The 53,140-nt window shown below is 66.8% G+C and carries 64 protein-coding genes and 1 other RNA gene (2 of these 65 cut by a window edge); 31 read left to right on the forward strand and 34 right to left on the reverse strand.

The window, feature by feature from the left end; translation table 11 throughout:
* A protein-coding gene (locus tag CJZ82_RS01395; protein ID WP_369820003.1) for a hypothetical protein crosses the window boundary here: on the forward strand, positions 1-108 show its 3' end. It extends 129 nt beyond the left edge of the window; the window shows 108 of its 237 coding nt (coding positions 130-237); the start codon falls outside the window, past its left edge; it ends in the stop codon at positions 106-108.
* 176 nt (positions 109-284) lie between these two features.
* Here CJZ82_RS01395 and clpP read toward each other — a convergent pair whose 3' ends face one another.
* A complete protein-coding gene (gene clpP, locus CJZ82_RS01400; protein WP_094553983.1) occupies positions 285-875 on the reverse strand; it encodes an ATP-dependent Clp endopeptidase proteolytic subunit ClpP in 591 nt (196 codons plus the stop codon).
* A 101-nt stretch (positions 876-976) separates the two neighbouring features.
* On the opposite strand from clpP, the gene psb29 reads away from it, so the two are divergent.
* A complete protein-coding gene (gene psb29 / locus CJZ82_RS01405; protein ID WP_094553984.1) occupies positions 977-1,753 on the forward strand; it encodes a photosystem II biogenesis protein Psp29 in 777 nt (258 codons plus the stop codon).
* Between the two features lie 53 nt (positions 1,754-1,806).
* Here psb29 and CJZ82_RS01410 read toward each other — a convergent pair whose 3' ends face one another.
* The 3 genes from CJZ82_RS01410 to petN form a co-directional block, all read right to left on the reverse strand.
* Positions 1,807-3,333 (reverse strand): hypothetical protein, encoded by a 1,527-nt coding sequence (locus CJZ82_RS01410; RefSeq protein WP_094553985.1) that lies wholly within the window; start codon positions 3,331-3,333, stop codon positions 1,807-1,809.
* 315 nt (positions 3,334-3,648) lie between these two features.
* Positions 3,649-3,822, reverse strand: coding sequence for a hypothetical protein (locus tag CJZ82_RS18575; protein ID WP_198949601.1), 174 nt, complete (start codon positions 3,820-3,822; stop codon positions 3,649-3,651).
* A gap of 27 nt (positions 3,823-3,849) precedes the next feature.
* Positions 3,850-3,951, reverse strand: a complete 102-nt coding sequence (gene petN / locus CJZ82_RS01415) for a cytochrome b6-f complex subunit PetN (protein WP_094553986.1) — start codon at positions 3,949-3,951, stop codon at positions 3,850-3,852.
* A 67-nt stretch (positions 3,952-4,018) separates the two neighbouring features.
* Here petN and clpS point away from each other — a divergent pair, with 67 nt between their 5' ends.
* Both clpS and CJZ82_RS01425 read left to right on the forward strand, forming a co-directional pair.
* On the forward strand, positions 4,019-4,309 hold the full coding sequence (clpS, locus tag CJZ82_RS01420; protein WP_094553987.1) for an ATP-dependent Clp protease adapter ClpS: 291 nt from the start codon (positions 4,019-4,021) through the stop codon (positions 4,307-4,309).
* 121 nt (positions 4,310-4,430) lie between these two features.
* Positions 4,431-4,712 carry a DUF2103 domain-containing protein gene (locus CJZ82_RS01425; RefSeq protein ID WP_094553988.1) on the forward strand — a complete coding sequence of 94 codons (282 nt, stop codon included), beginning with the start codon at positions 4,431-4,433 and terminating at the stop codon, positions 4,710-4,712.
* Positions 4,713-4,715: 3 nt separating this feature from the next.
* Here CJZ82_RS01425 and ssrS read toward each other — a convergent pair.
* The 3 genes from ssrS to CJZ82_RS01440 all read right to left on the reverse strand — a co-directional run bounded on the left by ssrS (position 4,716) and on the right by CJZ82_RS01440 (position 7,174).
* Positions 4,716-4,898: non-coding RNA, 6S RNA (ssrS, locus tag CJZ82_RS01430), on the reverse strand.
* A gap of 6 nt (positions 4,899-4,904) precedes the next feature.
* Positions 4,905-6,167 (reverse strand): 5-(carboxyamino)imidazole ribonucleotide synthase, encoded by a 1,263-nt coding sequence (locus CJZ82_RS01435; RefSeq protein WP_094553989.1) that lies wholly within the window; start codon positions 6,165-6,167, stop codon positions 4,905-4,907.
* An 83-nt stretch (positions 6,168-6,250) separates the two neighbouring features.
* On the reverse strand, positions 6,251-7,174 hold the full coding sequence (locus tag CJZ82_RS01440) for a carbohydrate ABC transporter permease (protein ID WP_094553990.1): 924 nt from the start codon (positions 7,172-7,174) through the stop codon (positions 6,251-6,253).
* A 21-nt stretch (positions 7,175-7,195) separates the two neighbouring features.
* Here CJZ82_RS01440 and recQ point away from each other — a divergent pair, with 21 nt between their 5' ends.
* The 3 genes from recQ to CJZ82_RS01455 all read left to right on the forward strand — a co-directional run bounded on the left by recQ (position 7,196) and on the right by CJZ82_RS01455 (position 10,559).
* A complete protein-coding gene (gene recQ / locus CJZ82_RS01445; protein WP_094553991.1) occupies positions 7,196-9,049 on the forward strand; it encodes a DNA helicase RecQ in 1,854 nt (617 codons plus the stop codon).
* A 34-nt stretch (positions 9,050-9,083) separates the two neighbouring features.
* Entirely contained in the window at positions 9,084-10,274 is a 1,191-nt protein-coding gene (aroB, locus tag CJZ82_RS01450; protein ID WP_094553992.1) for a 3-dehydroquinate synthase, read from the forward strand.
* 69 nt (positions 10,275-10,343) lie between these two features.
* Complete coding sequence (locus CJZ82_RS01455; protein WP_094553993.1) at positions 10,344-10,559, forward strand: Nif11-like leader peptide family natural product precursor; 216 nt, start codon at positions 10,344-10,346, stop codon at positions 10,557-10,559.
* Positions 10,560-10,749: 190 nt separating this feature from the next.
* Here the strand turns inward: CJZ82_RS01455 and CJZ82_RS01460 are convergent, their stop codons facing one another.
* The 11 genes from CJZ82_RS01460 to CJZ82_RS01510 form a co-directional block, all read right to left on the reverse strand.
* Complete coding sequence (locus CJZ82_RS01460) at positions 10,750-11,367, reverse strand: DOMON-like domain-containing protein (RefSeq protein WP_094553994.1); 618 nt, start codon at positions 11,365-11,367, stop codon at positions 10,750-10,752.
* Positions 11,364-12,497 (reverse strand): phosphotransferase enzyme family protein, encoded by a 1,134-nt coding sequence (locus CJZ82_RS01465; protein ID WP_094553995.1) that lies wholly within the window; start codon positions 12,495-12,497, stop codon positions 11,364-11,366. The genes CJZ82_RS01460 and CJZ82_RS01465 overlap by 4 nt, the downstream gene beginning before the upstream one ends.
* On the reverse strand, positions 12,490-12,771 hold the full coding sequence (locus tag CJZ82_RS01470) for a hypothetical protein (protein ID WP_094553996.1): 282 nt from the start codon (positions 12,769-12,771) through the stop codon (positions 12,490-12,492). The genes CJZ82_RS01465 and CJZ82_RS01470 overlap by 8 nt, the downstream gene beginning before the upstream one ends.
* A 46-nt stretch (positions 12,772-12,817) precedes the next feature.
* Entirely contained in the window at positions 12,818-13,069 is a 252-nt protein-coding gene (locus CJZ82_RS01475; protein WP_094553997.1) for a hypothetical protein, read from the reverse strand.
* Positions 13,070-13,119: 50 nt separating this feature from the next.
* Entirely contained in the window at positions 13,120-14,151 is a 1,032-nt protein-coding gene (locus CJZ82_RS01480; protein ID WP_094553998.1) for a lytic transglycosylase domain-containing protein, read from the reverse strand.
* A 62-nt stretch (positions 14,152-14,213) separates the two neighbouring features.
* Positions 14,214-14,942: a VIT family protein gene (locus CJZ82_RS01485; protein ID WP_233129956.1), complete on the reverse strand. Its 729-nt coding sequence runs from the start codon at positions 14,940-14,942 to the stop codon at positions 14,214-14,216.
* 79 nt (positions 14,943-15,021) lie between these two features.
* The gene (locus CJZ82_RS01490) at positions 15,022-15,810 is read right to left on the reverse strand and encodes an ABC transporter permease (protein WP_094554000.1); all 789 of its coding nucleotides are present in this window, start codon (positions 15,808-15,810) and stop codon (positions 15,022-15,024) included.
* Positions 15,810-16,598 carry an ABC-2 family transporter protein gene (locus CJZ82_RS01495; RefSeq protein ID WP_094554001.1) on the reverse strand — a complete coding sequence of 263 codons (789 nt, stop codon included), beginning with the start codon at positions 16,596-16,598 and terminating at the stop codon, positions 15,810-15,812. The genes CJZ82_RS01490 and CJZ82_RS01495 overlap by 1 nt, the downstream gene beginning before the upstream one ends.
* The gene (locus CJZ82_RS01500; RefSeq protein WP_094554137.1) at positions 16,595-17,572 is read right to left on the reverse strand and encodes an ATP-binding cassette domain-containing protein; all 978 of its coding nucleotides are present in this window, start codon (positions 17,570-17,572) and stop codon (positions 16,595-16,597) included. The genes CJZ82_RS01495 and CJZ82_RS01500 overlap by 4 nt, the downstream gene beginning before the upstream one ends.
* A 51-nt stretch (positions 17,573-17,623) precedes the next feature.
* Positions 17,624-18,049, reverse strand: a complete 426-nt coding sequence (locus tag CJZ82_RS01505; protein ID WP_094554002.1) for a hypothetical protein — start codon at positions 18,047-18,049, stop codon at positions 17,624-17,626.
* A 19-nt stretch (positions 18,050-18,068) separates the two neighbouring features.
* Positions 18,069-18,575 (reverse strand): pentapeptide repeat-containing protein, encoded by a 507-nt coding sequence (locus CJZ82_RS01510; protein WP_094554003.1) that lies wholly within the window; start codon positions 18,573-18,575, stop codon positions 18,069-18,071.
* A gap of 51 nt (positions 18,576-18,626) precedes the next feature.
* Here CJZ82_RS01510 and CJZ82_RS01515 point away from each other — a divergent pair, with 51 nt between their 5' ends.
* Positions 18,627-19,037, forward strand: coding sequence for a YraN family protein (locus CJZ82_RS01515; RefSeq protein WP_094554004.1), 411 nt, complete (start codon positions 18,627-18,629; stop codon positions 19,035-19,037).
* A 38-nt stretch (positions 19,038-19,075) separates the two neighbouring features.
* Here the strand turns inward: CJZ82_RS01515 and CJZ82_RS01520 are convergent, their stop codons facing one another.
* Positions 19,076-19,426: a hypothetical protein gene (locus tag CJZ82_RS01520; RefSeq protein ID WP_233129957.1), complete on the reverse strand. Its 351-nt coding sequence runs from the start codon at positions 19,424-19,426 to the stop codon at positions 19,076-19,078.
* Positions 19,427-19,510: 84 nt separating this feature from the next.
* Here CJZ82_RS01520 and rsmA point away from each other — a divergent pair, with 84 nt between their 5' ends.
* From rsmA to CJZ82_RS01555, 7 genes are all read left to right on the forward strand, one after another.
* The gene (gene rsmA / locus CJZ82_RS01525) at positions 19,511-20,371 is read left to right on the forward strand and encodes a 16S rRNA (adenine(1518)-N(6)/adenine(1519)-N(6))-dimethyltransferase RsmA (RefSeq protein WP_094554005.1); all 861 of its coding nucleotides are present in this window, start codon (positions 19,511-19,513) and stop codon (positions 20,369-20,371) included.
* Positions 20,364-21,374, forward strand: a complete 1,011-nt coding sequence (ispE, locus tag CJZ82_RS01530) for a 4-(cytidine 5'-diphospho)-2-C-methyl-D-erythritol kinase (RefSeq protein WP_094554006.1) — start codon at positions 20,364-20,366, stop codon at positions 21,372-21,374. The genes rsmA and ispE overlap by 8 nt, the downstream gene beginning before the upstream one ends.
* Positions 21,371-21,685 carry a DUF3082 domain-containing protein gene (locus CJZ82_RS01535; protein WP_094554007.1) on the forward strand — a complete coding sequence of 105 codons (315 nt, stop codon included), beginning with the start codon at positions 21,371-21,373 and terminating at the stop codon, positions 21,683-21,685. The genes ispE and CJZ82_RS01535 overlap by 4 nt, the downstream gene beginning before the upstream one ends.
* Before the next feature lie 201 nt (positions 21,686-21,886).
* The gene (locus tag CJZ82_RS01540) at positions 21,887-22,870 is read left to right on the forward strand and encodes a pyruvate dehydrogenase complex E1 component subunit beta (protein ID WP_094554008.1); all 984 of its coding nucleotides are present in this window, start codon (positions 21,887-21,889) and stop codon (positions 22,868-22,870) included.
* 1 nt (position 22,871) lies between these two features.
* Positions 22,872-24,386, forward strand: a complete 1,515-nt coding sequence (gene secD, locus CJZ82_RS01545; protein ID WP_094554009.1) for a protein translocase subunit SecD — start codon at positions 22,872-22,874, stop codon at positions 24,384-24,386.
* 6 nt (positions 24,387-24,392) lie between these two features.
* Positions 24,393-25,424, forward strand: coding sequence for a protein translocase subunit SecF (gene secF, locus CJZ82_RS01550; RefSeq protein WP_233129958.1), 1,032 nt, complete (start codon positions 24,393-24,395; stop codon positions 25,422-25,424).
* On the forward strand, positions 25,424-25,609 hold the full coding sequence (locus CJZ82_RS01555; protein ID WP_094554010.1) for a hypothetical protein: 186 nt from the start codon (positions 25,424-25,426) through the stop codon (positions 25,607-25,609). Before secF ends, CJZ82_RS01555 begins: the two co-directional genes overlap by 1 nt.
* On the opposite strand, the gene CJZ82_RS01560 is transcribed toward CJZ82_RS01555, so the two are convergent.
* From CJZ82_RS01560 to mnmH, 4 genes are read right to left on the reverse strand one after another with little or no spacing between them, the layout of a single operon-like run.
* Complete coding sequence (locus CJZ82_RS01560; protein ID WP_094554011.1) at positions 25,610-26,611, reverse strand: AI-2E family transporter; 1,002 nt, start codon at positions 26,609-26,611, stop codon at positions 25,610-25,612.
* On the reverse strand, positions 26,608-27,681 hold the full coding sequence (locus tag CJZ82_RS01565; protein WP_094554012.1) for an AI-2E family transporter: 1,074 nt from the start codon (positions 27,679-27,681) through the stop codon (positions 26,608-26,610). Before CJZ82_RS01565 ends, CJZ82_RS01560 begins: the two co-directional genes overlap by 4 nt.
* Entirely contained in the window at positions 27,678-28,079 is a 402-nt protein-coding gene (gene psb28, locus CJZ82_RS01570) for a photosystem II reaction center protein Psb28 (protein WP_094554013.1), read from the reverse strand. The genes CJZ82_RS01565 and psb28 overlap by 4 nt, the downstream gene beginning before the upstream one ends.
* A 22-nt stretch (positions 28,080-28,101) precedes the next feature.
* The gene (gene mnmH / locus CJZ82_RS01575; protein WP_094554014.1) at positions 28,102-29,172 is read right to left on the reverse strand and encodes a tRNA 2-selenouridine(34) synthase MnmH; all 1,071 of its coding nucleotides are present in this window, start codon (positions 29,170-29,172) and stop codon (positions 28,102-28,104) included.
* A 77-nt stretch (positions 29,173-29,249) separates the two neighbouring features.
* Between mnmH and CJZ82_RS01580 the strand changes: the two genes are divergently transcribed.
* Together CJZ82_RS01580 and CJZ82_RS01585 are read left to right on the forward strand one after the other, a co-directional pair.
* Entirely contained in the window at positions 29,250-29,975 is a 726-nt protein-coding gene (locus CJZ82_RS01580; RefSeq protein ID WP_094554015.1) for a GUN4 domain-containing protein, read from the forward strand.
* 51 nt (positions 29,976-30,026) lie between these two features.
* Complete coding sequence (locus CJZ82_RS01585) at positions 30,027-30,440, forward strand: ATP-binding protein (RefSeq protein WP_198949615.1); 414 nt, start codon at positions 30,027-30,029, stop codon at positions 30,438-30,440.
* A 13-nt stretch (positions 30,441-30,453) separates the two neighbouring features.
* Here CJZ82_RS01585 and CJZ82_RS01590 read toward each other — a convergent pair whose 3' ends face one another.
* The gene (locus CJZ82_RS01590; protein WP_233129959.1) at positions 30,454-30,744 is read right to left on the reverse strand and encodes a DUF6439 family protein; all 291 of its coding nucleotides are present in this window, start codon (positions 30,742-30,744) and stop codon (positions 30,454-30,456) included.
* Positions 30,745-30,810: 66 nt separating this feature from the next.
* Between CJZ82_RS01590 and CJZ82_RS01595 the strand changes: the two genes are divergently transcribed.
* The gene (locus CJZ82_RS01595; RefSeq protein ID WP_233129960.1) at positions 30,811-31,140 is read left to right on the forward strand and encodes a hypothetical protein; all 330 of its coding nucleotides are present in this window, start codon (positions 30,811-30,813) and stop codon (positions 31,138-31,140) included.
* On the opposite strand, the gene CJZ82_RS01600 is transcribed toward CJZ82_RS01595, so the two are convergent.
* From CJZ82_RS01600 to glnA, 3 genes are all read right to left on the reverse strand, one after another.
* Positions 31,137-31,418 (reverse strand): hypothetical protein, encoded by a 282-nt coding sequence (locus tag CJZ82_RS01600; RefSeq protein WP_094554140.1) that lies wholly within the window; start codon positions 31,416-31,418, stop codon positions 31,137-31,139. The genes CJZ82_RS01595 and CJZ82_RS01600 overlap by 4 nt on opposite strands.
* Before the next feature lie 150 nt (positions 31,419-31,568).
* Complete coding sequence (locus CJZ82_RS01605; protein ID WP_094554019.1) at positions 31,569-32,630, reverse strand: class I SAM-dependent methyltransferase; 1,062 nt, start codon at positions 32,628-32,630, stop codon at positions 31,569-31,571.
* A gap of 112 nt (positions 32,631-32,742) precedes the next feature.
* Positions 32,743-34,164, reverse strand: a complete 1,422-nt coding sequence (glnA, locus tag CJZ82_RS01610) for a type I glutamate--ammonia ligase (protein ID WP_094554020.1) — start codon at positions 34,162-34,164, stop codon at positions 32,743-32,745.
* Between the two features lie 249 nt (positions 34,165-34,413).
* On the opposite strand from glnA, the gene CJZ82_RS01615 reads away from it, so the two are divergent.
* A complete protein-coding gene (locus CJZ82_RS01615) occupies positions 34,414-34,932 on the forward strand; it encodes an allophycocyanin subunit beta (protein ID WP_094554021.1) in 519 nt (172 codons plus the stop codon).
* Positions 34,933-35,035: 103 nt separating this feature from the next.
* On the forward strand, positions 35,036-36,199 hold the full coding sequence (locus CJZ82_RS01620; RefSeq protein WP_198949616.1) for an alanine--glyoxylate aminotransferase family protein: 1,164 nt from the start codon (positions 35,036-35,038) through the stop codon (positions 36,197-36,199).
* On the opposite strand, the gene CJZ82_RS01625 is transcribed toward CJZ82_RS01620, so the two are convergent.
* A complete protein-coding gene (locus tag CJZ82_RS01625) occupies positions 36,169-36,678 on the reverse strand; it encodes a nucleoside deaminase (protein WP_094554022.1) in 510 nt (169 codons plus the stop codon). The two genes, CJZ82_RS01620 and CJZ82_RS01625, sit on opposite strands and share 31 nt — an antisense overlap.
* A gap of 117 nt (positions 36,679-36,795) precedes the next feature.
* On the opposite strand from CJZ82_RS01625, the gene CJZ82_RS01630 reads away from it, so the two are divergent.
* Positions 36,796-38,250: a pyridoxal-dependent decarboxylase gene (locus tag CJZ82_RS01630; protein ID WP_094554023.1), complete on the forward strand. Its 1,455-nt coding sequence runs from the start codon at positions 36,796-36,798 to the stop codon at positions 38,248-38,250.
* Between the two features lie 201 nt (positions 38,251-38,451).
* Here CJZ82_RS01630 and CJZ82_RS01635 read toward each other — a convergent pair whose 3' ends face one another.
* From CJZ82_RS01635 to CJZ82_RS01650, 4 genes are read right to left on the reverse strand one after another with little or no spacing between them, the layout of a single operon-like run.
* On the reverse strand, positions 38,452-40,044 hold the full coding sequence (locus tag CJZ82_RS01635) for a YcjF family protein (protein WP_198949603.1): 1,593 nt from the start codon (positions 40,042-40,044) through the stop codon (positions 38,452-38,454).
* Complete coding sequence (locus tag CJZ82_RS01640) at positions 40,044-42,242, reverse strand: transglycosylase domain-containing protein (protein WP_094554025.1); 2,199 nt, start codon at positions 42,240-42,242, stop codon at positions 40,044-40,046. Before CJZ82_RS01640 ends, CJZ82_RS01635 begins: the two co-directional genes overlap by 1 nt.
* Entirely contained in the window at positions 42,229-42,708 is a 480-nt protein-coding gene (lspA, locus tag CJZ82_RS01645; protein WP_094554026.1) for a signal peptidase II, read from the reverse strand. The genes CJZ82_RS01640 and lspA overlap by 14 nt, the downstream gene beginning before the upstream one ends.
* Complete coding sequence (locus CJZ82_RS01650) at positions 42,705-43,280, reverse strand: biotin transporter BioY (protein ID WP_094554027.1); 576 nt, start codon at positions 43,278-43,280, stop codon at positions 42,705-42,707. The genes lspA and CJZ82_RS01650 overlap by 4 nt, the downstream gene beginning before the upstream one ends.
* A 61-nt stretch (positions 43,281-43,341) precedes the next feature.
* On the opposite strand from CJZ82_RS01650, the gene CJZ82_RS19510 reads away from it, so the two are divergent.
* Positions 43,342-43,695 carry an NAD(P)H dehydrogenase assembly family protein gene (locus tag CJZ82_RS19510; RefSeq protein WP_094554028.1) on the forward strand — a complete coding sequence of 118 codons (354 nt, stop codon included), beginning with the start codon at positions 43,342-43,344 and terminating at the stop codon, positions 43,693-43,695.
* Here CJZ82_RS19510 and CJZ82_RS01660 read toward each other — a convergent pair.
* Positions 43,653-44,975: a pitrilysin family protein gene (locus tag CJZ82_RS01660; protein WP_094554029.1), complete on the reverse strand. Its 1,323-nt coding sequence runs from the start codon at positions 44,973-44,975 to the stop codon at positions 43,653-43,655. The genes CJZ82_RS19510 and CJZ82_RS01660 overlap by 43 nt on opposite strands.
* The gene (locus CJZ82_RS01665) at positions 44,972-46,249 is read right to left on the reverse strand and encodes a pitrilysin family protein (protein ID WP_094554030.1); all 1,278 of its coding nucleotides are present in this window, start codon (positions 46,247-46,249) and stop codon (positions 44,972-44,974) included. Before CJZ82_RS01665 ends, CJZ82_RS01660 begins: the two co-directional genes overlap by 4 nt.
* 26 nt (positions 46,250-46,275) lie before the next feature.
* Between CJZ82_RS01665 and CJZ82_RS01670 the strand changes: the two genes are divergently transcribed.
* From CJZ82_RS01670 to CJZ82_RS18200, 9 genes are all read left to right on the forward strand, one after another.
* Positions 46,276-47,046 (forward strand): phycocyanobilin:ferredoxin oxidoreductase, encoded by a 771-nt coding sequence (locus CJZ82_RS01670; RefSeq protein ID WP_369820007.1) that lies wholly within the window; start codon positions 46,276-46,278, stop codon positions 47,044-47,046.
* On the forward strand, positions 47,043-47,957 hold the full coding sequence (locus CJZ82_RS01675; protein ID WP_094554032.1) for an HlyD family efflux transporter periplasmic adaptor subunit: 915 nt from the start codon (positions 47,043-47,045) through the stop codon (positions 47,955-47,957). Before CJZ82_RS01670 ends, CJZ82_RS01675 begins: the two co-directional genes overlap by 4 nt.
* Positions 47,954-49,141 (forward strand): ABC transporter permease DevC, encoded by a 1,188-nt coding sequence (gene devC / locus CJZ82_RS01680; protein WP_233129961.1) that lies wholly within the window; start codon positions 47,954-47,956, stop codon positions 49,139-49,141. The genes CJZ82_RS01675 and devC overlap by 4 nt, the downstream gene beginning before the upstream one ends.
* An 82-nt stretch (positions 49,142-49,223) precedes the next feature.
* The gene (locus CJZ82_RS01685; RefSeq protein ID WP_094554034.1) at positions 49,224-49,919 is read left to right on the forward strand and encodes a DevA family ABC transporter ATP-binding protein; all 696 of its coding nucleotides are present in this window, start codon (positions 49,224-49,226) and stop codon (positions 49,917-49,919) included.
* Positions 49,920-49,978: 59 nt separating this feature from the next.
* Positions 49,979-50,134, forward strand: a complete 156-nt coding sequence (locus CJZ82_RS01690) for a hypothetical protein (protein WP_011129965.1) — start codon at positions 49,979-49,981, stop codon at positions 50,132-50,134.
* A 40-nt stretch (positions 50,135-50,174) separates the two neighbouring features.
* Complete coding sequence (locus CJZ82_RS01695) at positions 50,175-51,107, forward strand: glycosyltransferase family 2 protein (protein ID WP_094554035.1); 933 nt, start codon at positions 50,175-50,177, stop codon at positions 51,105-51,107.
* A gap of 140 nt (positions 51,108-51,247) precedes the next feature.
* Positions 51,248-51,964, forward strand: coding sequence for a 30S ribosomal protein S2 (gene rpsB / locus CJZ82_RS01700; RefSeq protein WP_094554142.1), 717 nt, complete (start codon positions 51,248-51,250; stop codon positions 51,962-51,964).
* A gap of 111 nt (positions 51,965-52,075) precedes the next feature.
* Positions 52,076-52,738 (forward strand): translation elongation factor Ts, encoded by a 663-nt coding sequence (tsf, locus tag CJZ82_RS01705; protein ID WP_094554036.1) that lies wholly within the window; start codon positions 52,076-52,078, stop codon positions 52,736-52,738.
* A 69-nt stretch (positions 52,739-52,807) separates the two neighbouring features.
* A protein-coding gene (locus tag CJZ82_RS18200; RefSeq protein WP_158218465.1) for a hypothetical protein crosses the window boundary here: on the forward strand, positions 52,808-53,140 show its start. 1,011 nt of this gene lie beyond the right edge of the window; 333 of the gene's 1,344 nt are visible here — the first part of the coding sequence; it begins with the start codon at positions 52,808-52,810; its stop codon lies off the right edge, out of view.

Below are 53,140 nucleotides of genomic sequence, written 5' to 3' on the forward strand. Positions count from 1 at the left end.
CAGAGTAACGGAAAGCTTAATCAGGATCAAGCGTATGATGAAATCCGCTCGCTCTGGAAGGAGCTTAAGGGCAGCAAGAATGGTCTCAAGATTTCAGACAAAGACTGAGTCTTGACTTGCTGCTTTTCGCGCAGATATAGTTTTCCGAGAAACGCGCAGCGCTATTTCTGAATAATGAATATTAAAATGGCCCTCAACTTAGTTGGCTGAGGGCCATTTTGCTGGAGCGAGCGGGCTCAAGTATAAACTCAGGCGAATAAATCTAATCGCCCTGCTGGACTAACTCAAACTGGACGGACAGAGCGCTTGTCAATCACTTTATCAATCAACCCATAACTCACTGCCTCCGCGGGAGACATGAAGAAGTCACGATCAGTATCGAGCTGGATGCGATCCAGAGGTTGACCTGTTCGGTCAGCAAGTTCCCTGTTCAGCTTGTCCTTGAGGAAGAGAATTTCATCAGCCTGAATGCGTATGTCGCTGGCTTGGCCGCGAGCACCGCCCAGGGGCTGGTGAATCATGATCCGGGAATGGTGCAGGCTGCTGCGCTTACCCTTTGCTCCAGCTGTGAGCAAAAAAGCGCCCATGCTGGCGGCCAACCCCACACAGACGGTCTGAACGTCAGGCTTGATGTGCTGCATCGTATCGAAGATGCCAAGGCCGTCGTAAACGGATCCACCAGGGGAATTGATGTAGAGGAAGATATCTTTCTCCGGATCCTCAGATTCCAGGAAAAGCAACTGGGCGACGACCCGATTGGCCGATTCTGACGTGACCGGCTCGCCCAGAAAGATGATCCGCTCGCGCAGGAGCCTTGAGTAGATATCAAAGGCGCGCTCACCCCGGCCCGAATCCTCAATCACGATCGGGATCATCGGCAATGGCAGAGCAACTTGCCCGATCCTACCGAGGACGGTGCACCACCCGCCCGATCGGTTCGGGGGGGTGCAGCGCTAAGGTCCAGGCATTCGAGCGGATGAGTGTGAGCGCCTGCCTCACCGTTGCTGACAGCAAGCGTGCCTTCCACGCAGCCTTCCCCCATGTGATCGGTCCTCTGTACCGGCGCATGGTCGATGAGCTGCTCGTTGAGTTGCATCTGCTCAGCCGGCAGAGTGGATTCCGCAGCGACGGCCTGTTCGCGGTGGGGCTTACCCAGGTCTTTGATGGCTTCTCCAAGGGCTACCGCCCCGAGGGGCAGAGTGAACCTCTGTTTGCCGCCCTCTGCGCCTCATCGGGCTTCGATGCGCAGCAGATTCGCGCCCAACACGCCGCTGCCGTGGCGGCAGTGGGAGAGCACAGCCTGGATGAGGTGAAGCATTGGCTGGCCCAGCGGGGCAAGGGCGCTCCTGAGCCGATTGCTGGGGTGCTGGCCGGAATCGACAGGACTGATTTCCACTACTCGCGCCTGTTCGCCGTTGGACTGCTCAGCCTGCTGCAGCGAGCCCGTGGTGCCGAATCCATGGAGCCCCAGGCCCTCAGGGAAGCCGCCCATGAGATCGGCGAATCCATGGGCCTGATGAAGGAGAGGGTCGACAAGGACCTGACCCTCTACGCCAGCAACCTCCAGAAGATGGCCCAGGCCGTCGAGCTGATGGAGGAGACCCTGGCCGCCGAACGGCGCAGAAGGGAACGTCAGGCCCAGGGGAGCCAGGTCACCCCTGCCGCCAGCGACTCTGGCGAAGCCGAAACCAAAACCGAAACAGCCAACGTGGTGCCCGAATCAAACCCTCCCGCCTCGCCCCAGGGGAGCTGAGGCCGGAGCGATTGGCCCCTGGCCGATTCAACTCACAGGTTCAGCTCGCCGGTTCATCGGTCACTGGTCTTTTCAGAGCCTGACTGTCCCACTGCTGCCGAAGATGGGGCCTGAGTCGGCTGGGTAGTTGCCGCCGCTGGCACTTTTGGAGCCGCCAGCCTGAGGGACCCCCACAACCACGACAACCCCGCATCGCCTCCAGGGGAAGCTCCCGGCTTGGGTGCTGCCGCCGGAGCCGACAGGATCTCCAGTTGGGTGGCGCGCCGGGCCACCGCCGGCAGATCCGGGGGCAGCAAGCCAAGGGCAGCGAGGGCGTCTGGCCTGGCCCTCAGGCTGAGCCCACCGCCTGCCGGTGGCCTGGCCGCCGCAAAACGTTCAGCACCGGGCAGACCTGCGCCGAGCACGAACAGCAACTCCGGGGCGCCACCGCTGGTCGGCACCACCCAGCGCCAGCCCCCCAGGGGGGTACCGTCATCGCGCAACCAGAGACTGCTGGCCAACTTGGCCCTGCCAGCGCTGGCCGTTGCGGAATTCCCTGCTGAACTCGGTACCGCATTCCCTGGGGTGGAAGGAGATTTCTGGTCGCTCAGGCCCTGCCGCTTGAGAGCCTGGCCCAGGGCCGACAGCCAGCGGGTCCAGCCGGAGCGCTCCTGACCGACCGCCAGCTGCAACTCCAGCGACGCCTGAAAGGGGCCCTTGGGCTGGGGTCTGAGCCGGAGCAGGAACGGAGTCTTCTGGAGACGCTCCAGGGAAGCCTGGTCGAGTCCGTAACGGTCCATCAGCGGTTGCCGGATCACGGCATTGCTGAGCAGGGCGTCGAGCAGCAGGTCAAGCCGGGCCCCTGCCACCTCCAGCAACAGATCGGGCGGGAGGGGCTCGCTGCTTGCGCTCGGCGCTGGTGGCAGCGATGGGGCTGGAGCCACCGAATCGGGCTTGGCGCTGGCCTCCCCCTGCCAGCTGAGGCCATCGGCTTCGGCGCTGACCGTGAGGCAGCCCTGCTGGAAACGCTGCAACAGCGGGGCTAGATCACCGGAGATCTGAGCCAGGGCGAGCTTGGTCCAGGCCACAGCCTGGCGGCTGCGCAGCAGGTTGACGCAACGTTGCTCCAGTCCACGGGGCGTCCGGGCGGTACGGCGCAGTTGCTGCTGGAGCGTCTGGAAGGAGAGGGGGTCGGGAGCAATCACGACCAGATCGTCCACCCGCACGGCACGGCCAGGCAGTGGAGCGCTGGCCTGGGGGCCGAACAACCGGGCCGGCACCACCAGATGGGCCGAGCCTTCCCGTCCCCAGAACTGCCACCAGGTCCCCCGCTGGCGTGTCCACAGCCGGGTGGCCGACTCGACGCCCAGGCGTTCCTGCCACAGCAGGGGGACCGGCCTGGCGTCACCCGACTGAAAACTCTGAACAAGAGTGGCCATCCCCACCACCCGCTCCAGCCCCTCGGCGTTGGAGCGGGGAAACCGGTGCAGCTGGCTGGCCGGAGCCAGCACCAGCATGGCGATCAGCGCCGAGGTGATCGGCAAGGGCCCCAGACGGGGAGCAGGCGGCAGACCCTTCCAGCGCGGCAGGGTGAGCGTCATGGTGGGGGAGAGGTCATGGCAAAAAGCGTGGTGCGTCGGCGAACCGGACGGTCCAGGCGGCCACCGGCTGCCTCCAGCAGCCCGGTGTGAGCGGCGTACACCAGCCTTTGGCGGCGATCAGCTTGGTCGCACCCGACCCTGCGGAAGCCACAAACATTTGAGTGCCCGGGGCCGTGCAGAGTCACATTGAAGTTGGTCGCGGATCACTTCGACGGCAGCCAGGCGCACCTGCTCCTGAGTGCTTGCCCACACTCTGGTTCGGACTTTGAAGCTGCTTGGGTCTGTTGAGAGGAGGGATCCGTAGCCAATCTGTAGTCAGCGTCGCCCAGAGGACAGACGACCTGAGGACGGTCGTGGTGACTGCTTGGCCCGGCGACGGTCGCGCCATTCAACGACGGAGAGGTAGACCACCCCGCCCGTCACGAAAACCAGCAAAATTGTGGCGGTCAACGCCAGGACATTGGTGCTGGAGAGGGGAAAGTCAGGCATCCGGGTGAGGAGTTGGCCCTGGGTCGATCAGAAATTGATCGTGCCGTCGCCATTGCGGCCCCAGACCACCATGGCGATCGAGAAGCTGAACAGTGCTGCCAGGGAAGCCCAGGCGAAGGAGATGAGCATGGGGTCGCCCAAGCAACGGTTGAACAGAGTTTACCTAGTGTGGGGACGACTCAGATCCAGTTCAACGATGGCAGCCTCGGGAGTTCAGACGATCCCGGCCGGTATCCGGCAACGCCAGCGCTATCCCCATCTTCGGGTCGTTGTTCTCGACGACGACGTCAACACTTTTCAGCACGTGGTGAACTGCCTCGTGCGCTACCTGCCTGGTATGGGACCAGACCGGGCCTGGGAACTGGCTCATCAAATCGACTCCGAGGGTTCGGCCGTCGTCTGGAGCGGACCCCAGGAGCAGGCTGAGCTCTACCACCAGCAGCTCAGCCAGGAGGGCCTGACGATGGCGCCTCTGGAGCGGGACTGACCATGCCCTGGAACTGACCGATCCTCGCGTCTCGCGTCTCGCGTCAGGCCAGCGAGGATCAGCTGGGACCTTCGCCGGCTTAACGGGCCTGCCTAGGGTTGATTCCCGGAGAGAAAGACCCATGGGCCGGGTGGTGATCACCCACAGCACCTACGTGGAGGGGCTGATCCCGGTGCTGAAAGTTCTGGCTCAGGACGAGGGCATCGATACGATCACTCCGGCCGTGATCAGCCGGGTCAAGGGACACAGTCCTCGCCTGCGACTGCGGGTATCAGTTCCGATCAACGGTGGGTACAAGCTGCTGGCCCGCCGCGGCAGCACCGCCCAGGAAGTGTTCGTGCTCACCAACTGGTCAAAGGAAAAGCTCCAGGAACGTCTGGAGCTTCTCTGCCTCAAGGGCTGAATGGGGTGAACCGCTGTGCCGTCTTGCCCCAGTGTTCGACCTGGTAGTACCAGAGGGGTGGTCAAAGTGGGGCTTCGTTTCCGGCAACGAGGCCGGTATACGTCACCGTCACGACAGACCACCCACGTCGAAGAGGGAGTCAGATCAGAAAACTGTGAAAGGCAGTCACCAACACAGCAGTCCGCAGAAACTCTAAGGGGTACGGGCCGTTGGGAGTGGCCAGATCGCCCGTACCTCAGCCAAGCGCAGGGTCGCCTCCTTGACACGCTCGGGGGCACCTGAAGCCTTGAGCTCCACGGTGAGGTGACCCAGCTTGCGCCCGGGCCGGGCCAGACGTTTGCCGTACCAGTGCAAATGGACATCGGCAAGCGCCTCCAGGGCCTGGCGTTGGCCGGCGTAGGCCGCGGTGGAGGTTTCGAAACCCAGCAGGTTCACCATCAACGCGCCGCTCAGGGTCATGGTGGTGTCCCCCAGGGGCTCTCCCGAGACAATGCGCACCTGCTGGGCGAACTGGCTGGTGCGACACGCTTCGATGGTGTAGTGGCCGGAGTTGTGGGTCCTCGGCGCCAGCTCATTGATCAGCAGCCCCGAGGGTCCGTAGAAGAATTCGATCGAGAGCACTCCCACGTAATCGAGGGCGGCCAGCAGTGAGGCCGCCACGTTGCGGGCACGCGCCTCCACCGCCTGGCTGGCGGCAGCGGGGGCGAGCACCCAATCGCAGACCTGATCGTGCTGGTGCGTCTCCACCAGGGGGTAGCACTGAACCGCGCCTAGATGATCGCGGCAGGCCACCAGCGCCAACTCCTGCTCGAAAGCCACGAACTCCTCCAGCAACCACAGGCTGGGATCCACCGCCTCGATCAGGGCTTCCAGCTCCGCCTGAGTGCGGATCACCCGGGTACCGCGCCCGTCGTAACCACCCCGCACCGCCTTGGCCATCAAGGGGAAATCGAACCCGACCGGGATGCGCGGCGGCAGGGGCAAAGCCGGCGCCGGCGCTTCTCCGGCGCTATCGCGGGCCCCGGCGCCGGCCAGCGCAGGATCCAGCTGCTTGGTTGGGGCCGGGGCCGGGGGAGTGAGAATCTGCTCCAGCGGGAACCAGCGCGGCGAGGGCAGGCGCAACCGCTCCAGCAGCTGGCGCTGCCGGCGCTTGCAGACCAGATCCGCCAGGGAATCGAGCCGGGGAATGAACACCACGCCCTCCTGCTCGAGCGGGGCGAGGGAGTCGAGATCGAGCCATTCGTTTTCGAAGCTGATCGCCGATGTCCTCTGGGCCAGGCTGCGGGTGGCCGCCAGATCGCTCAGCGGTGCCCGCACCACACTGGTGGCCAGCCGTGCGGCCGGATCGGAGAGTTCCGGGGTCTGCACATGGAGCTCAATGCCCTGCTCCCGTGCCGCAGCCGCCAGCATCCAGGCCAGTTGGCCGCCCCCCACCACGCCGATACTGCCGCCCATCGCTGACCTCACTGACCACACGGCACCGGGCCGCGCGCCAATTCAGCAGCTTGCCACTCCCCTGACCATCAGCCTGGGCTCCCTCAGCTGAAGCCTTTCTCGCCCACGACCAGGAAGCGCAGCAGGCTGAAGATCATCACGATCAGAAACAGGGCCAGACCCACCGTGCAGGCATAGCTGATGTCCAGCTCAGAGAAGGCCTGGTCGTAGACGTAGTAGACGATGGTGCGGGTGGAATCGGCTGGCCCCCCCTGGGTCATCAGATACACCTCCTCGAACACCTTGGTGGCGGCGATGGCTGAGATCACCCCGACCAAAGTGAGGTAGGGCCTCAGCAGCGGCAGGGTGATGTCGAGATGACGCCGCCAGCCCTCGCTGCCATCAAGGGCGGCGGCTTCATAGAGCTCCGGGGAAATGCCCTGCAGGCCCGAGAGAAAGATCACCATGTAATACCCCAGGCCCTTCCAGAGGGTCACCAGCATCACGGCAGGCAGCGCCAGCCAGGGGGTGGTGAGAAAGCCGATCGGAGTAAAGGCGTCCCCCAGCCAGGCGGCCAGCCAACCGTTGACCAGGCCGTTCTCGGCATAGAGCCAGCGGAAGGCGATGGCCGCCACCACGATCGACACCAGCACCGGCGTGTAGAAGGCGGCTCGGAAGAGATGGATGCCGGGCAGCTGGCGGTTCACCATCACGGCCAGGGTGAGGGAGCCCAGCACGATCGGTGGCACCACCCCAACCAGATAGAGGAAGGTGGTACCCAGCACCTGCAGGAACACCGGGTCGGCCAGCAGCCGCCGGATGTTGGCCAGACCGACGAAGCGCAGCGGTTCGCTCACATCCAGGCCAGTGGCGGTGAAACTGATCACCAGGGCCATCGCGGCCGGGATCAGCACAGAAACACTGAGCAGCAGCAGCGCCGGGGCCAGAAAGCCCCAGGCCGTGGCGCTGCGCCCCAACCTGGCGCCCTGGCGCTGGGACGAAGGCGAGGCAGCGGGGGAACCATCCATGGGGCCATTGTGGGACGCACCATGACGAGTTTCACGGCCGTGCAGAGCCACTTCGGCGGCAGCGACCCGCTGCGGGTACTGCGAGAGGTGTTCGGCTACGACCACTTCCGTGGTCCCCAGGAGGCGATCGTGCAGCACGTGATCGCCGGCGGCTCCGGTCTGGTGCTGATGCCCACCGGTGGCGGCAAATCGCTCTGCTACCAGGTGCCGGCCCTCTGCCGCGAAGGGCTGGCGGTGGTGGTCTCGCCCCTGATCGCTCTGATGGACGACCAGGTGCAGTCCCTGCGCCAGGCCGGGGTGCGGGCGGCGGCCCTGCACTCCGGCCTGGCGGCTGAAGCGTCCAGCGCCCTCTGGCGCAACCTTCTGCGGGACGAGCTGGATCTGCTCTACGTCTCACCGGAGCGGCTGCTGAACGGAGGTCTGCTGGAGCGGCTGCAGGAGAGGCCCCTGGCCCTGTTCGCCATCGATGAGGCCCACTGCGTCTCCCAGTGGGGCCACGACTTCCGCCCCGAGTATCTGCAGCTGGAGACGCTGGCCCTGTGTTTCCCGCAGGTTCCCCGGCTGGCCCTCACCGCCACCGCAGACCCCCGTACCCGCAGCGAGATCATCGAGCGCCTGGCCCTGCAGCAAGGACGGGTGTTCCTGGCCAGCTTCGATCGGCCCAATATCCGCTACCTGCTTCGGCCAAAGCAGGAGGCCAAGGAGCAGCTGCTGGCCTTCCTGGAGGAGTTCCGGGGCGAAGCAGGCATTGTCTACGCCCGCTCCCGCAGTCGCGTCGACCGCTTCGCTGCCCTGCTTCAGGCCTCCGGCCACGATGCGGTGGCGTACCACGCCGGAATGGACGCCGGCCAGCGCTCCAGAGCCCTCAGCCGTTTCCGCAACGACAGTGGCGTGGTGGTGGTAGCCACGATCGCCTTCGGCATGGGCATCGACAAACCCGATGTGCGCTTCGTCGCCCATCTGGATCTGCCCAAGAGCCTGGAGGCCTACTACCAGGAAACCGGCCGGGGAGGGCGCGACGGCCTGCCGGCCACGGCCTGGATGGTGCACGGGCCAGGGGATGTGCCCCAGCTGCGGCGCTTCATCGAGGACTCCGACGCCGAGGCCGCCCAGAAGCGGATCGAGCACGGCAAGCTCGATGCCCTGCTGGGCTTCACTGAAGCGCCGGGCTGCCGCCGCCAGGTGCTGCTGGCCCATCTGGGCGAAACGCTGGCCGAGCCCTGCGGCAACTGCGACCGCTGCCTCGAGCCCCAGGTGCTGGAGGACCGGACCGTGGCCGCCCAGAAGGCGCTCTCGGCGGTGTTCCGCACCGGCCAGCGCTTCGGGGCCGCGCATCTCACCGACGTTCTGCTGGGCGCCGACACCGCCCGGGTGCGCTCCCTTGGCCACCAGGATCTGAGTGTGTACGGCATCGGCAAGGAGCTGGACCGTGAGCAGTGGCGCACCCTGATGCGGCAGCTCACCAGCCAGGGATGGCTGGAGCCGGTGCCCGATGGCCGCGGCGGGCTGCGCTGGGGGGAGGAGACCCGAGTGCGGTCGCTGCTGCGGGGCGAGCTCACCCTGGCGCTGCCTGCCACGCCGGCGCGCCAGGAGCGCCAGGTGCGCAAGCCGGCCATTGCGGCGGCTGCCTGCGGTGAAGCGGAGGCCGAACCGGAGCTGGTGGCGGCCCTCAAGTCGTGGCGGCGGGAGCAGGCCCGGGAACAGGGGGTGCCCCCCTATGTGGTGTTCCACGACCGCACCCTGGTGGAGCTGGCAGCGCGGCGTCCGGCCCAGCTGAACGACCTGGCACAGGTGAGCGGCATCGGCGCGGCCAAGCTGGAGCGCTACGGCGAGGCGGTGCTGGCGGTGATCCAGGGCTGGGGAGCCCAGACCTAGCCTGGCGAGTGAGTCTTTCGCGCCGGCCCCGGTGATGATCCCCGCGCTTTCGATTGAGTCCACCGGAGCCGCCGGCCCAACGGCAACCGCCGGTGCAGCCGGTGCTGCAAAGCCCATCAAGACGATCGAGGTGGCCCTCAGCAGCCAGCCCTACCCCGTGTTCATCGGTGAGGGCAGCCTCGATCAGCTCGGCTCCCAGATCCGCTCGAGGGGAATGGCGGCGGCCACCAAGGTGCTGGTGGTGACCAACCCGGTGGTGGAGGGCTTCTACGGCCGCAGGACGCTCGAGAGCCTGCGCCAGGCCCAGCTGGATCCCAGCCTGCTGGTGCTGGATGCGGGGGAAGATCAGAAAACACCCGCCAGTGTGGCTCTGATTCATGACGCGGCCCAGGCCCGGCGGCTGGAGCGGAGCTCCCTGATCGTGGCTCTCGGCGGCGGGGTGATCGGCGACATGGCGGGATTTGCCGCCGCCACCTGGCTGCGCGGCATCGCGGTGGTGCAGGTCCCCACCACCCTGCTGGCGATGGTGGATGCCTCGATCGGCGGCAAGACCGGGGTGAACCACCCCGGCGGCAAGAACCTGATCGGAGCCTTCCACCAGCCCCTGCTGGTGCTGATCGATCCGAGCACCCTGGCCACGCTGCCGGAGCGGGAATTCCGCGCGGGCATGGCCGAGGTGATCAAGTACGGCGTGATCGGTGATCCCCAGCTGTTCAGCGAGCTCGAAGCCGCCGAAGACCTCTCCAGCCTCAAGGCGGTGGGCGACACCCTGCTGCCCTGGCTGCTGGAGCGATCCGCCGCAGCCAAGGCTCGCGTGGTGGCCGCCGATGAGCGCGAAGGTGGCCTGCGCGCCATCCTCAACTACGGCCACACCCTTGGCCACGTGGTGGAGACCCTCTGTGGCTACGGCACCTACCTCCATGGCGAAGCAGTGGCGCTGGGGATGGTGGCAGCCGGCGAGCTTGCGGTGGCCATGGGCCTCTGGAGCCCAGCCGATCAGCAGCGGCAGTGTGCCCTGATCGCCAAGGCCGGCCTCCCCTTGCAGCTGCCACCCCTTGAACCAGAAGCCGTGCTGAGCACCCTGTTAAGCGACAAGAAAGTGAAAAGCGGCCAGGTGCGCTTCGTGCTGCCCAGCGAGATCGGCCAGGTGCGGATCCACAACGACGTGGGGGCTGATCTGATCCGTGAGGTGCTGCTTAGCGCAGGCAGCCCCAAGCCAGGCTGAACAGGCGACTTCGTCATCGCTCCCCTGGGGGAGCGATGCTGGGAGGCCATCGCGCTCGGCCCGCCCGCCATGTCCCAGGAGCAACTCAGGGCCTTCCTCGCCAGGGTTCAGGACGATGGCGAACTCAGGAGCCAGGTGCTGGGTGCCTCCACGGCCGATGACGTGGCCAGGATCGCCGCCTCCCTTGGCTTTGATGTTTCAGGAGACGAACTGCTGCGGGCTTCCGGCAAGCGCATCGGCAGGGTGACGATCACCAAGCAGGACATGCCCGGCGAGTACAACTGACAGCTGTCCTGTTGTTGGAATCCGGATAAATAATCGGATCGGGATTTGATGATGAATCCAGATGCAAAGATGGTTCCGGATCGGCATGTCACGATGACGATGCCTTCGGGCAGGGGCCTGGGGTGGTGGTTCACTCTGGGCCCTTCCACCCACCTGCCGGTCCGGCGCCGACCCAGGCCAGGGACGCCGATCAGAGGCGCAGCACCACACCATCGCGCCTGTGGAAGTCGGCTTCATCGCCGGGATGGGTCACGGCCCAGTAGCTCAGCTGCCCATGGCGTTGCTCGATCACCGCACAGACTCCGACCTCAAGGCGTGCATTTGTGGCGCGAAGGTCGTCTGGCAGCGGCCAGGCCAGGGCGAGCTCGATCGACCCGGGCAATGACTTGAAATCGAAGGGCAACGCCTGCAGGGAGGGCTCGTTCTCCATCCCCTCGCGGTAGCCGCCGAAGCGGTACACGTTCCAGTCGCCACTGGGTGAAAGGTTCACTTCCCGGTACGCCGGCTCACCGGCCACCGCGATGAACAGCTCGAAACAGGTGCTGCGCCAGAGATCATCCCGGCGCTCGGGCCGTGATGAGGGCGCAGCCAGCACAATCGACGCGAGATCACCGACCAGGCGCAGGCCAAGCTCAAGGGTCCCTGCCTGCCGCCGGATCTGCCCCGTCAGCTCAAGGCCAGCGCCAGGACCGGCTGTGCCGGCAGGGCCGGAGGCAATCGGACCTGCTGGTGAAGCTTCAGCCTGGAAGGGATGCAGGACAAACGCCTGCCAGGCCACCTCAGGCTGCTCAGGGCAGTCTGCCTTCATCGGATCGCCGCCACGACGGTCTCGATCGCGGCCTCCTGCTGCTCGATGCTCTCGGTGAGCTGGAACTGAACCCGTGCCCGCAGCAGGTTGTGACCTCTGTAGCGGGTCTTGAAGTAGACATCCCCGGCAAGATGATCCGTGAGAAAGCGCAAGCCCAGCTCAAAACTGATCAATCGAATCGCCACAACGATGTGGTCATAGTCAGCGGGAGTGAGAAAGGAGCTGGCCACGCTGCCATAGCCCCCAAGCAGTGCCTCGCAGAGGCTCACATCGAAGTGGACCGCCCTCCAGTCAGCGGTTTCCTCTCCCAGAGGATTGCAGGCTGAGCGCAGGCAGTCGCCGATGTCGTAGTGCACCAGCCCGGGTTTGACGGTGTCGAGATCGACGAGAGCAACAGCCTGGTCGCCCTCCAGATCGAGCATGACGTTGTTGATCTTCGGATCGCCGTGGATCGGGCGCTGGCGCAGGATTCCAGCGGCTTTGGCCTGCTCAAGCACGGGCACCAGGGAGCGGCGCTGCTCAACGAAGGCCAGGCAGTCGCTGATCTCAGGATCACGGGAGGGTTCCTGCTGGCCGCACACCTGATCAAACTGGTTGAGGTAGGTGGGGGTGATGTGGAACCCCTCCAGGGTGTCGGCCAGGCTCTCAACGGGCAGATCACTGATCAACCGGTGAAACATGCCCAGGCCGAATCCAATTTCACGGGCATGGCCGCTGTGGCCGATCCGCTCCAGCGATTGGGCCCGCTCCACGTAGCCCAGGGCCCGCCAGAAGCTGGGGCCTTCCCACACCCAGGGACGGCCGTCAGCGCGGGCCTGGAACACCCGAGGCACCTCCCAGCGTCGGCCAGCCAGCTCGCTGGGGGCCTCACGCAGCCGTCTGGCCACATGATCGCTGAAGGTCACCAGGTTGGCCATCACCAGCTCGGGACTGGCGAAGACCTGGGTGTTCACCCGTTGCAGCACAGCGGCGGGCCGGGGCGGGTCACCCAGCCGCACCAGATAGGTGTCATTGACGTTGCCGTGCCCCAGGGGTTCGATCCCGCTGATCGGGCCGCCCAGATCGAAGCGCTCCGCAACCGCCTGGAGTGCCCTGGCGTGCTCGTCGCTGGGAAGCGTCGAATCACTCATCGGCGGGGATGAGCACGGTGGTCTGCAGGCTGTCGGTGCCGAGATGGTCGGTGATCACCCAGATGCACAGCCCCTGCCCCAGGTTGTAGACACTGCGCAGCTGGCCGCATTGGTGGTAGGCCGCCAGCGTGTTGGCCCTGGCATCACGGGCATCCACCTCGCCCCAGTCGCCGCGGCGATGGCGGGCCACCAGGCGCTGCAGTGTTTCCAGATCCAGCCATTCCCGCACCTGCGGGCAGACGTGCACGGGACCGAGGACCAGACGTGCGCTCATCTGCTCAGTCCACCACAGCACCAACGGCTACGGCTCCAGCAGATCGTCAGGGGCGGCCGGAGTCGGCGGCGGATGCCCCCGCCAGATTCGGCATCACCGCGCTGATCTGCCCCACCCCGAGGGCCAGCACCAGAAAGCACACCACCAGTGCGGTGAGGCTGCTCAACGACACCGCCAGGGACTCGGCCTCGCCCGGCGCCGAGGGCTTCACCACCACTGCCATTGGCATGCCTGCGATCCCGAGGCCCACTCTGTTCCCGAAATCGCGGCCGAGGATCAAACCGACAAGCTCCTTCATCCCATCGTGTTATAGGCGGCTCAGCCGTCGCCAACTCAACAACAGCCGCTTCAGCCACCACGGTTGGCCGCAGGCGGAGCGCTGGACGGGAAGCGCTGGAGATAAAGGGCCACCGGAATCGGTCTGGTCTGGGCATAGCCCACGGGCAGCCAGAGATCACCGGCGTTGGAGGCGAAGTGGATTTCCCAGTGGTAGAGACCGGTGTAAGCAGCGGGATCCTCGCGCAGCAGGGCGGCGTAATGGAGAACGGCCTTGCCGTAGTAGTCGCTGTTGTTATACCCCCAGAGCCCCTTGCGAATGTCCTTGAGTCCACCTCGGCGCACCAGGTAACGAGCGGCGGCATGGATGGCGTCATGGGGGTCGCGGATGTTCCCCTTGCCGACGCCGGGCTGCGCCCAGGTTGTGGGCAGAAACTGCATCGGCCCGCGGGCGTCAGCCACCGACACCCCATCGATGCGGCCCATACCCGTTTCCACCAGATTGACCGCTGCCAGCACTTCCCAGTCGATGCCGGTGGCCGCGGCCGCGCTGCGGTAGTAGCGGAGCAGATTCTCCGCCGGCTCCGGCGCCACGATCCGCCAGGCCGGCAGGGTGGCACTACCCGGACCGCGACGGCGCATGGAGAGGAAGGCCCGGCGGGCCCCCAGGTGATGGTCGAGCACGGCTTGCCAGCGGGGGGGAAGGCGCCGCCGCACGTCCTGTGCCTGGCCCTCTCGCACCGCCAGCACCCGCAGAATCACCTGGTGCTGGTGGCCCAGGGCAGGCAACGATTCAGACGGGGTATCAGGCGAGCGAAGGGCTTCTTCGAGCGACACCAGCAGCTCTGCCACGACCTGGGGATCGCTGGGTACGAGCGGATAGTGGCGACCATCGGCCGCCAGGGGCAGGTTCGGCTCCGAGGGCAGCAGCACCATGACTGGAGCCGCGGGCGGCTCTGGGGCTGAAGCGGGCGGAGCCGGCGCCTCGACGGCCGCCAGGACGGGGCCCGGCAATCGCGGTGCGAACACCGCGGCGGCGCCGATCACCAGCAACGGCAGACCCGCCAGAGCGAGCAGAGACCAACGACGTTGGGAAGCTGTCATGGCGGTAAGCGGTGGCTGGTCGCAGGCAGGACGTTATCGGTGTAAGCATTGATCTGGCTCACTCAGGGGGAAACCCCCAGCAGCGTGCCGATCAGGGCTGTGGCCGCCATCGCCAGAGCCCCCCAGACGGTGACTCGCAGGATGGCGGTGCGCAGCTTTGCGCCACCAGCCTGGGCGGAGACCCCACCCAGGACGCCCAGGAACAGCAGAGAAGTGAGTGAGACCCCCACCACGATCCGATTGGCGGGAAGCACGGAAGCCGTGACCAAGGGCAGCCCCGCGCCGATCGAAAACATTGCCGCCGAGGCGAGGGCCGCCTGCACCGGCCGGGCCGCCAGAGCTTCGGTGATGCCGAGCTCATCGCGGGCATGGGCGCCGAGGGCATCGTGGCTGGTGAGCTGCAGCGCCACCTCATGGGCCAGCTTTGGATCCAGGCCCCGATGCACGTAGATGCCGGTGAGCTCAGCCAGCTCCGCCGCCGCGTCGTCAGCGAGTTCCTGGCGCTCCCGTGCCAAGTCGGCCCGCTCGGTGTCGGCCTGGGAACTGACGGAAACGTATTCGCCGGCCGCCATCGACATGGCTCCGGCCACCAGTCCCGCTGCTCCGGAGAGCATGATCGCGCCGTGGTCGGCCTCAGCCGCCGCCACTCCCACCAGCAGGCTGGCGGTGGAGACGATGCCGTCATTGGCCCCGAGCACGGCAGCGCGCAGCCAGCCCACCCGGGACGTGCGGTGCTGCTCCTGATGGCGCGCCCCATGGCCATGGAGCCTGCCTTCTCGTTGAACTACCACGGGTTTCGCCGCTGGAGCCAGGGGGAGGCCGCACCGCGGCCAAGGCCTCATTGTGATCCTCCCGGCGTCGCCATCTCCGTCAACTGGATGCCGAGGTGTAGTAGCGCAGGGCGTGGCGCCACAAGCCACGGCTGAGACCCAGGGACGCCATCGCCATCCCCAGGCTCGCCAGCACCCAGGGAATGGTGGCGCGACCCAGGATCGCTTCCGCCGGAACAGTGGTGAGGAAGGCCACCGGCAACACCAGGGTGAACAGAGTGCGCAGGGCAGGGGGATAGGCGCTGACAGGAAAGCGGCCGGCCACCAACGTGCTGCGCAGCACCTCGGTGGCATTCCAGACCTTCACGAACCAGATGCTGGTGGCCGCCAGCACGAACCAGAGGCTGTAGAGGATCAGGGCGCTGCAGAGCAACAGCAGGATGGTGCCCAGCAGGGTGAGAAGCGATGGGGTGGCCCCCGCTCGTCCCGCCGCCAGCACGATCAGCGCCAGTCCCGCCAGCACTCCTGGCAGGCCCCAGGGGGAGAAACACCGGGCCGAGAGCCAGACCTGACTGTCGATCGGCTTGAGCAACACGAAATCGAGGCTGCCGGTGCGCACATGGTTCACGATCGCCCCCAGGTTGGGCTGGAGCAGGGTGCTGGTGAAGCCGTCGAGCAGGGTGTAGATCCCCAGCACCACCAGGGCCTCGTCCCAGCTCCAGCCACCGAGGCCATGGCCCCGGCAATAGAACAAGGCCAGCACCACCACGCTGCCAGCCAGGTTGCCCAGCACCGAGAGCAGCTCGATCAGCGCATTGGCCGGATACTCCAGCTCGATCGCCAGCGACGACGACCAGAACTCCCGCAGGGTGCGCAGATAACGGCCCATCAGGCCCCCATCGCCGCGTAACGCCGCAGTCCGGCGCGCCAGAGCAGCAGGTAAAGAGGCAGGAGCAGGGCTATCCAGGCGGCCATCGTCGCCAGCCCCCCCAGCAGATCCACCTCGCCGCCTGAGAGCAGCCGGGCAGGAAAGTCGACCATCGAAGGAAACGGAGTGGCCGCAGCCAGGCGGCGCAATCCGGGGGGAAACGCCTCCAGCGGCGCCACCAGCCCGGAGAGGAACAGGTATGGAATCAGCAGCAGACGATCCAGGGCCGCCGCTCGCTCGCTCCAGAAGCAGGCCATGGTGATCACCGACTGCAACAGGAAGCGCAGCAGAAAGGCCAGGTGGGTCACCAGCAAGCCCAGCAACCAGGTGGAGGGCGGCGGCCAGCCGCTTGCCCCCGCCCCAAGCAGCCAGACCGCCAGCACGATCGCCAGCACGAAGGGCACCCGGGTGGCCTGCTCGGCGATGTGGGAGGCCAGATAGCGCCAGAAGGGGTGCAGCGGTTGCAGCAGATAGGGGGAGAGGCGCCCCTGCAGGGCGTCTTCCTCGAAGATATGGATCACCCACACCACCGTGAACTGACGCACAACGAAGGCCGCCAGGAAATAGCGGGTCAGCTCCGCCGGGCTGAGGCTGAGATCAGCGGCCGCAGCGGCACCGCTCCACAGGGCCAGCATGATCAGGGGCAGGAGGCCGGAGAGGGCCCAGAGCGCGATCTCAGCTCGGTACTCGAGCATGTAGGCGTACTGGACAGAGAGCAGCACCCTCGCCAGCCGCAGCGTGCGGCTCATGCCACCGCCGCCTCACGGAACAGGCGGCCGATGATCTCCTCCACCGGCGGATCACTGACCTCCAGATCGAGCACGGGAAAGGTCGAGAGCAACCGAGAGATGGTTCCCGTGAGCTGATCCCTCGACACCAGCAGCCGCACCCGATGGCCCGCCAGAGATTCGAGCTCGCCGAAACCACGGAAGGCCTCCGGCGGGTAGACCGCCCCCAGATCGCAGCAGACTTCCCGGTAGGGAGCGAGCTGCTGGGTCAGCTCCTGCAGGCTGCCGTCGTAGAAGAGCTGGCCCTGATGAATCAGCAGCACTCGCTGGCAGAGGGCAGTGATATCGCCCATGTAGTGGCTGGTGAGCAGCACCGTGGCGCCGGTGCGACGGTTGTAGTCGGCGAGGAACTCACGCACCCGCACCTGGGCGTTCACATCCAGCCCGAGGGTGGGTTCATCAAGAAAAAGCACGGAGGGGCGATGCAGCAGCGATGCCAGCAACTCGGCCTTCATGCGCTGGCCGAGAGAGAGCTTGCGCACCGGCCGGCGCAGCTCCTCCCCGAGCTCCAGCATCTCGGCCAGTTCGTCGATGCGGCGGCGCGCTTCGGGCTCGCTGATGCCGTACACCGCCGCGTTGACCCGCAGGGAATCGAGCGGAGGCAGATCCCAGATCAGCTGCTGCTTCTGCCCCATCACCAGGGTGATCGTGCGCAGAAAAGCCGCCTGACGGCGAAAGGGCCTGAAGCCGGCCACCTCCACCTCCCCGGCACTGGGCTCGATCAGGCCGGTGAGCATTTTTAGGGTGGTGGTCTTGCCAGCACCATTGGCCCCCAGAAAACCCACCACCTCGCCGGACTCGATCGTGAAGCTGACGTCCCGTACGGCCGGGATGTCCTTCAGCCGGCGGGCAAAGAAATGGCGCAGAGTTCCTCCCAGACCCGGCATCTTGTCGGCCACCCGGAAGCTTTTGCCAAGCCCGCGGGCATGGATGATCGCCATTTCAGAGCGGCCTTCGGTGCCGGGTGATTGCCATATCGCCGACGCTCAATCCTCTCCCTCGTCTTCGAGCAGCAGGGAATGAAAGGCGGTGTAGAGATCGGCGTGCTCCGCCGCCAGGCTGGGCTCAGCTCTGGGGGGAGTGCTGCGGCCAGGGCCTGATCGCCGGCTGGGCTGGCTGGCTGGGACGGCGGCCTGGCCGCCCTGAACGCGTCGCTCACTTGCCTGCTGGGCCAAGCGGCTCGCCTCAAGACCGCGCAAGCGCTCCATCAGGTGGGGCGGAACGTTGCCGTCTGGGCTCACCTGCATCAGCTCACGGAAGAGCTGCTCAGGGTCACGCTCAAGCTCCACCTGATGGCGTTGCTCACTGGCCCTGGGCCTGGCAGTGGCAGGCGGCACCGGTGCAGGCAGGGGCTGGGGCAGCTGCCGGCCGAGCTGGCGGAGGCGCTCGAGGCTGTGGGCGTCGAAGCTCATGGCAGCAGGGGCTTGGGTGTCAGGAACAGCCGAGGGTGTCGCGGGTGGCACGGCCCGTGACGGGGTTGGTGCCGCTGGCGATGGCGCACAGGGAGGTGAGCACATCGGCGCGCAGGGGCACGTTGGTGAAATCAGCGCCCTCGATCGCCACGTTCACAAACTTGGTGTTGAACGCAAAGGCATCCTCCAGCACTGCATCGCGCAGGTCGGTGCCTTCCAGCACGGCCGAATCCAGGGTGGCCTCGCGCAGGTCGACGCCGTGCAGGTCGGCGTCCTGGAGCTTGGCGCCGAAAAGGCTGGCATTGCGCAGGTCGGAACCGGAGAGATCGGCGTCGCGCAGGTTGGTGAGATTGAAGGTGACGCCCCGCAGATCGGCGTCGTGGAAATCAGCGCCGATCAGCACCTGTTTGGCGTAGTCCATGGCGGCAGTGGCCGGAGCAGCCTGCAGCAACAACAGCAGTGCCAGCAGGCCGCAGCCCATCCAGGCCACCAGGCCCGAGACCAGGGAACGCAGCAGGGCAGCCATGGCATGGACGAGACAGCCAGGGAACCCTAGGAAAAGCCGGCGACCAGACCCTTGCTCCAGAGCAGAACGCAACGCGCCCGAAGCAGCAGCGCCCTGCCAGGGGTCTGGGCTGAGCAGCGCGCCTGGCGACTGCTGCGCGACCGGGGCTGGCAGCTCCTCGCCAGCCGCTGGCGTTGCCGCTGGGGGGAGCTGGACCTGGTGGTGACCAAACCTGGCCGACTGCTGGTGGTGGAAGTGAAAGGCCGCCACCGCTGCGGCGCCGATGGCTGGGGGGTGGCCGCCCTTGGAGCGATCAAACGCCGGCGTCTGGCCAGGGCCCTGAGCTGCTGGCTGGCCGAACACCCAGAGCAGGCCCAGCTGCCTCTGGAAGTGGTCTGCGCCCTGGTGCCCCTGCCGCCGGCGCACGGTGCGGTGCGCTGGCTGCGCCTCGAATCCCTCGCAGCAGCTCAAGGGGACGGCTGAGAACTCGCTGGCCAAAGCAGCGGAAGAGTGAGCTCCTGTCAGAGACCTGGCGGCTGATCTGCTGGAGGATCAGAGCGCTGCTCGGTTGGCGGCTGGCTGAACTCCACGGTGCAGCGGTAGCGGAAGTTGCCAGTGCCCACCGACATCTCCTGACAGCGGTGCCGGCCCGGTATGGCCCCCCGCGGCACCAGTTGCCGGGCCCGCTGAAGCGCATTGCCCCTGTCCCAGACCGAGTCGGCGCTGACGCTGCCGGAGTGGGCCGGCGCCAGCCCAACCAGATTGGGCAGAACGGCGGCCAAACAACCCAGCCACCACGGCACCCGCCGAACCAGGCCAAACCTGGGGAAGCGGACGGAGTGGATCAAAGGACTGATGAGGACGGTGGCCATCGCAGCCGGGCAGGTCTGTAAGCCAGAGATAGCCAGAGATCAGCCGCTCGGCCGGGCAATCTGGAAGGATCGCCAGTGATGCCCATGTCCTTCGGGGGCCACCACACCCGCAAGCGCTTCGGTCAGCACTGGCTCACCGACGGCAGCGTGCTGGAGCGGATCGTGGCGGCGGCGGAGCTGCAGCCGGGGGAGCGGGTGCTGGAGGTGGGCCCGGGCCGCGGAGCCCTCACGGAACGGCTCCTGGCCACATCGCTGGCGGAGCTCCATGCGATCGAACTCGACCGTGACCTCGTGGCCGGCCTGCGCCACCAGTTCGCTGGCGACGAACGCTTCCAACTGCTGGAGGGCGACGTGTTGCGCCTGGATCTACCAGCGACGGACAAGGTGGTGGCCAACATCCCTTACAACATCACAGGTCCCCTGCTGGAGCGGCTGGTCGGCCGGCTTGACCGCCCCCTGGCCAGTCCCTATCGGCGTCTGGTGCTGCTCGTGCAGCAGGAAGTGGGCGAGCGCATCCGGGCGGTGGCCGGCAGCAGCGCCTTCAGCGCCCTGAGCGTGCGCCTCCAACTGCTGGCCCGCTGCAGCTCGGTCTGCGCCGTACCACCCCGCTGCTTCCAGCCGCCACCGCGGGTGATGTCGGAGGTGATCGTGCTCGATCCACTGCCGCCATCCGAGCGGCTGGATCCGGAGCAGGCCGGGCGGCTCGAGGGGCTGCTCAAGCGCTGCTTCTCTGCCCGTCGCAAGATGCTGAGGAACAGTCTGGCCGGGCTCTGGCCCGAAGAAGAGCTGAGCGAGCGGGCCCAGCGGGCGGGGGTCTCCCTCCAGCAGCGGCCCCAGGAGCTCTCCCCCCAGCGCTGGGTGGAGCTGACCCGCCAGCTGTACCTCTCGCCACAGAGCCCACGTGAGTGCCACGCACCCATCCCAGATCCAACCGCCCATGGTTGACCCTCTCTCAGCTGAAACCCGCTCGGCCCCCGTGCTGGTGGAGGCCCCGGCCAAGATCAACCTGCATCTGGAAGTGCTCGGGCTGCGCAGCGATGGCTTCCACGAGCTGGCGATGGTGATGCAGAGCCTCGATCTGGCCGATCGCCTGGCCATCGAGCCGCGAGGCGATGGGGCGATCGTGCTGCGCTGCCACGACAGCACCCTTCCCACCGACGGGAGCAACCTTGTGGTGCGGGCCGCCGAGCTGCTCAGGCAGCACGCCGGCCGGCCGGAGCTTGGGGCCACGATCGAGCTCGAGAAGCGCATTCCGATCGGCGCCGGCCTGGCCGGCGGCTCCAGCGACGGAGCCGCTGCCCTGCTGGGCCTGAACCGGCTCTGGGGGCTCCAGCTCGGCGACAGCACCCTGCAGCAGCTGGCGGCGGAGCTCGGTTCGGATGTGCCCTTCACACTCTCCGGCGGCACCCAGCTGTGCTTCGGCCGAGGTGAAATCCTCGAGCCGGTGCCCCTGCCTGAAGCAGGTCCGCGCGCCCTGGGACCCCAGGGGCCCGAAGAGCTGGGGGTGCTGCTGATCAAAGACCCGGCCGCCAGTGTCTCCACTCCCTGGGCCTATGGCCGTTGCCGTGAGCTGCGGGGAGATTTCTATCTCGAATACGAGAGCGACTTCGAACAACGGCGGCAGAACCTGCGCGATGGAGCGCTGCTGGCCGCTCTGCATGGGGAGAGAGCCCTGCCGCCCCTGCGCAACGACCTGCAGGCGGTGGTGGAGTCGGAGCAGCAGAGCGTGCGAACGGGGCTGGCCCTGCTGCGTCAGGCGATCGATCCCCTGGCGGTGGCGATGAGCGGGTCAGGGCCCAGCCTGTTCGCCCTCTTCCCTGGACTGGAGCGGGCCGAGGCAGCCCGTGACCAGCTCAGGGATCGCCTCGCCGATGGAGGATTCGAGGTCTGGTGCTGCCGCTGCCGCAGCATGGGGGTGAGGATCGTGCAACCAGACCAGGCCCCATGAGCACTCCGGAGCCAACCGAGTCCAAGCCAAGCGCCCCTCGCAAGGGACCGCTCAGTTTCCTCTCCGGCGCCCTCACCAGTGGGCTGCTGGCCTGGGTCAGCCTGGGCCTGAGCGTGCGGGTGGTGGGTTGGTACAGCCTGCATCCGCCGCACTACAGCAAGGCCTTTGCCCAGAGCATCGGCACGGCCATGAAGACGCTGGTGGTGGGCATGAGCTTTCTGGCCACCTTCACCTTTGCCTTCGTCGCCCTGGGGCTGAGCCTTGTCTTCATTCGCAGCTTGCTGCCGGTTGAAAAGGGCGAGGCTTCCTAAGCTTCCAGCGAGCCTGACAACGCCATGACTCCCCACGACCTCGGCCTGCTGGCCCTGTTGCTCTCCCCTGGCATGCTGCTCTCGGTGCTGTTGCTGGCCACCTTCGCCGCCGGGGGCTGAGCCCGACCAGCAACCGCCGGGAGCCGAAGCCTGAGATAAGTTGGCCGCTCCACCGGCAATCGCCGGGCTCGCAGACCGTCCGTGGCCGAGACCCTTCTCTTCAACGCCCTGCGCGATGCCATCGACGAGGAGATGGCCCGCGATCCCTACGTTTGCGTGTTCGGGGAGGACGTCGGCCAATACGGCGGGTCCTACAAAGTCACCAAGGATCTCTACGAGAAGTACGGCGAACTGCGGGTGCTCGACACTCCGATTGCCGAGAACAGTTTCACGGGCATGGCCGTCGGTGCCGCGATGACCGGCCTGCGACCGATCGTGGAGGGCATGAACATGGGTTTCCTGCTGCTGGCCTTCAACCAGATCTCCAACAACATGGGAATGCTGCGCTATACCAGCGGCGGCAACTACACCATTCCCACGGTGGTGCGCGGTCCCGGGGGTGTGGGGCGCCAGCTGGGAGCTGAGCACAGCCAGCGCCTCGAGGCTTATTTCCACGCCGTGCCCGGCATCAAGATCGTGGCGGTGAGCACCCCGACGAACGCCAAGGGGCTGATGAAGGCTGCTATCCGCGACAACAACCCAGTGCTCTTTTTCGAGCACGTGCTCCTCTACAACCTCAGCGAGGAGATTCCAGAGGGGGATTACATCTGCTCTCTCGACCAGGCGGAGGTGGTGCAGGAAGGCACGGACGTCACGATCCTAACCTATTCACGGATGCGCTACCACTGCCTGAAGGCGGTGGAGCAGCTTGAGGCTGATGGTGTGAGTGTGGAACTGATCGATCTGGTCAGCCTTAAACCCTTCGACATGAAGACCATTACCCGCTCGATCCGCAAGACCCACAAGGTGCTGGTGGTGGAGGAGTGCATGAAAACCGGTGGCATCGGCGCCGAATTGCTGGCCCTGATCACCGAGCACTGCTTCGATGATCTCGACGCCCGGCCCGTACGCCTTTCCAGCCAGGACATTCCCACCCCCTACAACGGCGCGCTCGAGAATCTGACGATCATCCAGCCCCACCAGATCGTCGCGGCGGCACGCCAGCTCAAGGCAGGCACGATCTGAGATGGCACGCCAGCAGGGGTTGTTTGCCCTGATCCTTGCCCTGGCGATCGCCGCCGGGGCCGTTCTGTTCAGCTTCCCCCTACAGCTCGGTCTGGATCTGCGAGGCGGCAGCCAGCTCACCCTGCAGGTGCTGCCTGCCGGCGCCATCAAAACGGTGAAGCGAGAGCAGCTGGAGGCCGTCAAGGAGGTGCTCGACCGCCGTGTCAACGGCCTGGGCGTGGCCGAATCCACCCTCCAGACCATCGGTGAAGACCAGCTGGTGCTGCAGCTTCCGGGCGAGCAGGACCCCACCCGGGCCGCCAAGGTGTTCGGCACCACCGCTCTGCTCGAATTCCGCTCCCAGAAGCCCGGCACCGAGAAGGAGATGCAGGGTCTGCTGCGGCTCAAACGCCAGGCCCAGGCCGTGCTCGACCTCAGCCGGCGGCGCACCCTGGAGGATCAGGCCCAACCCGCGGCACCAGGCAAGCCACCAGCCCCGGCCCCCAGCTTCCCCGCCGAGGATCTGGCCAAGGCCCTGCGGGAACTCGGGGTGGAGGTGCCGGCAGGGGCCGGCGAAACCGAGCAGATCGAAGCCCTGCTCGATGAAGTCAACAAACGGGTGGTGGCCCTCTACGAGCCAGCCCTGCTCACCGGCAAGGACCTGGTCAGCGCCGGCCGGCAGCAGCAGCAGACCGGCACCGGCTGGGACGTGACCCTGAGCTTCAACCGCGAGGGCGGCGAGGCCTTCGCCAAACTCACCCAGTCGATCGCCGGCAGCAATCGCCTGCTCGGCATCGTGCTCGATGGCCGCTCGATCAGCGAAGCTTCGGTGAGCAAGGAGTTCGCCGTAGCCGGCATCACCGGCGGCTCCGCCAGCATCACCGGCAATTTCACGCCCGAAGAAGCACGGGATCTGGAAGTTCAGCTCCGGGGCGGCTCCCTGCCCCTGCCGGTGAAGATCGTCGAGGTGCGCACGGTCGGCCCCATGCTCGGCGCCGAGAACATCCGCACCAGCCTGGTGGCCGCCCTGTCGGGGCTGGTCCTGGTGGCGATGTTCATGGTGGTGGTCTATCGGCTTCCCGGAGCGGTCGCAGTGGCGGCCCTCAGCCTGTATGCCCTGTTCAACCTGGCCATCTACGCCCTGATCCCGGTCACACTGACCCTCCCTGGGATCGCCGGTTTCATCCTCTCAATCGGCATGGCGGTCGACGCCAACGTGCTGATCTTCGAGCGAGTCAAGGAGGAGCTGCGCGCCGGAACCACCCTGATCCGCTCGATGGACTCCGGCTTCTCCCTGGCCTTCTCCTCGATTCTCGATGGCCACGTCACCGGACTGATCAGCTGTGTGTCCCTCTTCGCCCTGGGAACCGGCCTGGTCAAGGGCTTTGCCGTGACCCTCGGCATCGGGCTGCTGCTCAGCCTCTTCACTGCTCTTTCCTGCACCCGTGTGTTGTTGCGCCTGATGATGAGTTACCCCGCGCTTCGTCGAGCCAGCTACTTCCTGCCCAGCCGTGAACTGCCCTCGTCAGCCGCCTGAGCACCCATGACACCTTCTCCGTCCGGAACGGCAATGATGCCGCCGATCCAGTATTTCCGAATCACGCGCTTCAGGCGCATCGCCTGGTGGGGTTCTGCTCTGGCCTGCCTGATCAGCCTGATCGGCATCGGCCTCTCCTGGCTCAACCCCGCCATCGGCGCCCCGCTCAAGCCTGGCCTTGATTTTACCGGTGGCACCCGCATCCAGATAGAGAGGGCCTGTGAGCCCAACTGTTCGGCGGTCACGGTTCTCCATGTGTCAGAGCGACTCGACAGCCTGAAGCTTCCAGCCGAGGGTGATGTGGCAGCACCAGGCCTCAGGGGGGCCCCCGTACAGGTGTTGGACCAGGGGCGGTCGATCGAGCTGCGCCTTCCCAGCCTCAGTGTTGCCCAGGGGACCGCTTTGATCGACCAGCTTGCCACCAGCCTGGGGCCCTTCGAAGATGGAGGTTCGTCGGTTGACACGATCGGACCCACCCTCGGGGACCAATTGCTGCGCAGCAGTCTCCTCTCCCTGCTGGTGAGCTTCGCCGCCATCGCCATCTACATCACCCTCCGCTACGACCGGATCTTCGCTTTTCTGGCCATTTTCTGCCTGGCCCACGATGTTTTGATCACTACCGGAGTGTTCGCCTGGCTCGGGTTGTTGAGGGGGATTGAAGTGGATTCCCTCTTTGCGGTGGCGCTGATCACCGTGGCCGGCTACTCCGTGACTGACACGGTGGTGGTGTTCGACCGGATCCGGGAGCAGAAAGCAAGCCTGGGGAGTCTGCCCTTCAGTGATCAGGTGGATGTGGCCGTCGATGCCACCTTGACCCGCTCCCTTTACACTTCGCTCACCACCTTGCTGCCCCTGCTGGGGATCCTGTTCTTCGGGGGCAGCAGTCTGTTCTGGTTTTCCGTGGCGCTCACCGTCGGCATCAGTGTCGGCAGCTGGTCGAGCATTGGTGTGGCCCCCACCCTGCTGCCCCTGTTCAGCGGCAAGGGCTTCGTGGGCTCAGCTCCATCGGATGGGGCGGCCCCTGCCGGCGCAGCTTGATGCGGCGCCTCCCGCCGCTCATCCCCGTGCTGCTGGCTCTGTTAGCCCTGGGCGATCTCAGGTCGGAACTGCGGCTGCTGGCCGACCACTTCACCTGGTCGTCCATGCTCACGGCGATTCAGCAGCACCCCCTGGCCGTATCGGTCCTTCTGCTCACCCCCAGCCTGATCAGGCACTACCGCTGATCAGGTCCAGCGGTCCATCACCTGCTCCACCAGAACCCGCTGGAAGATCACCTGCAGCACCACCACCAGTGGCAAGGCCAACAGCACGCCTGGCAGCCCCAGCAGGGCACCAAGGCTCAGCTGAGCCATCAGGGCCACCGTGGGCAGGAGGTTGACCGTGCGGCTGAGCAGCAGCGGGGTGAGCACGAAGGCTTCGATGTTCTGCAGCAGCAGGCGCAAGATCAGCACCTGCGCCACCTTGGCTGGAGAGATCAGCAGGGCCACCGCCAGGGGCAGGGCCGTTGCCACCGTCGGGCCAATCGTCGGTACGAAGGTGAGCAGCCCGCAGACCAGTCCACTCAGCAGGGCGAGGGGCACCCGCAGCAGCGCCAGTCCCGCCCAGGTGAGCAGGAACACCGCCACCGCCGAGATGGTCATCCCCGCCAGCCAGCCGCCGAGAGCCTCGCGCGACTCCCCCAACAGCGAGCGCATCTGCTCTCGCCAGAACTGGGGAGTGGCAGCCAGCACCAGCCGCTGATGGTGCCTTGGATCCAGGGCCAACAGGATGGCCAGCAGCACCATCAGCAGGATCTGGATCGTGGAATTCGCAGCGCCCCCCGCCACTCCCAGCAGCTGGGTGCCCAGGGGCTGCAGCTTGTCCCAGGTGGCCAGCTGAAGCAACCGCTCCTCGAAGCTGCGAAAAGCCATGGAGCCGCCGGCCAGATCGCCGAGTCGCTCCAGCAACACCGGCAGCAGCTGGGTGAACTGATTGGCCTGCTGCAGCAGCTCGGGCAGCAACAGCTCCGAGACCTTCCAGCCCACCACCACCAGGGTCACGATCACCAGGGCCACGGCGCTGGGGCGGTTCAAGGGCAGACGGCGGCGCAGCAGGCTCACCGGCACATCCAGCGCCACCGCCAGCACCACGGCCCCGAAGAGCACAAGCAGCACCCAGCGCAGTTCCCACACCAGCAGGGCCAGCAGCACAAGGGCGAGGGTCCCCAGCAGGGCACGGCCGTTCACGGGGACAATCGCTGGCGTTTCCAGGGATCCAGGATGTCGTGGATGACCACCTCCCGCAAGATCACCTGCACGCACACCGCCATCGGCAAGGCCAGCAGCAGGCCCAGTGGTCCGAAGATCACGGTGAACAGGAACTGGGCGGTGAGGGTGAGGCCGGGCAGCAGCCGAAGCTTGGCGTGCATCACCGACGGGGTGATCACGTAGCTCTCCAGGTGCTGCACCACCACGTAGAGACCCAGAACGGCAAGGGCCTTCCAGGGGGCGTCGAGCAGGGCCACCGACATCGGGAAGATCGTGCTCAGGGTGGGCCCCACATTGGGGATCACATTGAGCAGACCAGCCAGCAGGGCATTAGCCACCACCAGCTTCACCCCAAGCAACGACAGACCGATGCCCGCCAGCAGAGCCACGCAGACCGAGCTGATCGCCACCCCCACCATCCAGTCGCTCAGGGCCGCTCCGCAGAGGTCGAGCACCTGGCGCAGTCGCCGGCGATAGAAGGAGGGGGCCAGCAGCACCGCCACATCGCGATAGCCGGTGGGCTGGACCGCCAGCATCAGGGTCACCGCCAGCACGAACACAAGTTGCAGGGTGCCGGTGCCCAGGTTGCTCGCCAGGCCAAGCAGCCTCAGGGCACCGCCGCCAAGACCACCGGCCACCACATCGGGGCTCGGCCCCCTTGCGGGCCAGAGCTGCTGAAGCCACTCCAGCGAGCCATCATGGCGACCCCAGAGGATCCGGCTGACGTTGGCCAGCATCCGGCGGGCCAGGCCGATCAACACATCCGCCGCATCGGGCAGCTTGGCCAGCAGCTCGGCGAACTGCTCCACGAAAGGAGGGATCAGCACCGCACCGCCCACCACCACGACCAGGGCCACGGTCCCCAGGCTGATGGTGAGGGCAAGGGGCCTGGAGCAGCCCAGCCGCGCACGCACCGCCCCAACCAGGGTGCAGATCGCCAGGGCCAGCACCACCGCGGCAAAGAGCTGAAGCAGTAGCCCCCGCAGGCTCCATAGCAATGCGACGGCAGCGACAATCGCCGCCAGGCCCAGCCACTGCCCGAATTTCAAGCTTCTGCGGGCCCGCCCTCAGCGGCCGGATCGGGGCTGGCCGGATCGGCCTCTGAATCGCCATCTTTATCGGCAAAACCAAGGCCATGGCCTTCGGCGTAGCGCTCGGCGAAGCGCATGAACCGATCGAAGTCCAGCTCCGTCTTCCAGGTGTAAGTGGCCTCAAGGGCGCTGGGTTTGCCGTTCACGAACCGGGCCTTCACCTCCCGGGTCACCAGCTCGCCCTCCTCGTCGAGCAGGAACATCCCAGTGATGTCGCCCATGGTTTCAGGAGCCAGCGCCTGGGGTTGCTCGAACACGAAGAGGGCCTGGCCGGTTCGCCCATCACGGGAGCGGGTGAGCCGGATATCGGGAACCACGGGTTCGTCCACCCCGCGAAAGAACTGAATAGCCGTCATCGGGGTGGGGCAAAGCCTGATCCTAAGCAGACCCTCCGATCTCGCCTTCACCCTTCACAAGGTCTTGATTCAGAAGCCAGGTGGCGGAGCGCTCCTCGTCCCAGTCATGGAGATCGAGCGAGTGATGGATAGCGCCGGGCTCAGGTCGTTGGCGCTGACGCTCGAGCTCATGGTCGTAGCAGCGGTCGTAATAGTCGAGCATCCAACGGCAGGCCTCGCTCCAGTCGCTTCGCTCAATCGCCGCCAGGGCCGCCTGGGTGCGCTCCGGTCCCAGCCGCCGGGCGATTCTGCGGGTGGCCTCCGCCAACGCCTCGGGCTCCTGAACCCCGTAGACCGCCACCAGTCGGCGCAGCCGCTCGCCCAGGGGCCGGCGGATCTCCAGAACCGCAGCGCTCTGCATCTGCCGCCAGAGACTCGCCGGGATGCGGCAGCGCCCCACCTGGGCACTTTCCGCCTCCAGCCAGATCGCACCGGCACCCGCGCAGCTGACAAGGGCCGCCGCCAGACGGTTTTCATAGTGCTCGTTGCTGGGCTGGGGCGGCAGCCCGAGCCCGCCGAAGCTGCTGCCGCGGTGGTGGGCCAGTCCCTCGAGGTCGACCACCGCCACCCCGCGGCGGGCCAGCTCCAGCAGCAGGTCGGTCTTGCCGGTACCCGTGCGCCCGCCCAGCAGCATCAGCGGCCAGGGGTGCTCGAACCTGGCCAGAACCCAACGGCGGTAGGCCTTGTACCCCCCCTCAAGGAGCTGCACCGACAATCCCAGGGTCTCGGCCAGCCAGCCGACGCTGGCGGATCGCATGCCACCACGCCAGCAATGGATACGCAGGGGCCCACCAGGGGCCGACTGATGGTGAGCGAGCAGCCCCTCGCCCAGGGCCGCCAGCTTCGGACCCACCAGCGCCAGTCCCGCCTGAACCGCCTGCTGGGAGCCCCGCTGCTTGTAGGTCAATCCGACCTCGGCCCGCTCGAGGTCGCTGAAAAGGGGCAGATTGCGGGCTCCGGGAATATGGCCCTGGGCAAACTCCGCCGGACTGCGCACATCCAGCACCGCTCCTTCACCCGCCAGGAAGGGGTCGATCGCCATCCACGACGCCATGGCGCCCCACCCCCCCCCCTTGGACCTTGCCTGACATAGTGGGCCCACGCCGGCCCGGCTCAGGCCCGCCGAACTTCATGCTTTCCGGTCCACCCGCTTCCGCCACGGCCAGCGCCGAACAGCTGCTGGAGCGTTTCAGCTCCAGCTCCCCACGCCAGCGGCGGAGCCTGCTCCCCCAGATCGAGGCCCGATCCCAGGAGTTGCGCCCTTTGCTTCTGCAGGCCCTCCGCGGCCACGATCCCGACGGAGACGACTGGATCGCCGGCCTTTGGGTTCAGATGCTGCTGGCCGAAGACGACAACCACAGTCAGGCCCTGCTTGAGGAATATCCGGGCGGTTGGCTGAACCTTGCCAGTGGTGATGGCATCGCCTATGCCCCCCTGCAGGAGGCCCTGGCCCAGCGCTCCTTCGAGCTGGCTGATCGCATCACCAGCGAGGTGCTGCGGCAACTGGCCGGCTCCGAAGCGGTCCGCCGCGGCTACGTCTTTTACAGCGAGGTGGCCCCCATGCCCAGCCTTGATCTGACCAGCCTCGATCGGCTCTGGGTCTGCTACTCAAGGGGCCGCTTCGGTTTTTCGGTCCAGGGGAGACTGCTGAGGGCCTGCAACGGTCGCTGGGACCAGCTCTGGCCCAGGCTGGGCTGGAAGAGTGAAGGCACCTGGACCCGTTATCCCAGTGGCTTCCAGTGGAACCTGGAGGCGCCGGAAGGACACATGCCATTGATCAACCAGTTGCGCGGGGTGCGCCTGATGGATGCCCTGCTCAATCATCCAGCTTTGCAACACCGAATCGTCACCGGCTGAGCCTGGGGCGCCCTTGAGCGTTAGGGTCAATTTCAGCCATGGTTGGTGTGGATGCTTCGGCGCCTGATCAGTCCGCTGAAGTGGACCGACTTCATCACTCCCTCCACCCTTCAGTTAGCCCCCCTGCTGGAACTGCTGCTGGAGCCGATGGCCACGGCTTCCAACCTGGCGGAGCTGCAACTTGGCCTGCAGGAGGCTCTGGTCAACGCGGTGAAGCACGGAAACGGGTGTGACCCGCGCAAATGCCTGCGGATCCGGCGCATCCTCTCGCCCAACTGGGTGATCTGGCAGATCCAGGATGAGGGCTGCGGAGTCCCGGCCTGCTCACGCTCCGGCGTGCTGCCCGAGCGCAGCGATGCCTGCTGCGGCCGGGGCTTCTTTCTGATTCACCACTGCTTCGATGATGTGCGCTGGAGCGAGCGCGGTAACCGACTGCAACTGGCGGCCCAGCGGCACCGGACCTGACTTTCAGGCTGCTTCAGTGGCCGTGGCTGGGGCAGCCGGGATCACGCAGATCACCCTTCAACCAGGCCAGACCGTGCTCAAGCAGTTCGATCGCCCGCTTCTGGGCGTCGCCCTCGAGGCGGTGGGGCGGGCTGTCCTCGGCGAGCAGGTGCACTAGGGCCGCCGCTAGCTGCTCAGCCGCCCGTCTGGGCTTGTGACCCTTGTGGGCATGCCAGTCGCGGCCATCGATGGCCAGAAGCCGCTGCAGCTCCTCAGCCAGCTCACGGCTGGTGGGCGGCCAGGCCTGGGGGGATCCGCTCCGCATGGCGGCAGCAGGCGCTGAAGAAAGCGGCACTGGACGAAAGACATCGTTGAGAGCCATCCTGACTCCATGGCACCTCCTTCGCGGCGTCAACCGCGGCGCCGATCCTCCCGATTGATCAACCGCCCATCCAGCCGCCGCTCCGGCTGGCTGCATGGGCTCTCCACCCTGCTGGCCGTGGCAGGTCAGGGGGAGCGGCTGGCAGCCCAGGAGCGCTCCAGTCCGGTGGATCTCTCCAGCTCCGAAAGGAGACTGAGCCAGCGGCTTGAGCTGGGTCAACGCCTGCTTGATCCCCTTCCGGCCCCCCTGCGGAGCGGCCGCTGGCAGGACCAGGTGCTCTGGCGGGCCCTGCGCTGGGGTGGAGGCGGATTGATCCTGGCCTGGTGGCTGCTGCGCTAGGCGGCCAGCAACAGCCCGGGGGCCTCCCCGATCACCTCCACGAGGTAGGGACTGCCCTCGGCGAAAAGACCACCGCTGGCGAAAAGGACATCCTTGGTGGGAGTCGGCAGCGGGGGCTGAAGCTGGGCGCGTCGCCAGGCGTGATACATCGAGCGGCGGTGGCGGTCTTCCTGGAGTACGAGCCTGTCAGCACCCAGGCTCGGACTCTCGCCCGCCAGCAGTGGGGTGCGCAAGCGAACCCCGTAGCCATGGGCTTCGATCTGAACAAGCCCCTCCATCAGAACCGTCTGAAAGGACCAGCCCTGCAACCAGCGCAGATGAAATGGATTGGAGTTCAAAGCAAGGCACCCGGGTGCAGCGAAAATCTATTCACGTTCCTCTGGAGTTGCAGCAATCGGGCGACCGCTGTGCTGCAGCGCTGACGCCGCTCAGACCAGAGGCTTGGTGGCGGACCAGACCCTGGTCATGAAATGGGACTGGGCACTGATCCCACCGAAGCCGGCCTGAGCCAGGCGCGCCTGGATGTCGTCGGAGATGTAATCGCGGTAGTAGGGCTCATGGAAGGCCCGACGGAAATTCTCGAGCACGGCTGAGAACTCGGGGGAATCAGCCAGCTGGATCGAGTCGGCCAGCACCAGCACACCGCCTGGCTCCATCACCCGGAAACACTCCCGCAGGACGTTCTGGCGGGCTTCGGCGGGAAGCTCATGGAAGAGGAACACACAACTCACCGCCTGGAAGGTGCCGTCGGCGAAGGGCAGGGCCTCGGCATTGCCCTGCACCAGCTGGGGCAGCTCCCCCGGCAACTGGCTGAGGCAGCGGTTGGCTTCGCGCAGGTAGGACGCCGAGAGGTCGAGGCCCACCAGCTGGATCTCCCCGAGACCACCGCGAAGCTGGCGCAGGGTGCGGCCGGTGCCGGTTGCCACATCCAGCAGACGCAGCTGGCCGGGTGAGCGCTGGGCGAAGGCCCGCAGCCCACGCTTGAGCGGAGCGATCAGGCGGCGGCGCATGGCATCGGCGCTGCCGTTGAACAGGATTTCGACCTGGAGGTCGTAAAGCGCAGCGGAATGGTCGCTCAGGTAGCCATCGGTCTGATGGTGGAAGTTCTGCAGGTAATAGGAGGGGTAGTCCTCGGGGCGTACATCCCTTGGCAGATCCCGCACCTTGCGCTGGGTGCGGCGGTTCCACTGACGGGGGGTGTCCAGCCAGACCAGGGGGTAACGGGCCGCCCAGTCGAGCCAGGGGGCATCGAAGAGGAGGGAGGGGGGATAGAGGCCACTCTCAGCCTCCTGCCAGTCGGTCTCCAGCAGCCGGTCCATGGAGGTCTTGAGTGCCAGGGTCATCTGGGCAGGCACCGGCACCGTCTGGGGGGCGCCCTGGGGATCGACCAGACGCATCAGCCGGCCACCAAGCTCCTTGTGGGCCAGGCCCATGATCGTCTTGCCCTGCTGCAGGGCCTGGTAAGCGAACTTGCTGACGGTGTCGGGCATGGGGTGCCGGTGAGAAAGCGGCAATCGAAGGACTCCATTTCAGCCGATCCACCCGGCAGCTGCGAGGGACCACTGGGGAATCCGCCAGCTCCACGCCGCGCGCCAGCTCGGTTCAGCCGTCGTAGTAGAGCGCGAACTCGTGGGGATGGGGTCGCTGCCGCAGCTGCTGCACCTCATCTGTCTTGAGGGCGATCCAGGTGCGGATGAAGTCCTCGCTGAACACGTTCCCGGCCAGCAGATACTCGTGGTCGGCCCCTAGAGCCGCCAGTACCCCGTCGAGGGAACCGGGCAGCGTGGCGATCGGCTCCACATCTTCCGGGGGCAACGCGAACAGGTCGAGATCCATCCCGTCGCCCGGGTCGATCTGCTGACGGATGCCGTCCAGACCCGCCATCAGCATGGCGGAGAAAGCCAGGTAGGGATTGGCCATGGCGTCGCCGCTGCGGAACTCGAGTCGCTTGGCACGGGGGTTATCACCGCTGAGAGGAATGCGCACAGCCGCGGAGCGGTTGCCCTGGGAATAGACCAGATTCACCGGCGCCTCGAAGCCCGGCACCAGGCGCTTGTAGCTGTTGGTGGTGGGGTTGGTGAAGGCCAGGAAGCTGGGGGCATGGCGAAGCAGTCCTCCGATGTACCAGCGGGCTGTCTGGGACAGATCCGCATAGGTGCCCAGCCCGAAGAACAACGGTTGACCGTCCCTCCAGAGGCTCTGGTGAACGTGCATGCCGCTGCCGTTGTCAACGAACACCGGTTTGGGCATGAAGGTGGCGGTGCGCCCGTATTTGCGGGCCACGTTGCGCACCACATACTTGTAGATCATCACGTTGTCGGCCGCGCTGATCAACTCAGCGAACCTGATGCCCAGCTCCTGCTGGCCAGCGGCCCCCACCTCGTGGTGATGCTTCTCGATCGGCACCCCCAGCTGAGCCATGGTCAGCAGCATCTCGCTGCGGATGTCCTGAAAGGTGTCGCTGGGGGGAACGGGGAAATAACCCTGCTTCGCCTTCATCTTGTAAGCAAGATTGCCGCCCTCCTCCAGCCGGCCGCTGTTACAGGGGGCTTCGATCGAATCGACGCTGTAGAAGCAGCCCCCCTCGCTGGAGCCGTAGCGCACGTCCTCGAACAGGAAGAACTCCGGTTCAGGACCGAAGTAGGCCGTGTCGGCCAGGCCTGAGCCGGCCAGGTGCGCCTGGGCCCGCTGGGCCAGCGACCGGGGGCAACGCCCATAGGCCTCGCCGCTGCGGGGCTCCTGAATCGAGCAGATCAGGCTGAGGGTTTTATGGCGAAGGAAGGGATCAATCCAGGCCGTGGCCGGATCGGGAACCATCGCCATGTCCGATTCATGGATCGCTTTCCAGCCCCGGATCGAGGAGCCATCGAAGGGCAGGCCCGTCTGAAACGACTGCTCATTGAGCAGGTCGGCGCAGATGGTGAGGTGCTGCCACCTGCCATGGAGATCGGCAAACTTGAGATCGATCAGCTCAAGGTCCTCGTCCTTGATCCGGCGAAGCACGTCCTGGGCTGAGTTGGCCATGGGGGCAGGGAAGGACTGAGGGGAGGAAGGCTGGCGGCAGCCAGAGCGGGCAACCGGAATCGATGCTTAGGCCGCTCCACCCTGGCTTTCGTCTCCGTTGTAACCCTCGACCCGGTCCGTGCCGTGGCGTGAGCTGGCAAGCCAAGCTGCGTAACCGTTTCTGTCAGATTGGCCAGATCCCATGGCTGGACAGGGATCTGGCCAGACCCAGATGCTAGTTTCCGATCCAGGTGAGACGATCTCGACGTCATGCGCGATGCCATCACCGGTCTGATCGGCCGGTATGACCAGCTGGGGCGCTATCTCGATCGCGATGCGATCGACAGCATCGCCACCTACCACTCCCAGGCTGAAGTCAGGCTGGCAGCGGTGGAACTGATCAATCGGGAAGCGACTGAGATCGTCCGGGATGCCAGTCGGCGTCTCTTCGAGCAGGACCCGGAACTGCTGCTCCCGGGCGGCAACGCTTACACAACCCGCCGGCTGTCTGCCTGCCTGCGGGATATGGACTATTTCCTGCGCTACGCCAGTTACGCGCTCGTGGCAGGCGACCCCACCATCCTCAACGAGCGGGTCCTCAATGGCCTCGACGACACCTACAAGAGCCTTGGGGTCCCAACCGGTCCCACGGTGCGAAGCATCGTTCTGTTGGGCGAAGTGCTGGCGGAGCGGCTGGCGGAAGCGGGTCTTGAGCCAGGGAATCTGATCAGCGCTCCGTTCGAGCACATGGCCCGTGGTCTGGCTGACACCAATCTCAGGGCCAGCTGAGGGCCGTTGGCTCAGTGCTTAGGCTGACGTTCATCGATCCTTAGTTTCGCCGCAGGTCTTGGTCACCCTGACTTCCTCCCCATCCATCTCCCCGGCGGCCGCCGTGAGTGATCGCCATCGCCTGAATCTGGGGCCGATCGCCACTCCCGACCGGCTACTGCTCGGTCCAGGACCGTCCAACGCCCACCCCACGGTGCTGCAGGCCCTCGCCCGCACCCCGATCGGTCACCTGGATCCCCTCTACATCGAACTGATGGGTGAGGTGCAGGATCTGCTGCGCTACGCCTGGCAGACAGAGAACCGCCTCACCATTCCGATGAGCGGCACGGGCAGCGCCGCCATGGAGGCCACCCTGGCCAACACGGTGGAGCCAGGCGACAAGGTGCTGGTGGCCGTGAAGGGCTACTTCGGCCTGCGCCTCGTCGACATGGCCGGACGCTACCGGGCCGAGGTGGCCACGATCGAGCGGCCCTGGGGCGAAGCCTTCACGCTCGAGGAGATCGAGCAGGCTCTGGCCAGCCACCGCCCGGCGATCCTGGCGATGGTTCATGCCGAAACCTCCACAGGCGTCTGCCAGCCAATGGAGGGGATCGGCGAGCTCTGCCGCCGCTACGACTGCCTGCTGCTGCTCGACACGGTCACCTCTCTCGGTGCTGTGCCAGTACACCTTGACGCCTGGGGTGTGGACCTGGCCTACAGCTGCAGCCAGAAAGGTCTGAGCTGCCCTCCAGGCCTCGGCCCCTTCACCATGGGGGAGCGGGCTGAAGCCAAGCTGGCGGCCCGCACAGGCCAAGTGCCCAACTGGTATCTGGATGTCTCCCTGCTCAACCAGTACTGGGGCAGCAACCGGGTGTACCACCACACCGCCCCGGTGAACATGAACTTCGGCATGCGCGAAGCTCTGCGGCTGCTCGCAGAAGAGGGCCTGGAGCAGGCCTGGAGCCGACACCGCAGCAACGCGGAGCGCCTCTGGGAAGGCCTCGAACGCCTTGGCCTCGAGCTGCATGTGCCCAAACACCTGCGCCTGCCCACCCTCACCACGGTGCGCATTCCCGAGGGTATCGATGGCAAGGCCTTCTCCCTTCACCTGCTCAACACCCACGGCATCGAGGTGGGCGGTGGCCTGGGCGCCTTGGCTGGCAAGGTCTGGCGTATCGGCCTGATGGGCTTCAACAGCCAGCCGGAGAACGTCGATCTGCTGCTCAACCTGCTCGAAACGGAACTTCCCGCCTTCCGTCAGTCCGCGCCTGTCGCCTCAATCGCCTGAGCTCGCCTCCGACGTCTGAACCAGCTTTCCAGCAGCTCTCTGGCCTCCTGCTCCCTCACACCCGCCATCACCTCCATGTGGTGATGCGCGCTTGGGTCGGCAGCCAGATTCAGACAGCCGCCCAGGGCTCCACGCTTGGCATCCCCAGCGGCGAAGACCACCCGACCCATCCGGGCCTGGATCAGTGCTCCGGCGCACATGGGACAGGGCTCCAGGGTCACCAGCAGGCTGCAGGCGTTGAAACGCCAGTCGTGAATCAGGCGCGCGGCCTGGCTGAGCGCCACGAGCTCGGCATGGCCCAGGGGGTCCTGCTGGGATTGACGCCGGTTCGTTCCCCAGCCCAGAGCACGGCCAGCCCCATCGAGAACAACTGCCGCCACGGGGATCTCGCCGGCCTCGCCCGCCCGCTGCGCCATCCGCAGCAACCGCGCCATCCAGAACTGCTGGCAGCTGAGCGGCAGGGGGGCAGGGTGTCGCATAGGCAGAAGGTGGGAGGCTGAAGCGGCGCACAGTCCACCGAGACTGACAGCCAGCCACCAGATCCAAGGTCATCCCCGAACGGCCTGCAGCTCTCGTTGCTCCCGTTACACGAGACAATGATTCCCCCGACCGCCTTGCCCTTGGCCGTCACGCCACACCAGGAGAGGGCGCTCGATCCCCTGCCCTTCGCCTCACCGGGCGTCTTCGACGCGAATCTGGAGGCGTTCCTGCAGGACGCCTCCCATCAGCTCTGCCGCTGGCTGGGCTCGGCTGAGACCCGTCCGCCCCTGCCGGGCCTGAGCCTGCTGCCCACCGTGGAGCCGGAAGTTTCGGGACTGGGAGCGCAGAGGCTGCTCGCGGATCTGCACCTGGTGATGGAGGGGGCCTACAACCCGAACCACCCAGGCGCCCTGGCCCACCTCGATCCCCCACCTCTGAGCGCCTCGATGGTGGGGGACCTGATCTGCGCTGGGCTGAACAACAATCTGCTGGCCGAAGAGCTCTCCCCGTCGCTCAGCCGTCTGGAGCGGAGCCTGTGCGGCTGGCTGGCCCGGCGGCTTGGCCTGGGGGAGCGGGCCGGTGGTGTCCCCGCCAGCGGCGGCAGTCTCAGCAATCTGATGGCCCTTGTCACTGCGAGGGAAAGCCGCGGCCTGCGCGGCGCCCCCGAGGCCGTTGTGCTGTGCGGCCTCGACAGCCACACGTCGCTGGAGAAGGCGGCGATGGTGATGGGCCTTCCGGCCGCTGCCCTGCACCGCCTGCCGCTCGATGACGACGGCCGCCTCCAGCCGGAACTGGTGGGCGAATGCCTGCAGACCCTCAGCGCCTCCGGCATCCCCGTGATCGCCCTGGTGGCCACGGCTGGCACCACCGTTCGCGGGGCCGTGGATCCCCTGGTGGAACTGGCCGCCCTCTGCCGCTGCCACGACATCTGGCTGCATGTCGATGCGGCGATCGGCGGAGTGCTTGGTCTGAGTGAGCGCCACCGCCAGCGGGTCGAGGGCCTGGGGCTGGCGGATTCGGTCACGATCAACCCCCAGAAGCTGCTGGGGATCACCAAGACCTCCTCCCTGCTGCTGCTGGCTGATCCCACCGCCCTGGAGCGAAGCTTCGCCACGGGGTTGCCATACATGGAGCTCAGCCACGAAGGGGGACATGGTGGTGAGTGCGGCCTGCAGGGCAGCCGCAGTGCCGAGATTCTCAAGCTGTGGCTTGGCTTGCGCCAGTTGGGCCTCGATGGCATCGAGGTTGTGATCGAGGGGGCGATTCAGCGACGGCGCCGCCTTCAGCAGCTGTTGCAGGAGGGACAAGGCAGCGGCGATCTCAGCCTGCTCAGCGGCCCGCTGCACCTGCTGGCCTTCCGGCCTCGCCAGCTGGATGCCGCCGGCTGCGAGCACTGGTCGCAGCACTGCCGCCAGGAGCTGCTGGCCCACGACCTGATGCTCTCCCGCCCCCGCTACCAGGGGAAACACCACCTCAAGGCAGTGCTGGGCAATCCCCACACCCAGGAGGAGCATCTGCAGCGGCTCGCCGGGGTGGTCAGCCAGTCGCTGCGGTCCGGGGATCTGACCTGAAACCTCAGCCTTCGGCACCAGGCAAAATGCCAGCGGGGTGAGCGGCTTTCAGGTGTGAGCTGGCATCGTGGACCCATTACGACCATGTGCGATCAACAGCCATGAGCGAGACGCCACCTCAGGCAAACCCCCGCGGACGCTGGGTGGCGATTGTCACCGGCGCCCTTTCAATTGTGATCGGGGTGCTGTATCTCGCACTGATCACGGTGCTCGACGCCCGGGGTCCCCTCCAGCCCCCTCCCCCCGAGGCCCTGGGCGAGGTGGCAACTGCCGGTCCCGCCGCCGCTGCAGAGGCTCCACCACACGGCGCAGGGCCACCTCCAGAAAACCGCGCAACGCCCCCTCCCTCCGGTTGAGGTCGTACTGGCGGCGCACCACCTCCTGCAGCCCCCCATCGCCCCAGTCCTGACCCTGCTCGAAGTAGGTGAGGAAGCTGAGGCCCGCGATCCGCGTCAACCAGGCAGCACTCACCCCCTGCACCGCCTTGCTGACCACCAGTGCCGGCAGGTTCAGGCTCAGGGCGGTGGTGATCAGTCCGAGCCCCCCCTTGATCACCCCCAGACCCGCCAGGGTGCGTCCCACCGAGAGGGCCAGGTCCTGGCCGGCCTCGCGCGTCAGCGTCACCCCGTAGGCCCGGCCCAGCTCCACCACCATCTGAGCGTTCACGGCGGCGGTGCCGAGCAGATCCACCACCGGCAGGGGGTTCACCACCAGCACCCCGGCGCCGATCCACATGTAGCGATCGACGATGGCCTCCCCGTCCTGGCGCCGCTGGCGTGAGAGCAGGGCACGGCTGGCGTCGCTGAGACGCTGGCTCTGCAGCAGAATGTTATCGGCGATCAGCTCCTCGCCGTCCTGATGCAGCAGCTCCGAGAGACGGCGCAGCAGGGCGTCGACCTCAGGAGCAGGCTGCAGCGGTCGACCGCCGGGCCTGGGGATCGACTGGGGCGCGGCGGCGGCGGGGATCACGTCCTCGGCGGCGATTCTGCCGCTGCAGCGCTGGCGCAGCAGGGCCAGCAGCCGCCGCTCCTCCTCCTCGCCGCGCAGGTCACATTTGTTCAGCACCAGCACCAGCCGCTTACCAAGGCTGGCGAGAGCTTCGAACACTTGGAACTCCGCGGCGCGCAGATCGCCATCCACCACCAGCACCAGCAGATCGGCACGGGCCGCCTGCCGGCGGGCCTCAAGCTCACGCTCCTGACCGTCACGGCCGGATTCGAGAATGCCCGGTGTATCGACCAGCTGCAGGCCACGCTGCAAGCCCTTCAGGCGCAACCGGTAGGTCTGACAGGAGGTGGTTGAGCCCATCGCGGCCCCCACATCCCCCACCACCTGCTTGAGCAGGGCACGGATCAGGGAGGTCTTGCCGGCGGAGCCACTGCCGAAAATCACCAGCACCAGATCGCCGCGGGCGAGCTCCGCCTCCACCCTGTCGCGCTCCTGTCGCAGGGCTTCGCGCGCCACCTCATCGCGTACCCGCTCCAGCACCGGATCGATGGAGCGCAACTGCTGACCGGCCGCCTCCTGGCGGCTGCTGGGGGCGGGTAGGGGCTTGCTGCCGGAACCAGGGACTGGCCTGGGGTTGCGCCAGGCCAGCAGCCAGGGCCAGGCCAGGCGCAGCAGCAGCACAGCGCCGCCACCCAGCACCAGCACCAGCAGCGGGCCCACCAGGGCCGGTGGCAGAAGGTAGCTGAGCTGCCACACCAGGTTGTTGAAGGCCTGCAGCAGCAGTGAAAGGGCCACGATCACGGCCAGGGCCGCCGCCACCCAGATCCAGAGGCGCAGGCGTGGCATCAGGGCTTCGCCGCTGGGGCGGCACGGCTCGGGGTGGCCTGGCGCATGATGTCGCCCCAGAGGCCGGCGGCCAGGGCGCTGCCGCTGCGGGTCGGGCTGTTGTCGTCGTTGCCCAGCCAGATGCCCATCACCCAGTGGCGACTGGGCTCATAGCCGATGAACAGGAGATCCCTGCCCCCGTTGGTGGTGCCGGTCTTGCCCCCCTCCTCCCCGCCGAGGTAGGCCGCACCGCCGGTGCCGGAGCGCACCGCGGCCTGGAGCAGCCCCTGCATGCTGCGGGCCACCTCAGGCTTGAGCACGCTGCGGCCGGCCTGGATGGCCCTGTTCGGCTGATCGCCCTTGTTGCGCAACTGGCGGCAGCGTTCACTCTCGAGGCCCGCGCAGGTCTCGGCGTCGGTGAGGCGGCGAATGGTGCTGGGGGCATGCCAGACCCCGCCGTTGGCCACGGCCCCATAGGCGGCGGTGAGCTCGATCAGCCGAGCCTCGCTCTGACCGAGGGTCAGGCCTGGCACGGGGTTGAGGCTGGAGCTGATGCCCAGATCCTGGGCCTGCTGCACCACTGCCTCCAGACCCACCCGCCGGGCCAGTCGCAGGGCGGCGGTGTTGCTGCTGATGGCGAAGGCCTGGCGCAGGCTGAGGCTGCCGCCGCAGCCACTGGAGAACGACTGGCCGCGCCAGCTCAGGGGACTGCAACTGATCAAGTCGCCGGGCCTGGAGCCCCGCTGCAGTGCCGCCAGGTAGGTGAAGAGCTTGAAGGTGCTGCCGGGCTGCCGCAGGGCCTGACTGGCCCGGTTGTACTGGCTGGTGCGGTAATCGCGCCCGCCGGCGATGGCGATCACTCCGCCGTTGCGGCTGTCCAGCAGCACCACAGCCCCCTCGCTTACCCCCAGGGGAGCGGAAACGGCCAGGCGCCGTCGCAGCTGCCGCTCCACCACCTCCTGTACCGGCGGATCCAGGTGGGTCTCCACCAGGAAATTCCCCTCCGCCGCCACATCCACCCCCAGCAACCTCTCCAGGTCGAGACGCACCTGATCCGTGTAGTACGGCGCAGGGCGCCGGCTGCCGCTGCGGCAGGCCTGGCTCCCCAGCTGAATGGGGCTGCGGCGGGAGCGGCGGGCCCGGTCAGCGCTGATGCGGCCGCTGTCGGCCATCTTCAGCAGCACGACGTTTCGGGCCTCCAGGGCCGCCTGGGGGTTGATGCAGGGATCGTGGCCGTTGGGAGAAGGCAGCAGACCCACCAGCAGGGCCGCCTCCTCCAGGCTGAGCCTCGCCGCCGGTTTGGCGAAGTAATGGCGGGCGGCGTCCTCGAAGCCCCAGCCCACTCCCAGGTACACCCGGTTCAGGTAGCTCAGCAGCAGGTCGCCCTTGCTGAAGCGGGCCTCCAGTTGCAGGGCCACCAGCAGCTCCCGCCACTTGCGGATCAGCGTTTCACCCTGGCCCACCTGCTCCGGGTAGAGGCTGCGGGCCAGCTGCTGGGTGAGGGTGCTGCCCCCCTCCAGCACCCGTCCACCGAGCACGTTGGTGGCCAGGGCGCGGGCGGTGCCGATCGGATCCACGCCGGGATGCCACCAGAAGCGGCTGTCCTCACTGGCGAGCAGGGCATCCACCAGGACCGGCGGGAAATCGGAGAGGGCGTCGTTTTCGCGGTGTTCGCTTGATTCCGCGGAACTGATGGGCCGGTTCAACCGGTCGTAGAGAGCGAGGGGGCCCCGCACCGGCGCCAGGCTGCCCCGCACCGGCGCCCACACAGCGGCCAGAGCGAGCAGGAGCAGGCCACCCGAACCGAGCCCCGCCAGCACCAGGGTGAGGCCACGGGCCAGCCGCTGTCCCCGGGGCATCGGCTTGCGCTCGAACACCAGCTCCGGCAACCCCGGCTCCTCGGGGGGGCCGAAGCGCACCACATCTCCATCCCGCAGCAGCAGCTCCCGGATCCGCTGGCCGCGCCAGAACAGCCCGTTGGTGGAGCCGCTGTCACGAATCAGCCAGTCGTGGCCCACTGGTTCGAGCCATGCGTGCTGCTTGCTGACAGCGGGGTGATCCAGGCTCAGCTCAAGGCCAGGATCGCGGCCGAGGCGGACCAGCCGGCCGTGGAGCGTCATCCGCAGGGGGGCGTGACCGCTCAGATGGATCTCCACCCGCGCGGAAGCCTGGCTCTCCAGCTCCACCACCCCCCGCTTCAGGCCCTCAACGGCGCTCACGGGGACGTCCCTCCCACAGATCGAGGATCAGGCAGACCACCGCCACATTGATCGCCACATCGGCAAGGTTGAACACCGGGAACTGGACGGGCACCAACTCGAGAAAATCGACCACGCCACCGATCCGCCAGCGGTCGAGGCCATTGCCCACGGCCCCCCCCAGCAAGGATCCGAGTCCCAGACACTGCCAGCGCGGTAACGATGGCTGGCGCTGGATCCACACCACCAGCAGCAGCGCCACCACCAGGCTCACCACACCCAGCCAGACGGCCTGGCCGCTGAACAGGCTGAACGCAGCACCGGTGTTGAACACCAGCCTCAGACGCAGGAGCCCCGGAATCAGGGGTGCCGCCAGACCCGAGGGCAGAGCGGCCGAAGCCCACGCCTTGCTGAGCTGGTCGAGCACCACCACCAGCCCCGCCACGGTCCAGGCGAGACGACGACTGGAGCTCACGCCTGCGCTCATGGGTCCACCAGCAGGAGGCGGCGCAGGGGCCAGGCCAGCACCGCCACGCCGCAGCAAAGCAACAGCTGGGGCAGCAGGGGGCCGAGGCTGTAGGCGACCAGCAGATCGGGCAGTCCAGCGGCCCAGCGGCCCGCCAGAGCCCCGAGCAGCAGGTTGGCGATGCCGCAAAGCTGGATCACCACCAACCCCAGGCAGGCAGCTCCCAGCAGCTGCAGCAGCTCGCCCATCCCCTCCTGGCGGGCCAGCCGACCACTCACCCAGGCTGCTGGCATGAAGCCGGCCAGGTAGCCGAAGCCTGGATCCAGCAGGTAGGCCATACCACCGCCGGAATGGAACACGGGCAGCATCAGCAGGCCGAGGCTGAGATAGCCCACCGCCGCCAGCAGGGCCGGCCTGGGGCCGCAGACCAGGGCCGTGAGCAACAGTGCCGGCACCTGGGCGGTGACGGGGAGATCGAACAGGCGCAGCCCGCCTCCGGCCAGAGGCAGGGGAATGGCGGCCTGGATCAGACCCCCCATGATGATCAGCAGCAGCCCCACGAGGGCCCCACTCCAGTTGGCTAAGGCCCGCAAACGAAGGGTGATTGGCTGACTCCATCCTGCTGTAGTGGATGCCAGCTGAACAGCGGCGGTGATGAGCTTCCCCGATCTGAACACCGATCAACCCGGTGAGCCCGTGGCTCAGCCGCCGGACGATCAGCCGAACCATGGGCCAACGGATCCGCCTTCCGGCGCTGCCGCTGAGCCCGAAGCACCAGAGTTCAGCGTGGGGGACTGGGTTCGGATCACGACCCGACTCACCTATCTCAAAACCGCCGATCCGATGCCGATGCTGCGACCACCCGATCTGGTCGATGGCGATGAAGCCGGCCAGGTGATGGCGCTCAGGGCCATCAACCTCCTGGCCGTGCGCTTCCGGCGCGGCACCTTCCTGCTGGGTGCCGATCAGCTCAGCGCCTGCACCCCCGAGGGGCAGCCCAGGGGGTGAGAGCCCCAGACCTTCCCGGCGGCCCGCAGGGCCTGAGGCGGTCCGCAGAGGCTGAGGCTGGGCCGGCTCAGCAGCTGGCGGGCGACGACATGGAGCATGTCGGGGTCGAAGCCTCCGGCCCGCTCCAGCGCCTCATCGGCGTAGGACCAATCCAGGCCATGGCCAAGCACCATCGCCTGGCGATCGGCAATCTGGCCGCAGGTCTGCCGGCCGGCCGCAGAGGCGCCGCGGAACTTGGCGAGGGCCAGGGCCAGTTCCTCCTCGCTCAGGGGCTGATCCAGCAGCCTTTGCCACTCAGAGAGCAACTCCATGGTGGCCTCAGCGGCCCGCTCAGCAGAACTGGAGAGATGGAAAACGAAGGGTGCGGCGCCACAGCGGGCCGGGGCGTGGACACCCACGTCGTAGGCCAGGCCGTGATCTTCCCGCAGCGCCACGAACAACCGGCTCGACATCCCCACTCCCAGGTGGCACTGCAGCAAGCGCAGGGCCAGGGAGCGGGGATCGGCCAGGGGCACCGTGGTGGTCCCGAGCATCAGCACCAGCTGCTCGGTGTCCTGCTCCTCGAGCACCAGAGCCGGCTCGTTCTCCGCCTCCTGCCCACTCAGCAGCGACGGGGATCGGCAATTCCAGGCTGGTCTGCCGGCGGGCTGCAGCAACTCGATCAGGTCCTGGGGTGGCCGGCCCACCAGCACCAGGGCCGCGCCGTGCCCCCCCAGGGCTCCTGCGGCATCGACCAGCTGGGGACGATCAAGCCCGGCCAGCTCAGCCTCCACACCGAGGGGGTCGTGGCCATAGGGGCCCTGGCCGTAAAGGTGGGAACGAAGCTGGTCGTGGGCCTGCTGGAACGGGTCTTCGCGCAGGCGTCCGAGGGTCTGCAGGTTGAGTTGCCGCTCCAGGCTGATCTGATCAGGATCGAGCCAGGGGGACTGCACCATGAGCCCAAGCAAAGGCAGCAGGGCAGCGGCGTCGTCGCTGGCGCACTTCAGACTGATCACCAAGGCGTCTTCGCTGGCTTCGCAGCGCAATTCATCGCCGAGGCCCTCCACCAGATCAGCCAGTTGATCGCTGCTGAGATCGCCGCAGCCCCGGCTGAGCAGTCCTGCCAGCAACTGGGCCCGGCCGCGCTGGCCTGGCGGATCGGCCGCACTGCCGCTTCGGATCCAGAGCCTGGCGGAAAGGATCGCCGGTCCTGCTCGGCGCAGCACCGAGACCGGGCAGCCCCCGGGCAGCTCGAAGCGCTCGGGCTGGGGAAGGGGAGGAAGGGGGGTGGAGCGGCTCATGCGGGCAGGGCCAGCAGACGACAAGCCCGCTCGGGAGCCAGCAGTGGCAGCAGCTCAGCACCGAGGCGCTCCACACTCCAGCTCTGCAGCAGCTCGAGGGGATGGCTCAGCGGTTGCAGACGCCCCCAGAGGCACTGGTGACCGATCAGACCCGCCACCGACGACGCCGACTCCAGGCCGAAGCGATATCCATTGGCCACAAGACGGCGGGCGCGCTCCAGCTCACTCTCGGGGGGAGGTGTGCAACAGATCTCCTGCCAGACCGCTGCGATCTGCTCCTCCACTGCCGCCACCTGCTCCGGAGCGCAGACCGCCTCGAGCAGGGCCAGGCTGCCGGATTCGAGCACATTCAGATCCAGATCGATGCTCTCCACCAGGCGCAGGTCTTCGCGCAGCCGCTGCACCAGGCGACTGCGGCGCCCTTCAGCCAGCAGGCTGGTGAGCAGATCGGCGCCGGCCAACGCCTCTTGATCGGCGGCGGCGGGAAGCTGCCAGGCCATCAGCAGGCGAGCCGCCTCAAGACGGGGCAGCTCCAGTTCATGAACACCGGGGAGCAACTCCAGGGCCACCCCTGGCGGCGGTGCCGTGGCCTTTGAATCAAGACCGGCCAGGGCACTGCTCGCCAGCAGGGTCTCGATCGGCAGCTGATCGATGGCACCGGCAATGGCCAGGCTGCAGCGCCGAGGCCGGTAGGCGTTGCTGTGAAAGGAGGCCATCCCGCCGGGGGTCTGGGCCTTGAGTGCCCTGCGGTCCCCCAGGATCGGCCGGCCGTAGGGGTGCTGAGGACAAGCCAGGGCGAGCAAGCGCTGGAAGGCCACCTCCTCGGGCTGATCCTCACTCTGGGCCAGCTCTTCGAGCACCACCTTGCGCTCCATCCGGAAATCGCCGGGATCTAGACGCGGCTTGAGCACCAGATCGAGCAGCAACTCCAGGGCTTCGGCCACCGCCTCCGCTGGCACGAGTACGTGGTAATGCACGTCGTCGAAGCCCGTGGCCGCATTACTGCTGCCACCCAACGACTCGATGCGGCGATCGAATTGCCCCGCTTCCAGACGCTCACTTCCCTTGAAGACCATGTGCTCCAGGAAGTGGGCCATGCCCTCCTGGCCAGGCTGTTCACCGGCGCTGCCGGCCTGGCACCAGAAGTCGAGGCAGACAAGAGGAGCTTGCTCCTGGCGCAGACTCACCACCTCCACCCCATTGGCGAGACGCAGCAGGCAGGGATCCTCGAAGCTGTCGGCAGCCTGGAGCGGGGGAGGGGAGGGAAGGGGCAACGGCTGGGCCGAACGGGCGTGGCAGGATCAGCATTCTGCTGGCCGAGGCTGCCCAAGTGACCTCAACCGTCCCTGCCGCATCTGGGCTGCACCCACTCGTGGATGCCCTGGCCGAAACGATCCGCAGCAGCTGGAGCTCGCTGCCGGGGCTGGCTCCCCTGGCCATCGACCAGGATCTGGAGGCGATCAGCGGCAGCCTCGACGGCGAGAAGCTGTTCATTCACAACGAGCTGCGCCGCTGCCGCGGCCTGCGCAAACTCCATCTGGAAACCGCCCGGCTGGGAGCAGGTCTGCAGATCCTGCACTGCGTGTTCTTCCCTGATCCCCGCTACGACCTGCCCGTCTTCGGTGCCGACATCGTTGCAGGACCGGCTGGAGTGTCGGCCGCCATCGCCGATCTCTCACCCACGGGCGGGGAGTTGGCCGCCGGGATCGCTTCCGGTCTGGCCGCCCTGCCGCGGCGCCCCTACAGCCAGCCGCGGGAGCTGCCGCCCTGGGGGACGATCTTCTCCCCCTTCGTGCGCTTCGTGCGGCCGGTGACTGAAGAGGAAGAAGGATGGTTCCAGGAGGAGGTGGCGGCGCTGCTGGCGGTGATGGCCAAGGCAGTGGCCAGCACGCCGGAGCAGGCTGTTGATGACCCCGCTACGGTTTTCCGGTATCACGGCCAACTCTCGTATTGCCAGCAGCAGAAACGGAACGACAAAACCCGCCGCGTGCTGGAGAAGGCGTTCAATCCGAGCTGGGCGGATCGCTACATCGAGAAGCTCCTCTTCGACGATCCCCCCTTGCCCGCATGAGCGGCCTGCCGCTGCGACCGGTGCTGATCGGCGCCGCTGCCCTGCTGGTTGTAGCCGGGACGGTCACCCTGATCAGCCGCAGCCAGCAGGGTGCCAAACCGGAGGCCGAGCCCAAGACCGTTTCCCAGCCCCGGACGCTGGAAGCGGTCTCGGCCCTGGGACGCCTTGAGCCTGCCGGTGACATCCGCAAACTCGCAGCACCGATCACCGGCATCGGTGGCAGCCCGCGGATCACCGAGCTGTTGGTGGAGGAGGGTCAGCGGGTGCAGGCGGGTCAGTTGCTTGCGACCTTCGACACCGGCCCCGCCCTTCAGGCCCAGCGGCGACTGCTCCAGAGCCGCATCGCCAACCTCAACGACCAGGTGACCCTGCTGGGGCGGGAAATCTCCCGCTACCGCCAGCTGGCCAAAGCGGGTGCCACCCCTGCCGCCGACCTCGAAAGCCGCGAACTCACCCTGGTGGAGCTCAAGGGCAGTCTGCGCGAAGCCCAGGACGAACTGGTCAAGACGGAAGCCGATCTGGTGAACACGGAGTTGCGGGCTCCGTTCAGCGGCACCGTGCTGAAGCTGCAGTCGCGGGTGGGCGAGCGCCCCGGCGATGACGGAATCCTCGAACTGGGGGCCAGCGACCAGATGGAGGTGCTGGCCGAGGTGTACGAGAGCGACATCAACCGCCTGCAACTGGGCCAGCGGGCCAGTGTCACCAGCGAGAACGGGGGCTTCAGCGGCACCCTCAACGGTCGGGTCATCCGGATCAGCCCCCAGGTGCGTCAGCGGGATGTGCTCTCCACCGACCCCACCGGTGATGCCGATGCCCGCATTGTGGAGGTGCGGCTCGCCCTCGATCCGGCCGACATCCCCCGGATCAGAACTCGCACCGGACTCAAGACAGTGATTCGCTTCGAGCCATGAGAGCCTGGCCCGGTATGGCGGCGATCTGGAACCGGCGCCGGATTCCCCTGGCCTGGCTGCTGCTCACCCGGCAACCGGCCCGGCTGGCGGTGGCCCTGGCGGGCATCAGCTTCGCCGGGATCCTGATGTTTATGCAGTTCGGCTTCCGTGACGGGCTGTTTGACGCCAGCGTCACAGTGCACAAGCTGTTCGACGCCGACCTGGTGCTGCTCAGCCCCCGCTCCAGCAGTTCAGTGAGCATGGCCGGCTTTCCCCGCCGCCGCCTGGTCCAGACCCTGGCCGATCCCGACGTGGCCGGCATCACGCCGGTGCACTGGAACCTGGTGCTCTGGCGCAATCCCAAGGATCTGAGCACCCGCTCGATCCTGGCCCTGGGATTCGAGCCTGGCGATCCCCTGTTAACCGTTCCAGGCCTGGCAGCGAAGGCCAGGGTGCTCAACCAGCGGGGTCGGGTGCTCTTCGATGAACTCTCCAGGCCTGAGTTCGGGCCCGTGGCCGAATGGTTCCGGGCGGGCCGCACGGTGGAGAGCGAAATCGGTGGCAAGCGTGTGCGTGTAGGCGGCCTCGTGGGCCTCGGGGTGTCATTCGGGGCCGACGGCAACATCCTCACCAGCAGCGAGACCTACCTCCAACTGCTGCCCAACACGCCCCCCGGCAGCATCGAAGTGGGCCTGATCCGCCTGCGCCCGGGGGCGGATCAGGCCCTGGTTATGAAGCGCCTCAAGGACTCCCTGCCCAAGGACGTGAATGTATTCACCAAACAGGGCTTCATGGACTTCGAGAAGGACTACTGGCGCAGCAGCACGGCCATCGGCTTCATCTTCACCCTCGGTGCCGCCATGGGCTTCATTGTCGGCTGCGTGATCGTCTACCAGATCCTCTACAGCGATGTGAGTGATCACCTGCCGGAATACGCCACCTTGATGGCGATGGGGTACCGCCTCTCCACCCTGCTGGGGGTCGTGGCCCGGGAGGGATTGCTGCTGGCACTGCTCGGCTACCTGCCGGCCTACGCCGCCGGCCAGGGCCTCTATGCGCTGGTGCGATCAGCGACCCGTCTCCCGGTGTACATGGACATGCCCCGGGCTGTCCTGGTGTTCAGTCTGATCCTGGTGATGTGCATGGGTTCGGCCGGCATGGCGATGCGCCGCCTCGGGGATGCCGACCCCGCCGAGATCTTCTGAACGCCGCCCCAGCCGTGTCGCCATGACAGCCTCTCCCTCGTCCCTTCAAGCCCGCTCTGCCCCGGCTGGTTCCCCGCTGCCGATGGTCGAGGTGGAAGGTCTCTGCCATTGGTATGGAGCCGGTGAGATGCGCCGCCAGGTTCTCCAGCAGGTGAGCCTGACCATCCAGCCCGGGGAGGTGGTGCTGCTCACTGGTCCCTCGGGTTGCGGCAAGACCACCCTGCTCACCCTGGTGGGAGCCCTGCGCCAGGTGCAGCAGGGCCAGGTGCGGGTGCTGGGCCAGCACCTGAACGACTCCAGCCGGAAGCAGCGTCAGCAACTGCGGCGGCGCATCGGCATGATCTTCCAGGGACACAACCTGCTGCGCTGCCTCAGCGCCGAGCAGAACGTGCAGATGGGCTCCGACCTCCTGCCCAACCTCAGCTACCGGGCCCGGCGCGATCAGGCGCGTGAGTGGCTGCGGGCTGTGGGCCTCGGCGACCATCTCGACAAACTGCCCCACGGGCTCTCCGGAGGCCAGAAGCAACGGGTGGCGATCGCCCGGGCCCTGGCGGCCCACCCCCGCCTGCTGCTGGCCGATGAACCCACCGCTGCGCTCGACAAACAGAGCGGTCGCGAGGTGGTGGATCTGCTCAAGCGCCTCGCCAGGGAGCAGCACTGCGCAGTGCTGATGGTGACCCACGACCCCCGCATCCTGGATGTGGCCGACCGGCTTGTGCAGATGGAGGACGGCCGCCTGATGGCCGCCCGGGTGCCTGAGCCGGAACCTGCGGCCTGAGGGCCCACGGGTGAAGGTTGGTAGGGTGGAAGATCATTCCAACGAGCCCGAAGCAGTTCATGGCGAAACGCAGGAACCTCAAGAAAGAAAAGCAGGAGCGCAACCGCTCCTACGCCCGCAAGTTCAAGAAGCGCAAGCTCCGCAACGACGGCCGTGGTGAAGGGGCCGGCAACGGCGTCACCGGTACTGCCAACAACGGCGGCGCCGCCGACTGATCCGGGAGCCGGTGCTCTCACCAGCTGCCGCAGCCAAGCCATGTTCCCCAGCGTCGTCATCCCCACCTACAACCGCCGGCCGATCCTGGAGAAGGCACTGCTGGCGCTGGAGGATCAGCGGCTGGAGCAGCCTCTGGAGGGCTACGAAGTGGTGGTGGTCGACGACGGCTCCACAGACGGCACTGCCGAGTGGCTGCGGCAGGAGGCGGGGCGTTTCCCCCATGTGCGCCTGATCGAACAGGACCATGGCGGACCCGCCGAAGGCCGTAACCGCGGCGTCGACCACGCCCGCGGTGATGTGATCGTCTTCATCGACAGCGATCTGGTGGTCACCGGCACCTTCCTGCTGGAGCATGCCCGGGCCCTTTCAGCCAGCTGGCAGCGCAGCGGCAACCGGCTCTGTTTCACCTATGGGGCTGTGATCAACACGGCCAATTTTGAAGATCCCACCAGCGAACCCCACAAGCTGAGCGATCACTCCTGGGCCTACTTCGCCACCGGCAACGTGGCGATCGATCGCCAGCTGCTGGAGCGCTCCGGCCTGTTCGACACCGGCTTCCGCCTCTACGGCTGGGAAGACCTGGAGCTGGGGGAGCGGCTGCGCCGCCTGGGGGTGGAGCTGGTGCGCTGTCCGGCGGCAGTTGGGTACCACTGGCATCCCGCTCTCAGCCTGGAGCAACTGCCGGACCTGGTGCGGATCGAGCAGGAGCGGGCCCGCATGGGGCTGGTGTTCTACCGGAAGCACCCCACCCGGCGAGTGCGCTTCATCATTCAGTTCACCTGGTGGCACCGCCTGCTCTGGGAGCTGCTCACACTGGGGGGTCTGGTGAACGAGCGCACGCTCCGGCCGCTGCTGGCCTGGCTGATCCGTCATGGCAAGAACGCTCTGGCCATGGAGCTGCTGCGTTTACCGCTCAACCGCCTGGGAGTGCGCGCCCTGTTCCGCGAAGCCCGCGCCGAGGGCCTTCGCTGACCGTTTGGTAGCTTGAGGGGTCCTTAATAAACCGCACACCTGTCCGTTTCGGGTGCTCAGTCGGCTTCGGTGCTCCTTTTTCAGGGGTCATCGCGTCTGATCCCTGGCAGGTGGAGGCGAACCCGAAACCCTTCCCAACCATGGCTGTTGTCACCCTCTCCGAGATGATGGAGGCTGGGGCCCACTTCGGGCACCAGACGCGTCGCTGGAATCCCAAGATGTCGCGCTACATCTACTGCGCACGCAACGGGGTTCATATCATCGATCTAGTGCAGACCGCAGTCTGCATGAACAACGCCTATAAGTGGACTCGCAATGCCTCCCGCAGTGGCAAGCGTTTCCTCTTCGTTGGCACCAAGAAACAGGCTTCCGAGGTGATCGCCATCGAGGCCACCCGCTGCGGCGCCGCCTATGTGAACCAGCGCTGGCTGGGGGGCATGCTCACCAACTGGAGCACGATGCGTGCGCGCATCGACCGCCTCAAGGATCTCGAGCGGATGGAGAGCTCCGGCGCCATCGCCATGCGACCCAAGAAGGAAGCAGCTGTACTGCGTCGGGAACTGGAGCGTCTGCAGAAGTACCTCGGCGGCCTTAAGTCGATGCGCCGTCTGCCCGATGTGGTGGTTCTGGTCGACCAGCGCCGGGAGAACAACGCCGTGCTGGAGTGCCGCAAGCTCGACATCCCCCTGGTGTCGATGCTCGACACCAACTGCGACCCTGACCTGGCCGACGTGCCCATCCCCTGCAACGACGACGCGGTTCGCTCCGTGCAGCTGGTGCTTGGCAGGCTCGCCGACGCGATCAACGAAGGTCGCCACGGCAGTCAGGAGCAACGCGCCGAAGACGACGAGGCCTGAAGCCAGTCGACACCATGAACTCAGGCCCTGGCCTGAGTTTGTCCTGGGGTTCCAAGCTGTCTGGAACCCCTGAATCACTCCCCCCAACCCTTCCCCTCCCTAACTCCTCCCATGGCTGAGATCTCAGCGAAGCTCGTCAAGGAACTGCGCGAGAAAACAGGCGCCGGCATGATGGATTGCAAAAAGGCGCTCGGTGAATCCGCCGGCGACATGGGCAAGGCCGCCGAGTGGCTGCGCCAGAAGGGCATTGCCACCGCCGAGAAGAAAGCCGGCCGCACGGCTGCTGAAGGCGCCATCGGCAGTTACATCCACACCGGTGCACGGGTTGGTGTGCTGGTCGAAGTGAACTGCGAAACCGACTTCGTCGCCCGCGGTGAGATCTTCCAGGAGCTGTTGCGCAATGTGGCTATGCAGATAGCAGCCTGCCCCAACGTCGAATATGTCAGCACCGAGGAGATTCCCGCCTCGATCGCCGATCGCGAGAAGCAGATCGAGATGGGTCGTGACGACCTGGCTGGCAAACCCGACAAGATGAAGGAGAAGATCGTCGAGGGGCGCATCGGCAAACGCCTCAAGGAACTCGCCCTGCTGGAGCAGCCCTTCATCAAGGACAGCTCGATCACCGTGGCTGAACTGGTCAAGCAGGTGGCCGGCAAGATCGGCGAGAACATTCAGGTGCGTCGCTTCACCCGATACACCCTCGGTGAGGGCATTGAGGTGGAGCAGGCCGACTTCGCCGCCGAGGTGGCCGCCATCACCGGCAAGGCGGCCTGAGCTGAGCGCGCCCCTGGCGTCCCCCTTCCGTCCCCCCGCCTCAGCCGATTGGAGACCAGCGCCAGCGCGTTGTCAGAAGCCCACGGGCACCTGGAGCGGATCCGCCGGCGTCTGGGGGAGGGTCATCGGGATCTGTATCACGACCTGGCCCTCTACCTGCAGGTGTTGCGCGACGGTCTGCTGGAGGCCGTGCAGCAGGCCGTCTTCCATGTGGCCACCCAGGTGGTACCTGAGCGCTATCAGCAACTGAACGATCGCCAGCGCCAGGAGTTGCCCAGGCGTCTCGAGCAACTGGTGCAGCGTTGCGGCTGCCTGCTGACCCTTGAGCAGCTGCTGGTCCTGGCGCGCCAGGTCCAGAATGAACAGAGGCGCCAGGGGCTGCAGCAGCAACGGCAGTTGGCC

It is taken from the genome of Synechococcus sp. 1G10, from assembly GCF_002252625.1.
Classification (GTDB): domain Bacteria; phylum Cyanobacteriota; class Cyanobacteriia; order PCC-6307; family Cyanobiaceae; genus Regnicoccus_A.

Coding starts and splice junctions, on each gene's coding strand:
- CJZ82_RS01600 (WP_094554140.1), bottom strand. CDS start 31,418: ATGGAGGGGCTTGTTCAGATCGAAGCCCATGGCTACGGGGTTCGCTTG.
- CJZ82_RS01585 (WP_198949615.1), top strand. CDS start 30,027: ATGCTTCGGCGCCTGATCAGTCCGCTGAAGTGGACCGACTTCATCACT.
- rpsB (WP_094554142.1), top strand. CDS start 51,248: ATGGCTGTTGTCACCCTCTCCGAGATGATGGAGGCTGGGGCCCACTTC.
- CJZ82_RS01695 (WP_094554035.1), top strand. CDS start 50,175: ATGTTCCCCAGCGTCGTCATCCCCACCTACAACCGCCGGCCGATCCTG.
- CJZ82_RS01590 (WP_233129959.1), bottom strand. CDS start 30,744: ATGCGGAGCGGATCCCCCCAGGCCTGGCCGCCCACCAGCCGTGAGCTG.
- devC (WP_233129961.1), top strand. CDS start 47,954: ATGAGAGCCTGGCCCGGTATGGCGGCGATCTGGAACCGGCGCCGGATT.
- clpP (WP_094553983.1), bottom strand. CDS start 875: ATGATCCCGATCGTGATTGAGGATTCGGGCCGGGGTGAGCGCGCCTTT.
- CJZ82_RS01465 (WP_094553995.1), bottom strand. CDS start 12,497: ATGAGTGATTCGACGCTTCCCAGCGACGAGCACGCCAGGGCACTCCAG.
- rsmA (WP_094554005.1), top strand. CDS start 19,511: ATGTCCTTCGGGGGCCACCACACCCGCAAGCGCTTCGGTCAGCACTGG.
- CJZ82_RS01520 (WP_233129957.1), bottom strand. CDS start 19,426: ATGGCCACCGTCCTCATCAGTCCTTTGATCCACTCCGTCCGCTTCCCC.
- glnA (WP_094554020.1), bottom strand. CDS start 34,164: ATGGCCAACTCAGCCCAGGACGTGCTTCGCCGGATCAAGGACGAGGAC.
- CJZ82_RS01480 (WP_094553998.1), bottom strand. CDS start 14,151: ATGACAGCTTCCCAACGTCGTTGGTCTCTGCTCGCTCTGGCGGGTCTG.
- recQ (WP_094553991.1), top strand. CDS start 7,196: ATGACGAGTTTCACGGCCGTGCAGAGCCACTTCGGCGGCAGCGACCCG.
- CJZ82_RS19510 (WP_094554028.1), top strand. CDS start 43,342: ATGAGCTTCCCCGATCTGAACACCGATCAACCCGGTGAGCCCGTGGCT.
- tsf (WP_094554036.1), top strand. CDS start 52,076: ATGGCTGAGATCTCAGCGAAGCTCGTCAAGGAACTGCGCGAGAAAACA.
- CJZ82_RS18575 (WP_198949601.1), bottom strand. CDS start 3,822: ATGCCTGACTTTCCCCTCTCCAGCACCAATGTCCTGGCGTTGACCGCC.
- CJZ82_RS01455 (WP_094553993.1), top strand. CDS start 10,344: ATGTCCCAGGAGCAACTCAGGGCCTTCCTCGCCAGGGTTCAGGACGAT.
- psb29 (WP_094553984.1), top strand. CDS start 977: ATGAGTGTGAGCGCCTGCCTCACCGTTGCTGACAGCAAGCGTGCCTTC.
- CJZ82_RS01510 (WP_094554003.1), bottom strand. CDS start 18,575: ATGGCTGCCCTGCTGCGTTCCCTGGTCTCGGGCCTGGTGGCCTGGATG.
- secD (WP_094554009.1), top strand. CDS start 22,872: ATGGCACGCCAGCAGGGGTTGTTTGCCCTGATCCTTGCCCTGGCGATC.
- clpS (WP_094553987.1), top strand. CDS start 4,019: ATGGCAGCCTCGGGAGTTCAGACGATCCCGGCCGGTATCCGGCAACGC.
- psb28 (WP_094554013.1), bottom strand. CDS start 28,079: ATGACGGCTATTCAGTTCTTTCGCGGGGTGGACGAACCCGTGGTTCCC.
- CJZ82_RS01580 (WP_094554015.1), top strand. CDS start 29,250: ATGCTTTCCGGTCCACCCGCTTCCGCCACGGCCAGCGCCGAACAGCTG.
- CJZ82_RS01470 (WP_094553996.1), bottom strand. CDS start 12,771: ATGAGCGCACGTCTGGTCCTCGGTCCCGTGCACGTCTGCCCGCAGGTG.
- CJZ82_RS01495 (WP_094554001.1), bottom strand. CDS start 16,598: ATGAGCCGCACGCTGCGGCTGGCGAGGGTGCTGCTCTCTGTCCAGTAC.
- CJZ82_RS01635 (WP_198949603.1), bottom strand. CDS start 40,044: ATGCCACGCCTGCGCCTCTGGATCTGGGTGGCGGCGGCCCTGGCCGTG.
- lspA (WP_094554026.1), bottom strand. CDS start 42,708: ATGAGCGCAGGCGTGAGCTCCAGTCGTCGTCTCGCCTGGACCGTGGCG.
- petN (WP_094553986.1), bottom strand. CDS start 3,951: ATGCTCATCTCCTTCGCCTGGGCTTCCCTGGCAGCACTGTTCAGCTTC.
- CJZ82_RS01685 (WP_094554034.1), top strand. CDS start 49,224: ATGGTCGAGGTGGAAGGTCTCTGCCATTGGTATGGAGCCGGTGAGATG.
- CJZ82_RS01435 (WP_094553989.1), bottom strand. CDS start 6,167: ATGGGCGGCAGTATCGGCGTGGTGGGGGGCGGCCAACTGGCCTGGATG.
- CJZ82_RS01490 (WP_094554000.1), bottom strand. CDS start 15,810: ATGGGCCGTTATCTGCGCACCCTGCGGGAGTTCTGGTCGTCGTCGCTG.
- CJZ82_RS01535 (WP_094554007.1), top strand. CDS start 21,371: ATGAGCACTCCGGAGCCAACCGAGTCCAAGCCAAGCGCCCCTCGCAAG.
- CJZ82_RS01425 (WP_094553988.1), top strand. CDS start 4,431: ATGGGCCGGGTGGTGATCACCCACAGCACCTACGTGGAGGGGCTGATC.
- CJZ82_RS01440 (WP_094553990.1), bottom strand. CDS start 7,174: ATGGATGGTTCCCCCGCTGCCTCGCCTTCGTCCCAGCGCCAGGGCGCC.
- CJZ82_RS01410 (WP_094553985.1), bottom strand. CDS start 3,333: ATGACGCTCACCCTGCCGCGCTGGAAGGGTCTGCCGCCTGCTCCCCGT.
- secF (WP_233129958.1), top strand. CDS start 24,393: ATGACACCTTCTCCGTCCGGAACGGCAATGATGCCGCCGATCCAGTAT.
- CJZ82_RS01475 (WP_094553997.1), bottom strand. CDS start 13,069: ATGAAGGAGCTTGTCGGTTTGATCCTCGGCCGCGATTTCGGGAACAGA.
- CJZ82_RS01690 (WP_011129965.1), top strand. CDS start 49,979: ATGGCGAAACGCAGGAACCTCAAGAAAGAAAAGCAGGAGCGCAACCGC.
- CJZ82_RS01625 (WP_094554022.1), bottom strand. CDS start 36,678: ATGCGACACCCTGCCCCCCTGCCGCTCAGCTGCCAGCAGTTCTGGATG.
- mnmH (WP_094554014.1), bottom strand. CDS start 29,172: ATGGCGTCGTGGATGGCGATCGACCCCTTCCTGGCGGGTGAAGGAGCG.
- ispE (WP_094554006.1), top strand. CDS start 20,364: ATGGTTGACCCTCTCTCAGCTGAAACCCGCTCGGCCCCCGTGCTGGTG.
- CJZ82_RS01505 (WP_094554002.1), bottom strand. CDS start 18,049: ATGAGCTTCGACGCCCACAGCCTCGAGCGCCTCCGCCAGCTCGGCCGG.
- CJZ82_RS01555 (WP_094554010.1), top strand. CDS start 25,424: ATGCGGCGCCTCCCGCCGCTCATCCCCGTGCTGCTGGCTCTGTTAGCC.
- CJZ82_RS01460 (WP_094553994.1), bottom strand. CDS start 11,367: ATGAAGGCAGACTGCCCTGAGCAGCCTGAGGTGGCCTGGCAGGCGTTT.
- CJZ82_RS01630 (WP_094554023.1), top strand. CDS start 36,796: ATGATTCCCCCGACCGCCTTGCCCTTGGCCGTCACGCCACACCAGGAG.
- CJZ82_RS01595 (WP_233129960.1), top strand. CDS start 30,811: ATGGCACCTCCTTCGCGGCGTCAACCGCGGCGCCGATCCTCCCGATTG.
- CJZ82_RS01675 (WP_094554032.1), top strand. CDS start 47,043: ATGAGCGGCCTGCCGCTGCGACCGGTGCTGATCGGCGCCGCTGCCCTG.
- CJZ82_RS01605 (WP_094554019.1), bottom strand. CDS start 32,630: ATGCCCGACACCGTCAGCAAGTTCGCTTACCAGGCCCTGCAGCAGGGC.
- CJZ82_RS01615 (WP_094554021.1), top strand. CDS start 34,414: ATGCGCGATGCCATCACCGGTCTGATCGGCCGGTATGACCAGCTGGGG.
- aroB (WP_094553992.1), top strand. CDS start 9,084: ATGATCCCCGCGCTTTCGATTGAGTCCACCGGAGCCGCCGGCCCAACG.
- CJZ82_RS01660 (WP_094554029.1), bottom strand. CDS start 44,975: ATGAGCCGCTCCACCCCCCTTCCTCCCCTTCCCCAGCCCGAGCGCTTC.